This is a genomic window from Gymnodinialimonas ceratoperidinii, assembly GCF_019297855.1.
GTDB lineage: Bacteria > Pseudomonadota > Alphaproteobacteria > Rhodobacterales > Rhodobacteraceae > Gymnodinialimonas > Gymnodinialimonas ceratoperidinii.
Genome location: NZ_CP079194.1, coordinates 2,634,548 through 2,689,394, shown reverse-complemented (window position 1 = coordinate 2,689,394; position 54,847 = coordinate 2,634,548). Strand labels below are relative to the sequence as shown.

At 65.4% G+C, this 54,847-nt stretch carries 55 protein-coding genes and 1 tRNA gene (2 of these 56 cut by a window edge); 18 read left to right on the top strand and 38 right to left on the bottom strand.

Going from position 1 to position 54,847, the window contains the following annotated elements; genetic code table 11:
- From KYE46_RS12985 to gap (KYE46_RS12945), 9 genes are all read right to left on the bottom strand, one after another.
- Window positions 1-1,139, bottom strand: the 5' portion of a protein-coding gene (locus KYE46_RS12985; protein ID WP_219001039.1) for a pyruvate dehydrogenase complex E1 component subunit beta. 241 nt of this gene lie to the left of the window's left edge; the window shows 1,139 of its 1,380 coding nt (coding positions 1-1,139); it begins with the start codon at window positions 1,137-1,139; its stop codon lies beyond the left edge, outside the window.
- Window positions 1,140-2,168: a pyruvate dehydrogenase (acetyl-transferring) E1 component subunit alpha gene (gene pdhA, locus KYE46_RS12980; protein ID WP_219001038.1), complete on the bottom strand. Its 1,029-nt coding sequence runs from the start codon at window positions 2,166-2,168 to the stop codon at window positions 1,140-1,142. It lies immediately after the preceding gene.
- Between the two features lie 213 nt (window positions 2,169-2,381).
- Window positions 2,382-2,675 (bottom strand): FtsB family cell division protein, encoded by a 294-nt coding sequence (locus KYE46_RS12975; protein ID WP_219001037.1) that lies wholly within the window; start codon window positions 2,673-2,675, stop codon window positions 2,382-2,384.
- 125 nt (window positions 2,676-2,800) lie between these two features.
- Window positions 2,801-3,691, bottom strand: a complete 891-nt coding sequence (locus KYE46_RS12970) for a fructose bisphosphate aldolase (RefSeq protein WP_219001036.1) — start codon at window positions 3,689-3,691, stop codon at window positions 2,801-2,803.
- An 83-nt stretch (window positions 3,692-3,774) separates the two neighbouring features.
- Window positions 3,775-4,962 (bottom strand): phosphoglycerate kinase, encoded by a 1,188-nt coding sequence (locus tag KYE46_RS12965; protein ID WP_219001035.1) that lies wholly within the window; start codon window positions 4,960-4,962, stop codon window positions 3,775-3,777.
- 201 nt (window positions 4,963-5,163) lie between these two features.
- On the bottom strand, window positions 5,164-6,165 hold the full coding sequence (gap, locus tag KYE46_RS12960) for a type I glyceraldehyde-3-phosphate dehydrogenase (RefSeq protein ID WP_219001034.1): 1,002 nt from the start codon (window positions 6,163-6,165) through the stop codon (window positions 5,164-5,166).
- A 166-nt stretch (window positions 6,166-6,331) separates the two neighbouring features.
- The gene (locus KYE46_RS12955; protein ID WP_219001033.1) at window positions 6,332-6,475 is read right to left on the bottom strand and encodes a hypothetical protein; all 144 of its coding nucleotides are present in this window, start codon (window positions 6,473-6,475) and stop codon (window positions 6,332-6,334) included.
- A gap of 39 nt (window positions 6,476-6,514) precedes the next feature.
- Window positions 6,515-7,003, bottom strand: a complete 489-nt coding sequence (locus tag KYE46_RS12950; protein ID WP_219001032.1) for a cupin domain-containing protein — start codon at window positions 7,001-7,003, stop codon at window positions 6,515-6,517.
- 185 nt (window positions 7,004-7,188) lie between these two features.
- On the bottom strand, window positions 7,189-8,193 hold the full coding sequence (gene gap, locus KYE46_RS12945) for a type I glyceraldehyde-3-phosphate dehydrogenase (RefSeq protein WP_219001031.1): 1,005 nt from the start codon (window positions 8,191-8,193) through the stop codon (window positions 7,189-7,191).
- A gap of 228 nt (window positions 8,194-8,421) precedes the next feature.
- On the opposite strand from gap (KYE46_RS12945), the gene KYE46_RS12940 reads away from it, so the two are divergent.
- On the top strand, window positions 8,422-9,390 hold the full coding sequence (locus KYE46_RS12940; RefSeq protein WP_219001030.1) for a DUF808 domain-containing protein: 969 nt from the start codon (window positions 8,422-8,424) through the stop codon (window positions 9,388-9,390).
- A 301-nt stretch (window positions 9,391-9,691) separates the two neighbouring features.
- Here the strand turns inward: KYE46_RS12940 and tkt are convergent, their stop codons facing one another.
- Window positions 9,692-11,707, bottom strand: a complete 2,016-nt coding sequence (tkt, locus tag KYE46_RS12935) for a transketolase (RefSeq protein ID WP_219001029.1) — start codon at window positions 11,705-11,707, stop codon at window positions 9,692-9,694.
- 286 nt (window positions 11,708-11,993) lie between these two features.
- On the opposite strand from tkt, the gene KYE46_RS12930 reads away from it, so the two are divergent.
- Both KYE46_RS12930 and KYE46_RS12925 read left to right on the top strand, forming a co-directional pair.
- A complete protein-coding gene (locus KYE46_RS12930) occupies window positions 11,994-13,067 on the top strand; it encodes a coiled-coil domain-containing protein (RefSeq protein ID WP_219001028.1) in 1,074 nt (357 codons plus the stop codon).
- A complete protein-coding gene (locus tag KYE46_RS12925; protein WP_219001027.1) occupies window positions 13,060-13,500 on the top strand; it encodes a cell division protein ZapA in 441 nt (146 codons plus the stop codon). Before KYE46_RS12930 ends, KYE46_RS12925 begins: the two co-directional genes overlap by 8 nt.
- Window positions 13,501-13,564: 64 nt before the next feature.
- Here the strand turns inward: KYE46_RS12925 and KYE46_RS12920 are convergent, their stop codons facing one another.
- Window positions 13,565-14,233 (bottom strand): SDR family NAD(P)-dependent oxidoreductase, encoded by a 669-nt coding sequence (locus tag KYE46_RS12920; RefSeq protein ID WP_219001026.1) that lies wholly within the window; start codon window positions 14,231-14,233, stop codon window positions 13,565-13,567.
- Window positions 14,234-14,354: 121 nt separating this feature from the next.
- On the opposite strand from KYE46_RS12920, the gene KYE46_RS12915 reads away from it, so the two are divergent.
- Complete coding sequence (locus KYE46_RS12915; RefSeq protein WP_219001025.1) at window positions 14,355-14,960, top strand: biotin transporter BioY; 606 nt, start codon at window positions 14,355-14,357, stop codon at window positions 14,958-14,960.
- A 69-nt stretch (window positions 14,961-15,029) separates the two neighbouring features.
- Here KYE46_RS12915 and KYE46_RS12910 read toward each other — a convergent pair whose 3' ends face one another.
- From KYE46_RS12910 to purF, 3 genes are read right to left on the bottom strand one after another with little or no spacing between them, the layout of a single operon-like run.
- Entirely contained in the window at window positions 15,030-15,443 is a 414-nt protein-coding gene (locus KYE46_RS12910; protein ID WP_219001024.1) for a DUF1284 domain-containing protein, read from the bottom strand.
- Window positions 15,440-16,048: a DUF2199 domain-containing protein gene (locus KYE46_RS12905; protein WP_219001023.1), complete on the bottom strand. Its 609-nt coding sequence runs from the start codon at window positions 16,046-16,048 to the stop codon at window positions 15,440-15,442. The genes KYE46_RS12910 and KYE46_RS12905 overlap by 4 nt, the downstream gene beginning before the upstream one ends.
- Window positions 16,045-17,523, bottom strand: coding sequence for an amidophosphoribosyltransferase (gene purF / locus KYE46_RS12900; RefSeq protein ID WP_219001022.1), 1,479 nt, complete (start codon window positions 17,521-17,523; stop codon window positions 16,045-16,047). The genes KYE46_RS12905 and purF overlap by 4 nt, the downstream gene beginning before the upstream one ends.
- 154 nt (window positions 17,524-17,677) lie before the next feature.
- On the opposite strand from purF, the gene KYE46_RS12895 reads away from it, so the two are divergent.
- The gene (locus KYE46_RS12895; protein WP_219001021.1) at window positions 17,678-18,133 is read left to right on the top strand and encodes a hypothetical protein; all 456 of its coding nucleotides are present in this window, start codon (window positions 17,678-17,680) and stop codon (window positions 18,131-18,133) included.
- 113 nt (window positions 18,134-18,246) lie between these two features.
- Here the strand turns inward: KYE46_RS12895 and KYE46_RS12890 are convergent, their stop codons facing one another.
- A complete protein-coding gene (locus KYE46_RS12890) occupies window positions 18,247-18,855 on the bottom strand; it encodes a CvpA family protein (RefSeq protein ID WP_219001020.1) in 609 nt (202 codons plus the stop codon).
- Window positions 18,856-18,917: 62 nt separating this feature from the next.
- Window positions 18,918-20,285 carry a DNA repair protein RadA gene (gene radA / locus KYE46_RS12885; RefSeq protein ID WP_219001019.1) on the bottom strand — a complete coding sequence of 456 codons (1,368 nt, stop codon included), beginning with the start codon at window positions 20,283-20,285 and terminating at the stop codon, window positions 18,918-18,920.
- Between the two features lie 243 nt (window positions 20,286-20,528).
- Here radA and KYE46_RS12880 point away from each other — a divergent pair, with 243 nt between their 5' ends.
- Complete coding sequence (locus KYE46_RS12880) at window positions 20,529-22,034, top strand: autotransporter outer membrane beta-barrel domain-containing protein (RefSeq protein WP_219001018.1); 1,506 nt, start codon at window positions 20,529-20,531, stop codon at window positions 22,032-22,034.
- 37 nt (window positions 22,035-22,071) lie between these two features.
- On the opposite strand, the gene KYE46_RS12875 is transcribed toward KYE46_RS12880, so the two are convergent.
- From KYE46_RS12875 to pyrC, 9 genes are all read right to left on the bottom strand, one after another.
- Complete coding sequence (locus KYE46_RS12875; RefSeq protein ID WP_219001017.1) at window positions 22,072-22,527, bottom strand: paraquat-inducible protein A; 456 nt, start codon at window positions 22,525-22,527, stop codon at window positions 22,072-22,074.
- A gap of 23 nt (window positions 22,528-22,550) precedes the next feature.
- Window positions 22,551-22,922 (bottom strand): hypothetical protein, encoded by a 372-nt coding sequence (locus KYE46_RS12870; RefSeq protein WP_219001016.1) that lies wholly within the window; start codon window positions 22,920-22,922, stop codon window positions 22,551-22,553.
- A gap of 16 nt (window positions 22,923-22,938) precedes the next feature.
- Window positions 22,939-23,349, bottom strand: a complete 411-nt coding sequence (locus KYE46_RS12865; protein ID WP_219001015.1) for a hypothetical protein — start codon at window positions 23,347-23,349, stop codon at window positions 22,939-22,941.
- A gap of 45 nt (window positions 23,350-23,394) precedes the next feature.
- The gene (locus KYE46_RS12860; protein ID WP_219001014.1) at window positions 23,395-24,138 is read right to left on the bottom strand and encodes an ABC transporter ATP-binding protein; all 744 of its coding nucleotides are present in this window, start codon (window positions 24,136-24,138) and stop codon (window positions 23,395-23,397) included.
- A gap of 106 nt (window positions 24,139-24,244) precedes the next feature.
- The gene (locus tag KYE46_RS12855; protein WP_219001013.1) at window positions 24,245-25,027 is read right to left on the bottom strand and encodes an MlaE family ABC transporter permease; all 783 of its coding nucleotides are present in this window, start codon (window positions 25,025-25,027) and stop codon (window positions 24,245-24,247) included.
- The gene (gene alr / locus KYE46_RS12850; RefSeq protein WP_219001012.1) at window positions 25,024-26,052 is read right to left on the bottom strand and encodes an alanine racemase; all 1,029 of its coding nucleotides are present in this window, start codon (window positions 26,050-26,052) and stop codon (window positions 25,024-25,026) included. The genes KYE46_RS12855 and alr overlap by 4 nt, the downstream gene beginning before the upstream one ends.
- A 129-nt stretch (window positions 26,053-26,181) precedes the next feature.
- Window positions 26,182-27,699 carry a replicative DNA helicase gene (locus KYE46_RS12845; protein ID WP_428845061.1) on the bottom strand — a complete coding sequence of 506 codons (1,518 nt, stop codon included), beginning with the start codon at window positions 27,697-27,699 and terminating at the stop codon, window positions 26,182-26,184.
- 283 nt (window positions 27,700-27,982) lie between these two features.
- Window positions 27,983-28,663, bottom strand: a complete 681-nt coding sequence (locus KYE46_RS12840) for an orotate phosphoribosyltransferase (protein ID WP_219001011.1) — start codon at window positions 28,661-28,663, stop codon at window positions 27,983-27,985.
- 77 nt (window positions 28,664-28,740) lie between these two features.
- Window positions 28,741-29,781: a dihydroorotase gene (gene pyrC / locus KYE46_RS12835; RefSeq protein WP_219001010.1), complete on the bottom strand. Its 1,041-nt coding sequence runs from the start codon at window positions 29,779-29,781 to the stop codon at window positions 28,741-28,743.
- A 129-nt stretch (window positions 29,782-29,910) separates the two neighbouring features.
- On the opposite strand from pyrC, the gene KYE46_RS12830 reads away from it, so the two are divergent.
- The 3 genes from KYE46_RS12830 to KYE46_RS12820 are packed head-to-tail and all read left to right on the top strand — an operon-like array spanning window position 29,911 to window position 31,579.
- Complete coding sequence (locus KYE46_RS12830) at window positions 29,911-30,315, top strand: lysozyme inhibitor LprI family protein (RefSeq protein ID WP_219001009.1); 405 nt, start codon at window positions 29,911-29,913, stop codon at window positions 30,313-30,315.
- A 42-nt stretch (window positions 30,316-30,357) separates the two neighbouring features.
- Complete coding sequence (locus KYE46_RS12825; RefSeq protein WP_219001008.1) at window positions 30,358-31,173, top strand: cyclase family protein; 816 nt, start codon at window positions 30,358-30,360, stop codon at window positions 31,171-31,173.
- A gap of 10 nt (window positions 31,174-31,183) precedes the next feature.
- Complete coding sequence (locus KYE46_RS12820; RefSeq protein ID WP_219001007.1) at window positions 31,184-31,579, top strand: carboxymuconolactone decarboxylase family protein; 396 nt, start codon at window positions 31,184-31,186, stop codon at window positions 31,577-31,579.
- Between the two features lie 77 nt (window positions 31,580-31,656).
- Here the strand turns inward: KYE46_RS12820 and KYE46_RS12815 are convergent, their stop codons facing one another.
- Window positions 31,657-32,526: a hypothetical protein gene (locus KYE46_RS12815; protein WP_219001006.1), complete on the bottom strand. Its 870-nt coding sequence runs from the start codon at window positions 32,524-32,526 to the stop codon at window positions 31,657-31,659.
- A 247-nt stretch (window positions 32,527-32,773) separates the two neighbouring features.
- On the opposite strand from KYE46_RS12815, the gene KYE46_RS12810 reads away from it, so the two are divergent.
- The 7 genes from KYE46_RS12810 to KYE46_RS12780 all read left to right on the top strand — a co-directional run bounded on the left by KYE46_RS12810 (window position 32,774) and on the right by KYE46_RS12780 (window position 42,189).
- Complete coding sequence (locus tag KYE46_RS12810) at window positions 32,774-33,679, top strand: AAA family ATPase (RefSeq protein ID WP_219001005.1); 906 nt, start codon at window positions 32,774-32,776, stop codon at window positions 33,677-33,679.
- Between the two features lie 102 nt (window positions 33,680-33,781).
- The gene (locus tag KYE46_RS12805; RefSeq protein WP_219001004.1) at window positions 33,782-35,029 is read left to right on the top strand and encodes a vWA domain-containing protein; all 1,248 of its coding nucleotides are present in this window, start codon (window positions 33,782-33,784) and stop codon (window positions 35,027-35,029) included.
- Window positions 35,030-35,221: 192 nt separating this feature from the next.
- Window positions 35,222-37,027 (top strand): OmpA family protein, encoded by a 1,806-nt coding sequence (locus KYE46_RS12800; RefSeq protein ID WP_219001003.1) that lies wholly within the window; start codon window positions 35,222-35,224, stop codon window positions 37,025-37,027.
- Window positions 37,028-37,219: 192 nt separating this feature from the next.
- Window positions 37,220-38,173, top strand: coding sequence for an XdhC family protein (locus KYE46_RS12795; RefSeq protein ID WP_219001002.1), 954 nt, complete (start codon window positions 37,220-37,222; stop codon window positions 38,171-38,173).
- Window positions 38,174-38,329: 156 nt separating this feature from the next.
- On the top strand, window positions 38,330-38,815 hold the full coding sequence (locus KYE46_RS12790) for a (2Fe-2S)-binding protein (protein WP_219001001.1): 486 nt from the start codon (window positions 38,330-38,332) through the stop codon (window positions 38,813-38,815).
- Window positions 38,816-38,948: 133 nt separating this feature from the next.
- Window positions 38,949-41,315 carry a xanthine dehydrogenase family protein molybdopterin-binding subunit gene (locus KYE46_RS12785; protein ID WP_219001000.1) on the top strand — a complete coding sequence of 789 codons (2,367 nt, stop codon included), beginning with the start codon at window positions 38,949-38,951 and terminating at the stop codon, window positions 41,313-41,315.
- A 91-nt stretch (window positions 41,316-41,406) separates the two neighbouring features.
- Window positions 41,407-42,189, top strand: a complete 783-nt coding sequence (locus tag KYE46_RS12780) for an FAD binding domain-containing protein (RefSeq protein WP_219000999.1) — start codon at window positions 41,407-41,409, stop codon at window positions 42,187-42,189.
- Window positions 42,190-42,311: 122 nt separating this feature from the next.
- Here the strand turns inward: KYE46_RS12780 and infC are convergent, their stop codons facing one another.
- Window positions 42,312-42,782, bottom strand: a complete 471-nt coding sequence (gene infC / locus KYE46_RS12775) for a translation initiation factor IF-3 (protein ID WP_247716833.1) — start codon at window positions 42,780-42,782, stop codon at window positions 42,312-42,314.
- A 265-nt stretch (window positions 42,783-43,047) separates the two neighbouring features.
- Here infC and KYE46_RS12770 point away from each other — a divergent pair, with 265 nt between their 5' ends.
- Window positions 43,048-43,965, top strand: coding sequence for a translation initiation factor 3 (locus tag KYE46_RS12770; protein ID WP_219000998.1), 918 nt, complete (start codon window positions 43,048-43,050; stop codon window positions 43,963-43,965).
- Between the two features lie 99 nt (window positions 43,966-44,064).
- Here the strand turns inward: KYE46_RS12770 and KYE46_RS12765 are convergent, their stop codons facing one another.
- The 6 genes from KYE46_RS12765 to cysG all read right to left on the bottom strand — a co-directional run bounded on the left by KYE46_RS12765 (window position 44,065) and on the right by cysG (window position 49,555).
- Complete coding sequence (locus KYE46_RS12765) at window positions 44,065-44,922, bottom strand: ferredoxin--NADP reductase (protein WP_219000997.1); 858 nt, start codon at window positions 44,920-44,922, stop codon at window positions 44,065-44,067.
- A 69-nt stretch (window positions 44,923-44,991) separates the two neighbouring features.
- Window positions 44,992-45,450: a DUF934 domain-containing protein gene (locus KYE46_RS12760; RefSeq protein WP_219000996.1), complete on the bottom strand. Its 459-nt coding sequence runs from the start codon at window positions 45,448-45,450 to the stop codon at window positions 44,992-44,994.
- Between the two features lie 22 nt (window positions 45,451-45,472).
- Window positions 45,473-46,186 carry a phosphoadenylyl-sulfate reductase gene (locus tag KYE46_RS12755; protein ID WP_219000995.1) on the bottom strand — a complete coding sequence of 238 codons (714 nt, stop codon included), beginning with the start codon at window positions 46,184-46,186 and terminating at the stop codon, window positions 45,473-45,475.
- Window positions 46,176-47,837: a nitrite/sulfite reductase gene (locus tag KYE46_RS12750; RefSeq protein ID WP_219000994.1), complete on the bottom strand. Its 1,662-nt coding sequence runs from the start codon at window positions 47,835-47,837 to the stop codon at window positions 46,176-46,178. Before KYE46_RS12750 ends, KYE46_RS12755 begins: the two co-directional genes overlap by 11 nt.
- A gap of 3 nt (window positions 47,838-47,840) precedes the next feature.
- A complete protein-coding gene (locus KYE46_RS12745) occupies window positions 47,841-48,137 on the bottom strand; it encodes a DUF2849 domain-containing protein (RefSeq protein ID WP_219000993.1) in 297 nt (98 codons plus the stop codon).
- A complete protein-coding gene (gene cysG, locus KYE46_RS12740) occupies window positions 48,137-49,555 on the bottom strand; it encodes a siroheme synthase CysG (protein WP_219000992.1) in 1,419 nt (472 codons plus the stop codon). Before cysG ends, KYE46_RS12745 begins: the two co-directional genes overlap by 1 nt.
- A gap of 140 nt (window positions 49,556-49,695) precedes the next feature.
- Here cysG and KYE46_RS12735 point away from each other — a divergent pair, with 140 nt between their 5' ends.
- Window positions 49,696-50,172, top strand: a complete 477-nt coding sequence (locus tag KYE46_RS12735; RefSeq protein WP_219000991.1) for an Lrp/AsnC family transcriptional regulator — start codon at window positions 49,696-49,698, stop codon at window positions 50,170-50,172.
- Here KYE46_RS12735 and KYE46_RS12730 read toward each other — a convergent pair.
- From KYE46_RS12730 to KYE46_RS12710, 5 genes are all read right to left on the bottom strand, one after another.
- Window positions 50,129-51,361: a bifunctional alpha/beta hydrolase/OsmC family protein gene (locus KYE46_RS12730; protein ID WP_219000990.1), complete on the bottom strand. Its 1,233-nt coding sequence runs from the start codon at window positions 51,359-51,361 to the stop codon at window positions 50,129-50,131. The two genes, KYE46_RS12735 and KYE46_RS12730, sit on opposite strands and share 44 nt — an antisense overlap.
- 111 nt (window positions 51,362-51,472) lie before the next feature.
- A complete protein-coding gene (gene dddP, locus KYE46_RS12725; protein ID WP_219000989.1) occupies window positions 51,473-52,804 on the bottom strand; it encodes a dimethylsulfonioproprionate lyase DddP in 1,332 nt (443 codons plus the stop codon).
- Between the two features lie 245 nt (window positions 52,805-53,049).
- On the bottom strand, window positions 53,050-54,135 hold the full coding sequence (locus KYE46_RS12720; protein ID WP_219000988.1) for a 2'-deoxycytidine 5'-triphosphate deaminase: 1,086 nt from the start codon (window positions 54,133-54,135) through the stop codon (window positions 53,050-53,052).
- A 74-nt stretch (window positions 54,136-54,209) separates the two neighbouring features.
- Window positions 54,210-54,286 (bottom strand) — tRNA-Pro (locus KYE46_RS12715).
- A 59-nt stretch (window positions 54,287-54,345) separates the two neighbouring features.
- Window positions 54,346-54,847, bottom strand: the 3' portion of a protein-coding gene (locus KYE46_RS12710) for a MerR family transcriptional regulator (protein WP_219000987.1). The gene runs 266 nt beyond the window's last position; the window shows 502 of its 768 coding nt (coding positions 267-768); its start codon lies beyond the right edge, outside the window; its stop codon occupies window positions 54,346-54,348.

Sequence of the window (54,847 nt, the reverse complement as noted above, 5' to 3'; positions counted from 1 at the left end):
AGCGTGTCGTAATCGAGCGGGCGCAGGGTGCGCAGGTCGATCACCTCGGCTTCGATGCCTTCCTCGGCCAACTTCTCGGCCGCTTCCAGCGCGTAGGTCATGCCGATGCCAAAGGAGACGATGGTCAGGTCCGTGCCTTCCCGCCAGATCTTGGCCTTGCCGAAGGGGATGGTGAAATCATCCATGTCCGGCACTTCGAACGAGCGGCCGTAGAGGATCTCGTTCTCAAGGAACACGACCGGGTTGGGGTCGCGGATCGCGGTTTTCAGCAGGCCTTTCGCATCGGCGGCCGAGTAGGGCATCACCACTTTCAAGCCGGGCACCTGGCTGTACCAGGTCGCGTAGTCGTGGGAGTGCTGCGCGCCCACGCGGGCGGCGGCGCCGTTGGGGCCCCGGAAGACCATCGGCGCGCCCATCTGGCCGCCGGACATGTAGAGCGTCTTGGCGGCTGAGTTGATGATGTGGTCGATCGCCTGCATGGCGAAGTTGAAGGTCATGAATTCCACGATCGGCTTCAACCCGCCAAAGGCCGCGCCGACTCCGATACCGGCGAAACCGTGCTCGGTGATCGGCGTGTCGATCACGCGCTTGTCGCCGAATTCGTCCAGCATTCCCTGGGTGATCTTGTAGGCGCCGTTGTACTCGGCAACCTCTTCACCCATCACGAAGACCGCCTCGTCGGCGCGCATCTCTTCCGCCATGGCGTCGCGCAGGGCTTCCCGCACCGTCTGGGTCTTCATCGTCGTGCCTTCGGGCCAGTCCGGCGTCGTGTCGGCCCTGGGCGCGGCAGGCGCAGAGGCCGAGGGGGCAGGCTTCTCGGCCGTATCGGCGCTCTTGTCTTCCTGCTCGGGCGCGGCTTTCTCATCTGAGGACGCAGAGGCTTCGGACATGTCCTCGCCCTCTTCCCCGATGATCGCGATGGCGGTGTTCACCTTCACGCCTTCGGTGCCTTCTTCGACGAGGATCTTGCCGATCACGCCTTCATCGACGGCCTCGAATTCCATCGTCGCCTTGTCGGTCTCGATCTCGGCCAGGATGTCACCCGATTGAACGGTATCGCCTTCCTTCACCAGCCATTTGGCCAGCGTGCCTTCTTCCATCGTGGGGGAGAGGGCGGGCATCAGAATTTCTACAGCCATTTACACAGCCTCCCCTTGCGGTGCCTCTTCGGCGTAAATGTCGGTCCAGAGCTCCTCCAGCGCGGGCTCGGGGCTTTCCTTGGCGAACTCTGCGGATTCGTTGACGATTTCCTTGATCTCCTTGTCGATCGCCTTGAGATCGTCTTCGGAGGCATGGCCGCCGGTCAGCAGCATCTGGCGCACGTTCTCGATCGCATCGCGCTTCTCGCGCATCTCCTGCACCTCCTCGCGGGTTCGGTATTTCGCCGGGTCCGACATGGAGTGGCCGCGGTAGCGGTAGGTCTTGATCTCGAGGATGTAGGGGCCTTTGCCTGCGCGGCAGTGCGCGACGGCCTTCTCGCCCGCGGCCTTCACCGCCAGAACGTCCATGCCGTCGACTTCCTCGCCCGGAATGCCGTAGGCCGCGCCGCGTTCCCAGTAGGAGGGCGACTTGGTCGAGCGTTGGGTCGAGGTGCCCATGGCGTACTGGTTGTTTTCGATGACAAAAATGCAGGGCAGGGCCCAGAGTTCGGCCATGTTGTAGGCCTCGTAGACCTGGCCTTGGTTGGCCGCGCCGTCGCCGAAGTAGGTGAAGGTCACGCGGTCGTTGCCGAGGTACTTGTCGGCAAAGGCCAGACCCGCGCCGATCGGCACCTGTGCCGCGACGATGCCGTGGCCGCCGTAGAAATGCTTCTCTTTCGAGAACATGTGCATCGAGCCGCCCTTGCCCTTCGAATAACCGCCCTCGCGGCCCGTGAGCTCGGCCATGACGCCCTTGGGGTCCATGCCACAGGCCAGCATGTGGCCGTGGTCGCGGTAGGAAGTGATGCGCTTGTCGCCTTCCTCAGCCGCAGCCTCCAGACCCACGACGACCGCTTCCTGACCGATGTAGAGGTGACAGAAGCCGCCGATCAGGCCCATGCCGTACAACTGGCCTGCCTTTTCTTCAAAGCGGCGGATCAAGAGCATCTCACGGTAATATTTCTTGAGATCCTCGGCAGAGACATTGGCTTTCGAGCCTGTCTTTTCGGTCGTCTTGCGTGCAGCCATCGCGCGCCACTCCTCTTCCAGCCGGGAATAGTTTAACGTTGAACCAATTTCTAGCAGAGGTTTGGCCGGGAGTCTTGGGGTAATGCTGACGCAGGGGCGCTTCCCTGCGGCTGCGCAGGAAAAGCCATTAATCTTCAGCAGCTTGCAGCTTTGTTGGCTCGAAAATTTTTGCGCATCGATGCCGTAAGGCCTCAGACCCGCAGGCGCATTCGGCTAGGGCAGGATCAATTCGTCCGGGCGAACATATCCCAACACGCTGCGCGCGCGCTCGTCCAGAAGGTCCAGATCGAGGTAATCGTCAGAGAGCCGGCGGGTCAGGATCTCCATCCGCTCGGTCTGCAGCCGCAGTGCCGCAAGCTCTTCCGTCAGCCTGTCGCGCTCCGCTTCCACTTGAATACGTTGGAACAAGCCGTTGCTGCCCTGCACCGCCATGAAGGTGAAGTAGAGCCCCACAAACAACAGGACGCACGGCAAGATGACCCGGGTGAAGGATTGAGTTCGCAACATGATTTCTGCCTCTAGGCCAAGACGGCCATGCTCGCAGGCCTCTGGCGGGCCCGTCGCAGACAGATTCGCATATTCCTCGGGCTTTGGGAATCCCCCACATTTCGTGGTGGAAAACCCGCCTGCGCCTAGGTGACGGAGGCGGCGTGGATCTTCGTGATCGCGTCTTCCAGGCGGGCGTTGAACGCAGCCTCATCCTGCTGCGCGGAAAGGCCCTCGGTCAGGGCGCGGCTGAAGCTGGCGATCATGCCGTGGTTGGCGGCCAGCTTGCCCGTCGCCTCATCCCGGCTGTAACCGCCCGAAAGCGCCACGACGCGCATCACCTTGGGGTGGGCGATGACCGGCGCGTAGAAGTCCGGCTCCTCGGGGAGGGTCAGCTTCAGCATCACCTGCCGGTCGCCTGACATCCGGTCCAATTCGTTGAGCAAAGCGTCGCGCAGAAGCTGCTCGGCCTCCGCCTTCGACGGCGCGTTGATCAGCACTTCCGGCTCGATGATCGGCACCAGTCCGTGATCGAGCACCTGCGCGCCGACCTCGAACTGCTGTGCCACGTTCGCGTTGATGCCCTGCGCATTCGGCTTTGCGATGACCGAACGCGCCTTGGAGCCGAAGATACCCTTGCCCGCCGCGCGGTCCAGCGTGGCGTCAAGATCCGGCATCGGTTTGAGCATCTGCACCCCGTCGGCTTCCGCCTCCAGTCCCTTGTCGATCTTCAGGAACGGCACAACGCCTCGCTTGGCCCAAAGGTATTCCGCCGCCGGAGCGCCGTCGATCTCGCGGTCCATCGTCATCTCGAAGAGGATGGCGCCGATCACCTTCTTCCCGGTGAACGCCGGCGCCGTGGCGATCCGCGTCCGCATGGCGTGGATCAGGTCGAACATCTCCGCTTCGGAGCGATAGGCGCTTTCATCGACACCATATTGCTTAAGCGCCTTGGGCGTGGAGCCACCGGACTGATCCAGCGCGGCAATGAAACCCGCGCCTTTTTGCATTTGTGCGACTTGATCGACGTTGCCCATTTTGTGCTCCTCCAATGCTGTTGAAGGCGGTCTAAGGGGCTAGGGACGATGCGTCCATCATGGTTGCGCTATCAGGGTCGTGCTCAGCCCTTCGCGGCCTCCAGGGCGGCGACACCGGGCAGGGTCTTGCCCTCCATCCACTCCAGAAACGCGCCACCGGCGGTCGAGATATAGGTGAAGTCGTCGGCCGCGCCTGCATGGTTCAGCGCCGCCACCGTGTCGCCCCCGCCCGCGACGGAGATCAACCCCCGTTCGGCCGTGACCTTGCCCGCCGCCTTGGCCGCGGCAACGGTCGCGGTGTCAAAGGGCGCCATCTCGAAGGCGCCAAGCGGGCCATTCCAGATCAACGTCTCGGTGCTCTCCAGCAGCTTGATGAAGGCGGCGACCGTGTCGGGGCCCGCGTCGAGGATCATGGCGTCCTCGGGGCAGGCGTCGGCGGGCAGGGTCTCGGAGGGCGCGTGGGCCTTGAACTCGCGCGCCACGACGATGTCGGACGGCAGGTGGATCGCGCAGCCCGTCTTCTCCGCCTTCACCATGATCTCGCGAGCCGTGCCGGTCAGGTCATGCTCGCAGAGCGATTTGCCGACGCCATGCCCCTGTGCCGCCAGAAAGGTATTGGCCATGCCGCCCCCGATCACGAGGTGGTCGACCTTCTCGATCAGGTTGCTGAGCAGCTCCAGCTTGGACGAGACCTTCGCCCCCCCGACCACGGCCGTCACCGGACGCTCGGGCGTACCAAGCGCGGCGTTCAGGGCCTTCAGCTCCGCTTCCATCAACCGCCCGGCGCAGGCCGGCAGCAGCCGCGCCACCCCCTCGGTCGAGGCATGGGCCCGGTGCGCGGCAGAGAAAGCGTCGTTGCAATAGACGTCACCAAGCGACGCCAGAAAATTCGCCATCTTCGGATCATTCGCCTCTTCCATGGCCGAAAAGCGCGTGTTCTCGATCAAGGTGATCGTCCCCTCCGGCAACGCGTCCAGCGTCTCGCGGTCCGGCCTCTCGATGAAGGTGACCTCCTGCTCGAAGGCTTCCTCCAATGCGGGAAGGGTGACCCGCAGGCTCATCTCCGGAACATATTCGCCCTTGGGCCGTCCGAAATGCGCCAGCATCACCGGGCGCCCCCCCTTGGCAAGGATGTCCTTGATCGTCGGCACAATGCGCGTGATGCGTGTGGCATCCGTCACTTTGCCGTCTTCCACAGGCACGTTGATATCCACGCGGGTCAGCACAAGTTTGCCTGACAGCTCCATGTCGTCGAGGGTATTGAAGCGCATGGTAGTCTCCTGAGGTGCCATTCGGCCGATGTATTCGCACGGCGATAGGGTACATCGGAAGAGTTTAGATGTCTCCGACGGCCGTATTTTTGAAAAGATGAAGGGAGCGCGCTCAATTTGAATCAAATGCGCGCTTCACCTTTTTCCAAGTACGGAATCCGACGGTGCCCCGAAGCGGTGACGCTCCGGGGTTTTGCGTAGTCAGAGGAATTTACCCATGGCGACGGCGGTGTCGCTCATGCGGTTGGAGAAGCCCCATTCGTTATCGTACCACGACAGGATGCGGCACATGGTGCCCTCCATGACCTTGGTCTGGTCCGTGGCGAAGATCGACGAATGCGGATCGTGGTTGAAGTCCGAGCTCACGAGTGGCTCGTCCGTGACGCCGAGGATGCCCTTCAGGGAGCCGTTGGCCGCCTTGCGGATCGCTTCGTTGATCTCTTCCACCGTGGTCTCGCGCGCGGCCTCGAACGTCAGGTCCACGACCGAGACATTGGGGGTGGGCACGCGGATGGCAACGCCATCCAGTTTGCCTTTGAGGTCAGGCAGGACGAGCCCCACCGCTTTTGCCGCGCCGGTCGAGGTCGGGATCATCGACAAGGCCGCCGCGCGGGCGCGGTAGAGGTCCTTGTGCATCGTGTCCAACGTCGGCTGGTCGCCGGTATAGGAGTGGATCGTCGTCATGAAGCCCTTCACGATGCCGATCTCGGAATGGAGCACGTGGGCCACCGGAGAGAGGCAATTGGTCGTGCAGGAGGCGTTGGAGACGATGATGTCGTCCGCGGTCAGTTGGTCATGGTTCACGCCATAGACGATCGTCTTGTCGGCGTCCTTGCCCGGCGCCGAGATCAGCACGCGGGAGGAGCCGTTCTCGAGATGCGCCTGGCAGGCTTCTTTGGAGGTGAAGATACCGGTGCACTCCAGCACGACGTCGACGTCACCCCAAGGCAGGTCGGCGGGGTTGCGGATTGCGGTGACCTCCATCGGGCCGCGGCCCACGTCGATGGTGGTCTCGGTCGTGGTCACGGTGGCCGGGAAGCGGCCGTGCACGCTGTCGTAGCGCAGCAAGTGGGCATTGGTCTCGACCGGGCCGAGGTCGTTGATCGCGACGACCTCGATATCGGTGCGACCAGATTCGATAATCGCGCGCAACACGTTGCGTCCGATGCGTCCAAATCCGTTGATGGCGACTTTGACGGCCATGGGGAGACTCCTATTGCTTGGCTGCCGCAAACTGCGGCGGGGTCGGGCGATACCGAGGGCAGCAGCTCGGCTCGGGCTATGGGTGTCGCGTTAACGTTTCTTGTGGTGTTAGCGTTAACATGTGCGTCTTAACCTGAGAAAAGCAACTTGGGAAGGGGCAGCTTGTTCAGCGCCAGAATGCCATCCAGTTGAGCAGGTCGGCAAACTTTCGGGCGAGAAAGAGCGACATTGTATAGTCGAGCATCACGGCATCGACCGCAATGAATGCGGCGATCACGATAACGATCCAGATGGCGAGCGTATTGGTCATCGGCGTGGAACCTGCCACGGCGCGGGCGCGGGCGGAAGGCTATTTCTTGGCGCCAGCCTGCGGATGGGTCATGGCGTCGGAGGGGACCAGATCCCACGGCAGCCCTTCGTTGCGGAAGATGCGCTGACCTTTGCGGGGATAATCGCCGACATCATGGGCAAGCCGTTGACCGATCACGAGAATGCGCAGCATCTCGGAGCCGGTGTTCACGATTGTATGGGCCAGACCGCCCTTGCGGTACCCGATGAAATCGCCCGGGCTGATGGGATGGTCGGTCTCGCCGATGGTGGCCGTGCCACTGCCCTCCAGAATGTAGACGGCCTCGTCCTCGAAATGATGGACGTGATATTCGGTGGTCTCGGCGCCCGGCGCGACTTCGATCAGGTGAATGCCGAGGCCTGTCAGCCCAGTCGCGTCACCCAGTGATTTATTAATCCGCGTCGCGTTCTGATTGAGGAAGTGCGTCTTCGCCAAGCCCTCCATCGCGGCGATCTCTTCGGCTTTGAGAAGATAGGTTTCGTCGGTCATCGGGGCGCCCTCCTGGCATCTGATGCTGGTCAGAGTGGGGGAGGGCTGGCGCGTGGTAAAGAAGAAAAGCCGAAGGATCTGTCAGGCGAGATGACAGATCTACAGTGCAGTGGGATGTGGGCTCCCACCTGATCGTGCGGCTTCGCTATCGCTTCCGCTAAGCGCCCTAGGCGATGCGCTGCAGCTTAATGAACCAGACGACCCATGGCGCCTGCGACATCGGCCATGCGCGCCGAGAAGCCCCACTCGTTGTCGTACCATGCCAGCACGCGCACGGTGCGGCCGCCGACGACCTTGGTCTGGTCAGGCGCGAAGATCGAGGAGGGTGTCGTGTGGTTGAAGTCGACCGATACCTTCGGCAGCGGGTCATAGGCCAGCACGGCGCCCATATGGCCATTGGCGGCCTCGGCCATGACTTCGTTAACGTCGTTAACCGTCACGTCGCGCGCGGCCTCGAATGTCAGGTCCACTGCGGAGACATTGGGCGTCGGCACCCGCAGCGCGGTGCCGTCGAGCTTGCCGGCCATCTCCGGCATCACTTCGGAGAGCGCCTTGGCCGCGCCGGTGGAGGTGGGGATCATCGCCATGGCGGCGGCGCGGGCGCGGTAGAGGTCGTCGTGGCGGCGGTCCAAAGTCGGCTGATCGCCGGTGTAGGAATGGATCGTCGTCATGATGCCACGCTCGATCCCGATGGCCTCGTTCAGCACCTTCACCAGCGGCGCGAGGCAGTTGGTGGTGCAGGAACCGTTGGAGATCATGCGCTCGTCAGCCAGCATGTCGCGATGGTTAACGCCGTAAACCACGGTGCGGTCGACGTTCTTGGCCGGCGCCGAGATCAGCACCTTCTTGGCGCCGCGCTCCAGATGGACCGCGGATTTGTGGCCGTCGTTGAACTTGCCGGTGCATTCCAGCACCACGTCGCAGCCCTCCCAATCCAGCTCGGCGGGATCATAGGTGGAGAACATCTGCATCGGGCCGCGGCCGAGGTCCATGGTGTCGCCGTCGACCCGGACTTCGCCGGGGAAGCGGCCATGGACACTGTCGAAGCGGAGCAGGTGGGCCGAGGTCTCGACCGGGCCCGTCGCATTGATCTTGACCACCTGAACATCATTGCGCGCGCTCTCGGCGATATAGGCAAGAGTGGCGCGTCCGATACGGCCGAAGCCATTGATGCCGAGCGTGATGGTCATTGCGGATCTCCTTTGCGTCGATGGGTTACCGATAGGGCGTCGCCCCCCCGTTTGGGAACCCGAAAAACCCGCATTTTCCTGATGTTAGCGTAAACGGTGGCGCAAACATGGGATGATTGCGCTAACACGCCGCAGAGAGCGCGCGCGCCCGGTCGGAACCGTCTGTGGGTGGACGCGGTTGGCCTATGGCGTAAGTATAGCGACAGGCGCGAAATTTGAGGATAGAGCATGAGCGGACTTCTGGCCCTACTGGACGACGTGGCAGCCATTGCAAAAGTGGCTGCGGCCTCGGTCGATGACGTGATCGGGCAGGCGGCGAAAGCGGGGGCGAAAGCGGCGGGTGCCGTGATCGACGATGCCGCCGTGACGCCGAAATACGTGCACGGGTTCGAGGCCAAGCGAGAGATCCCCATCGTCTGGAAAATCGCGCGCGCATCGATCTTCAACAAGCTGATCATCCTGTTGCCCGTGGCGCTGCTGCTCTCGGCTTTCGCGCCATGGCTGATTCCGCCGCTACTGATGCTCGGCGGGGCCTATCTGTGTTTCGAGGGGGCGGAGAAGGTCTACCACTGGCTCTCTCCTGCGCATCACGACGTGGAAGAGGCGGCTGCCGTGAAGGCGGCGGGCGTCGACAGCGCGCATCTGGAAGAGCAGAAGGTGAAGGGCGCGATCAAGACGGACTTCATCCTGTCCGCAGAGATCATGACCATCGCATTGGCCGCGCTTGAGACAGACAACATCTGGTTCCGTGCCGGGGCGCTGGCCGTTGTGGCCGTGGGCATCACGGTGCTGGTCTATGGCGCTGTTGCCATCATCGTGAAGGCCGATGATCTGGGCCTGCACATGGCGGCCAAGGGGCGTCTTGGTGCGACCCAGAAGATCGGAGAGCTGATCGTGCGTGGCATGCCCGGCTTCCTGCGCGGGCTGACGATCGTCGGAACGGCGGCGATGCTGTGGGTTGGCGGCTCGATCATCGTGCATGGTCTGGCCGAGATGGGCTGGCACGGGCCGGAGCATTGGATCGAGGGGATCGCGCACAGTGCGGGCGGCGAGAACGGTGCCATCGAATGGTCCGTCAAGGCTGCGATCGACGGCGTTCTGGGCCTGCTTCTGGGGATGATCCTCATCCCGATCGTGACCTATGCCATCGCGCCCGTCATGCGCGCGGTGGGGTTGGCGGGTGAGGCTGGCCACTGAAGGCGCGCGCTACGGCGCCCCTCTCGGACCGAAGGTAAATCCACGCGGCGTTAACGCTATGTTCACACTCGTCTGTTAACCAAGGTGCCGCGGTCGAGATGACATGAGCACTTGATCCGTTTTAGCGAAACCCTCGGCGGTCTGGACCCTGCCGGGGGTGGACGTTTTCTGACTGTGGCAGGCGGCGATCACGGCGGGGCGTCGCCGGGCAAGGTGCCGAGCGAGATGCGCGGGTAGCCCACAAAAAACCCGCCCGAACGCGAAGCGCTCAGGCGGGCTTGATCTTGAACGGTCGCGCGGCTCAGAGCAGCGATTTGACCTTCTCGGCAACACCCTCGGCCGTGATGCCGAAGTGTTTGTAGAGATCACCGGCAGGGGCGGAGGCGCCGAAGCCCGTCATGCCCACGAAGCCGCCCTTGTCGCGCTTGCCGCGCTCGCTGAACAACCAGCGGTCCCAACCGAAATCGGCAGCAGCTTCCACGGCCACGCGGACCGGGCCGCCGGGCAGAACCCGCTTGCGGTAGCTTTCGTCCTGCTGCTCGAACAGCTCCCAACAGGGCATGGAGACGACGCGGGTGCCGATGCCCTCGGCCTGCAACAGGTCACGGGCCTCCATCGCGATGGCAACCTCGGAACCCGTGGCCATCAGGATTGCCTGACGCTTGCCCTCTGCATCGGCCAACACATAGGCGCCCTGAGCGGTGAGGTTCTTGGTCTTGTGCTCGGTGCGGACAGTCGGCAGCCCCTGACGCGACAGCGCGAGGGTGGAGGGGGTCTTGTTTGCCGTCAGCGCCAGCTCCCATGCCTCGGCGGTTTCCACCGCGTCGGCGGGGCGGAAGACGTTCATGTTCGGCGTCGCGCGCAGCATGGCGAGATGCTCGACGGGCTGGTGCGTCGGGCCGTCCTCGCCCACGCCGATGCTGTCGTGGGTCATCACGTAGACCGGCGCGATCTCCATCAGGGCCGAGAGGCGCATGGAGGGGCGGGCGTAGTCGGTGAAGGTGAAGAATGTGCCGCCGTAGGGCTTGATGCCGCCGTGCAGGATCATGCCGTTCATCGCCGCCGCCATCGCGTGTTCACGGATGCCGTAATGGATGTGACGGCCCTTGCGATCCTCGGGCGAGAAGATGCCAAGCCCGCCGGTGTGGGTCAGGTTCGAGCCGGTCAGGTCGGCGGAGCCGCCGAGCGTTTCGGGCACGATCGTGTTGATCACCTCAAGCGCCATCTGCGAGGCCTTGCGGGTCGCGACCTTGGGCTGCTCTTCGGAGAGCTGCTTTTTCAGCGCCTTGATCGTGGCGGTGAGCTTTTTGGGCATCTCGCCGGCGAAGGTGCGGGTGAATTCGGACTGCTTGCCGGCGGAAAGCGCGTTGAACCGCTCTTCCCATGCCTTGCGATCCTCGGCACCGCGGCGGCCGACTTCTTCCCACCATTGCTTCAGCTCGGCAGGGATCTCGAAGGGCGCGTGCTCCCATCCGTAGGCGGCCTTGGTGTTGGCTACCACTTCCGGATCGGTCAGCGCGCCGTGGCCCTTGGCGGTGTCCTGCGCCGAGGAGCCGATGGCGATGTGGGTCTTGCAGGCGATCATCGCGGGGCGCGGCGAGGCTTTCGCCTCGGTCAGCGCGCGGTCGATGTCTTCGGGGTCGTGGCCGTCGCAGGAGAAGACATCCCACCCAGAGGCGGCGAACCGCGCCTTCTGGTCGGTGCGGTCGGACATGGAGACCTTGCCGTCGATGGTGATGCCGTTGTCGTCCCACAGCACGATCAGGCGCGACAGCTCCTGATGGCCGGCCAGTGCCAGCGCTTCCTGGCTGATCCCCTCCATCAGGCAGCCGTCACCGGCGATGCAGTAGGTGTAGTGATCGATGATCTTCTTGCCCCAGACGGCGCGCAGATGCTCTTCCGCCATGGCAAAGCCCACGGCATTGGCGATGCCCTGACCGAGAGGGCCGGTCGTCGTCTCGATGCCCTTGGCGTGGCCGTATTCCGGGTGGCCGGCGGTGATCGCGCCCAACTGGCGGAAGTCCTTGATCTGCTCGAGCGTCATGTCCTCGTAGCCGGTCAGGTGCAGCAGCGAGTAGAGCAGCATGGAGCCGTGGCCCGCCGACAGGATGAAGCGGTCGCGGTTGGGCCAATCGGGATTGGAAGCATCGAAGGAGAGGTGCTTGTCATAAAGCACGGTCGCCACGTCAGCCATGCCCATCGGCATGCCGGAGTGGCCGGAATTGGCGGCAGCCACGGCGTCCAGCGTCAGGGTGCGGATGCAGGCGGCACGGGCCCAATGATCGGGGTGGGCGCTTGCAAGGGCTTTGATGTCCATGGAAGGATCCTTTGTGGCAGCAATGGCTATGGTTGCAGCGGTGATACCAAAGGCCGGATGAAGTGCAAGGCGCTCAGAGCCGTTTGACGGGCCGTTTCCGGCCTAAAACGTCTCCAAATGAGCAGAAAACCTTGCAAAGGGTTGCGGTTTGACCCCCAAATAGCGGTGCGATACAGGCACTACACACGACATCTGCGACGCCACGCCCGGCAAGGGCGACGGGACAGGGCAGGTGGGAATCCAAACACCGCGGTTATGCGGGGAAGTTGAGGGGGCACCGGCTGTCATGAGCGACACTGCCGATTTTGAACACCTAAGCGCGCTGGAAAAGCGGCTGTCGCAGGCGCTGGACCGCATTGCGGCGGGCGTTGCGGCCCAGACCGAAGCGCAGCAGGCGTCGCAACCGGATCCGCAAGCGGAAGAGGCCGCGGCACAGGCCCGCGCCGAGCTAGAGGCCGCGCAGGCTGCAAAGCGCGAAGCAGAGCAAGCCGCGTCAGAGGCCGAGACCGCCCGGCAGGAGGCCGAGTCTGCCCGCAAGGAGGCTGAATCTGCCCGTCAGGAAGCCGAGACCGCGCAACAGGAAGCCGAGGCCCGCGCGGCGGAAGCGGCGGAACGGGTGAGCGCACTGGAGGATCGGCTGTCGGAGACCCAGGACGCCCTGAGCGAGGCCCAAAGCGATGTCACCTCGGCCCGTGCCGAGGCAGAGGCCGCCCGCGCCGAAGCCGAGACCGCGATCGCCCATGCCGCCCAGACCCCCGGCACCGATGCCGCTACGTTGGCGGCGCTTGAACAGAAGCTGGCGGCGGCAGAGGCCTCTCGCGGTGCCGCGCAATCAGAGCTCGCCGAGAAGGACGCGGCGCTGGCAGAGATGCGGACCAAGCTGGACGAGATGCAGTCGGCATTGGAGGCCGCGCAGGCCGCGCAAAGCGCCGAGCCAAAGGCCGACGCGGCCCCCGCAGAGCCGGAAGCCGAGCCCGAAGACATGGAGAAGGCGCTCGCCGTCATGGGCCGCCGGGTTGAACGCGCCCGGATCGAGCGGGATCAGGCGCGCACGGCCTGCGATGCAGCAACGGACGCTCTGGATGAACTAAAAGAGGCCACCGGCGCCAGCGTCGATGAGCGCGTGCTCGTGTTGCGGCGCCAGTTGCGCCTGATGCGGACCCGGGCCGAGGATCTCGCCGCGCAGGTTTCCCTGCTGCAAAGCGGGGCAGGGGTCGACGCGGCGGTGCTGGATCAAGGCCTGCTGGCCGAGGTCGAAACCCTGCGCCAGCTGCGCGAAACCGACGCCGCAGAGCTGGACCGGATCATTCACGACATGCAGGCCGGGCTGGACCGGGCCGAGGGAGGCGCAGATGCCTGAGGTGCAAATCGAGATCGGAACGCGAGTCTTCTCCGTTGCCTGTCAGGACGGCGAGGAACAATTCCTGCACGCCGCAGCCAAGATGCTGGACACGGAGGCTTCCGTGGTTCTGGGGCAGATCGGGCGGATGCCGCCGGATCGGATGCTGCTGATGGCGGGCCTGATGCTGGCGGACAAGACGGCGGCGCTGGAAGATGACTTGCGCGAGCTGCAGGACAAGATCGCGACGCAGGACCGGGCCTTGCGCTCGGCGGAAGAGCGTCTGGCGGACCGGGGGCGCAAGATCGCGGATCTTCAGGAGGCCGGGGCGTCCGGGTCCACGGCGCCGGCGGAGGTGCCCGAGGCGCTGAGCGCAGGTTTCGCCGATCTCGCCGCGCGGGCCGAGGCGATGGCCGAGGCCATGGAAGCCGCCACCCGGAACGAGGCTTCCTGAGAGTTAAACCATTTGTTGAAGTGTCGAGGCCGTCCCGCGAAAGGGCGGCCTCGCTCGTTTCTTCCTACGGGATCAGGATCGGTGCCAGAAGGCGCGCGGCCTCTTGCGCCGGGTCTGCCAGCGGCGCGCGGTCCTCACCGGGATAGAAGCGGGCGCGTACGGCGGTCGGCATCGGCTTCGGCCTCAGCAGATGGACCGAGGTCGCCTGCTTCGCCGTCTCGGCCTGCCAGCACTGTACCAACGCACGCTGTGCGGCTTTCGACATGGCGTAGGGCCCGGCGTATTTCTCTTCCCACGCGTCGTCGAAGAAGATCGCGGTGGGTGCATCGGAGGGGGCGATCAGCGGCTCGACATTGGCGATCAGGCGCGAGATGCCGCGGATGTTGGTCGCCACGGCCTTGTCCAGATCCTTCACCTGAACATGGGGCGCCGGGGTCAGCGCGCTGACGTGGATCGCGGCGTGCACCCAGATATCGGCGCGGCCCCACCGGTCGTGGAGCGACCGACACAGATGCGAAATCGCCCCGTCGTCGGAAATGTCCATGGGCGCGAGCGTCGCCTGGCCGCCGGCCGCCTTGATCCGGTCGTCAAGCTCTTCCAGCCCGCCGATGGTGCGCGCGACGGCGACCACATGGGCACCCTGTTCGGCCAGCCACAGCGCCGAGGCGGCGCCGAGCCCGCGCGAAGCGCCGGTGACCAGCGCGATTTTACCGGAGAGGGGTTTGAGAGGCATGTTTTCAGTCATGCGCCGCCTGTTGCCTGCTTGCACGCCCAAGCGCAAGGGGTATACCCTTGCGTCAAAGGGTCATCGGACCTTTCACTGATATGGGACATAGCACAGGGAGCCTTCAAAGATGGGCCATAACGCTACACTTCTCTCCGCCACACTGGGACAAGAGGGCCTCGTTCGCAAAGCCCTGCTGGTTCTGGGCGGCACGGCTGTCATCGCGCTTGCCGCACAGACCTCGGTGCCGATGATCCCGGTCCCGATGACGCTGCAGACGCTGGCGATCCTGGCTGTCGGCTTCACCTTCGGCTCGCGCCTCGGCGCGGCGACCCTGCTGGCCTACCTCGCGGAAGGTGCCATGGGTCTGCCGGTCTTCGCCAACGGCATGAACGGCCTGGCCTTCGCCGGTCCCACGGCCGGTTTCCTTCTGGGCTTCGTGTTCATGGCTTGGGCCGCCGGTTGGGCGGCTGAGCGGGGCATCGCCCGCGGCGTGATCGGCACGACCCTGTCGGCGCTGGTCATCTCCGCGCTTCTCTACATCCCCGGCCTCGCGTGGCCCATGGCGGTTGCAGGCACCTTCGGGCTGGACGCCGGTTGGGCCGGTCAGGGCGTGGGCTTCTACTGGACCCACTTCGTGGCTCCCTTCCTGATCGGCGACGCGGTCAAAGCGGTTCTTGCCGCGCTGATCGTGACCGGCGCATGGGCGGCCCTCGCCGCGCGCAAAGCCGACTGAGATCTTCCACAACCAGTGGAGTTGGCGCCGTCCCGAACCTCGGGGCGGCGTTTTTCGTTGGGATGCCTCTTAGTCGTGCAGACGGGCCACGGCGGCCTTGCACAGGCCAAGGGACAGCCAACGGCAGCCCGCGCAGATGATGTCGAGATCATCCGGTCGCACGTTTTCACGCACTCTGTCCTGCGCGGCTTTCCACGTCAGGCGGTCACCGGGGGCAATGTGCAAGGCCTCGCCATGGGCGCGGTCGAGCGTGTCGATCTCGGTCTGCGCTTCGCACCCCGCGCCACGCCGACGAGGGCAGGGCGCGCAGATGGCATCGGCACCGCCGGTGATCTGGATCACGGTCTCATCCCCGGCTTCGGTGCGAAGCTGTCCGATCACGATCGCTTCCATGTTCGCGGTGAAGGCATCAGAGTAGCCATGCCCCTCGAACCCGAGCGCGCAGAGGATGTGGTGAGGCCTGAGCGACAGCGGCGCGCTCATGCCCTCAGATGCGCCACCACGTCGCCGCAACCGAAGCTCTCATACACATCGAGGATTGCCGAGGCGGTCAGCCCCTCCTGCTGTGCGGCATAGAACGGGTGCTTTTCGGTCGTGATCCAATAGAGCGGCGTGCGCCCCTCGGAATAGGGTACCACGACCCCCTCGGTCAGAAGCGGACCGGTCAGACGCGGCAGTTGCGTGTAGAGCCAGGAGTGCAGATCGCCGAGCTTGTCGGCATCGCCACGTTGTTGCGCGGCGCGGAAGCGGGCGTGGTTGCCGACCTTCAAGCTGCACCAGACGCCGAGAAAGACCGAGCCTTCCGTGCCTTTCACGGGGATCGGCAGATAGGCCCGCAAGAGGTTGTCGCCGTCGCGCCGCGCGTAATTGTAGGTGAAGATTTCCGCCCCGCCCTCGTCGAAAACCGCATCATCTGCGGGTTCGGGTGGGTTCTTCCAGCTGAAGGGTGCCTCGGGGTGGAGGCAGCGCACCGCGTTCACGACCTCGCCGCAGCACGCGCAGGTATAGGTCGGATCAACCAGCCGACGGGCCAGTTCGGCCTCGGGCACGATGGGGGCAGCTTTCTGGCGGCGGAACAGGCGGATCATTCGGCCGCCTCCACCAGCTCGAACCCTTTCGCGATCTGGTCGGTGGGCACGACGGGGTATTCGCCCGAGAAACAGGCATCGCAGTAGGCGGGTTGGGCCGGGTCGCGGCCGTTCGCCTCGCCCACGGCGCGGTAGAGCCCGTCGAGCGAGATGAACTTGAGGCTGTCGACGGCGAGGTGGTCGCGCATCTCTTCCTCGGACATGGTGGCGGCCAGGAGCTTCTCGCGCTGCGGGGTGTCGACGCCGTAGAAGCAGGGCCATGCCGTGGGCGGGGAGGCGATGCGGAAATGCACCTCTGCCGCGCCTGCATCAAGGATCATCTCCTTGATCTTGCGCGAGGTCGTGCCGCGCACGACGCTGTCATCGACAAGGATCACCCGCTTGCCACGGATCAGCGCGCGGTTGACGTTCAGCTTCAGGCGCACACCCATGTTGCGGATCTGCTCGGAGGGCTCGATGAAGGTCCGGCCCATGTACTGGTTGCGGATGATCCCCATGGCGTAGGGGATGCCCGATTCCTGGCTGTAGCCGATGGCCGCCGGCGTGCCGCTGTCGGGCACGGGGCAGACGAGATCGGCATCGACGGGCGCTTCCTTGGCCAGCTCCACCCCGATCTGGCGCCGCGTCTCATAGACGGAGCGGCCGCCGATGATGCTGTCGGGGCGCGAGAAATAGACATGCTCGAAGATGCAGAAGCGCGGGCGTTTCTGGTTGAAGGGCTTGGCGGATTCGATGCCCTTGTCGGTGATGACGACCATCTCGCCCGGCTCGACCTCGCGGATCAGCTCGGCGCCGATGATGTCGAGCGCGCAGGTCTCGGACGACAGGACATAGCCCTCGCCCAATTTGCCGATCACCAGCGGCCGCACGCCAAGCGCGTCGCGGCAGCCGATCAGCTTGGTGCGGGTCATGGCGACGACCGAGAAGGCCCCCTCGACCCGGCGCAGCGCATCCTTCATCCGCTCGGGGATGTTGCGCTGCAGGGAGCGGGCCATCAGGTGGATGATGCATTCGCTGTCGGAGGAGGACTGGAAGATCGAGCCGCGCTCGATCAGCTCCTTGCGCAGTTCGTCGGCGTTCACGATGTTGCCGTTGTGCGCGATCGCGGCGCCGCCCATGGCGAATTCGCCGAAGAAGGGCTGCACGTCGCGGATCTGCGTCGCGCCCTTGGAGCCGGCGGTGGAATAGCGCACGTGACCGATGCCGATGGAGCCGGGCAGCGTCTCCATTACCTTCTGCGAGGTGAAGGTGTCGCGCACGTAGCCGAAGCGCCGCGCCGAGGAGAAGCCCGCTTCCGGGTCATGGGTGACGATGCCGCCCGCTTCCTGTCCGCGATGTTGCAGGGCGTGCAGGCCGAGCGCCACGAAGTTGGCCGCGTCTGCCACGCCAATCACGCCGAACACACCGCATTCCTCGCGCAACTTGTCATCGTCGCGGGCATCGAACGGATGCTGGGGGAAGGCTGTCTCGTCCATCGGGCGAATCCTTTCTGTGCGTGCCGAACACATAAGACGACCGCGCGCCGGTGTCACCAAACGATCATGTACGCAATGTCGCTGCAATGGACCGGAAGTGGCGTTTGCGGTAGAATGTCGCTTAATCAAAGGCAAAAGCAGGCGGAGCAGGCACATGCGTTTCTTTATATTTCTGGCCGGGGCCGCGATGGCCGCGAGCTACTTCGTCACATGGATCGAGCCGCCCTTCGCCGGGCAGGAAATCTCGCCCTCGGTGCTGATCGGCGACCGCTTGCGGGGGATGATCATGGAGGGGCCGTGGCAGGCCTGGGTCTTCCTCGGCGGCTTCGCCTTGGCCGGGCTTGCTGCATTCGTTGCCCTTTTGGCCCGCGCGGCGGGGGCGCTGGCGCTTCTGGCCGGCCTGTCGCCACTGGTCCTGATCGTGCATTACTACCTGCGCGCCGAAGACGTCCGGGCCGATTTCGGCCTGCCGTTCTCGGTCAACTTCCAGGATCTGGGGCAGGTCTACGACCTGATGGGCGACTTCATCCGCGCGGGGTTCTGGATGTACACCGGCGGCGCGGCGATCCTGCTGCTGGCCGGATTGAGCCTCACCTTCGGGCGGCGCTGACCGCGCGCCTTTGCGCGGGTCTTTGCCGAGACGAGGGCGGAAGGGCAGCGGCCCGCCCTCGCGCGTTTCAGTTAAAGCTTGAAGCCGTGGCAGGCGTCTGCCGGAGCGGGCGCTTACTCGGTCGCCGTATCCTCGACCTCGACCTCGACCGCGGCATCGTCCTCAACCGCGGGCGCCGAGCCGTCGATCAGGGTCTCATAGCGATCGAGGATCCAGCCCGGCATGTCCGAGGGGATCTGCGCCTCGACCGATTCCTGCATGTTGGCGAAGACCGCCGCCGATCGGCTCTCCGACACCGCCGGGATGGGCTCGTCACCCACGATGCGGTCGTAGGCAATCAACGCCACCACGACCAGCAACACCCCGCGCGCGACGCCGAAGAGGAAGCCCAGACCCGCATCAATCCCGCCGAGGGGCGAGCGTTGAACGACGGAGGAGAACAGCGGCGTGAACAGCGATACGACCACCAGCGCCACGACGAAGACGATGGCAAAGGAGGCAAGGATGCCCAATTCGCGGCTCTCGCCGATGAAATCGCCCAGGTAGGGGATCTCCAGCACCAGCGGCAAGGCGTTGGGGGCAAAGATGAACGCGATGATCGCGGCCGCGATCCAGCCGACGATCGACATGACCTCACGGATAAATCCGCGCGCATAGGCCAGAATCGCCGAGATGACGATCACGCCGCCGACGATCCCGTCAAAGATAGTAAATCCGTCCATGTCCGCCCTCTTAAATCGCTTCCCCGGCCTGCGGGGTCATTCTCTGGCGCAAGTTTTGCAGGTCAACCTGCCCCAAAAACATCGCCCACGAAAGTGGGGAGATCCGAGAAGGATTTGACGCTGACACCTGCATTGTCCGCGATCCGACAGCCGGTCGGCGCGATTGCTGTCGAAAAACCAAGTTTCACCGCCTCTTTCAACCGGTTTTCCGCCTGCGATACGGGACGAAGCGCGCCGGAAAGGGAAAGTTCCCCAAAAACCACGGTTTCGCGGGGCAGAGCGGCGTCTTCGCGGGCCGACAGCAGGGCTGCCGCCACGGCAAGGTCGGCGGCGGGCTCGGATATCCGCATGCCGCCGGCGATGTTGAGGTAGACGTCGAGCCCCTGGAACGAGATGCCCGCGCGCGCTTCCAGCACGGCGAGGATCATCGACAGGCGCGAGCCGTCCCACCCCACGACCGCACGGCGCGGCTGGCTGAGGTTGGAGGGCGCCACCAGCGCCTGGAATTCCACCAGCACCGGCCGTGTGCCTTCGATGCCGGCAAAAACCACCGATCCGGGCGCCGGTTGCTCGCGGTCGGACAGGAACAGGGCGGAGGGGTTGGAGACCTCCGCCAGACCGCGTCCGGTCATTTCGAAGACGCCGATCTCGTCGGCGGGGCCGAAGCGGTTCTTGACCGACCGCAGGATGCGGAACTGGTGGCCGCGCTCGCCCTCGAAATAGAGCACCGTGTCGACCATGTGCTCGACCACGCGGGGACCGGCAATCTGGCCCTCCTTGGTGACATGGCCCACCAGCATCACGGAGGTGCCGCGGCGCTTGGCGAAGGTCGTCAGCTCATGCGAGGAGGCGCGCACCTGGCTCACCGAGCCGGGCGCGCTGTCCACGGTGTCGAGCCACATGGTCTGGATCGAGTCGATGATCGCGAGGTCCGGGGCCTCGGCCTCCAGCGTGGTGAGAATGTCGCGCAGGTTGGTTTCGGAGGCGAGCATCACGGCGGATTCCGACAGGCCGAGCCGCTCGGCCCGCATCCGCACCTGCGCCGTCGCTTCCTCGCCCGAGACATAGACGACCTTCAGCCCCTGCCGCGCGAAGGCGGCAGCGGCCTGCAACAGAAGCGTCGATTTGCCGATGCCCGGATCGCCGCCGACCAACGTGGCCGAGGCCGGCACGAGGCCGCCCCCCAAAACCCGGTCCAGCTCCGCCACCCCGGCAGACTGGCGCGGCGGCGGGGCCTCCTTGGTGCGCAGGTCCTTGAGGATCATCCGCTTGCCCTTGGCAGAGCCAAGCGCCGCCTTGCCGGGGCCGGTGCCAAGCGGCGTTTCTTCGCGGATCGTATTCCACTCGCCGCAATCGTCACAGCGCCCCGACCACTTCTTGTGGATCGCGCCGCAGTTGGAACAGGTAAATTGGGTGACGGGTTTGGCCATGAATGCGGTGTAGCCGAGCGCGCCGAGAGGGGAAAGAGGTGCGTGTGCCGGGTCAGGGGCGCCGTTGCGATGGCTCTGCCGCCTGTCGTTGCGTAAAGGTCACGAGGGACGCGAAAGCTTGAAGTCTCGGAAAAAACATATTCATTTCATATCATTATCGGATGTATCTCCTTCAATGGTACAACCCCCATCGGTGCGACAGACGCCGGAAACGGGGCAAGAAGCAGAATACGGGACAACTACATGAAAATCTTGAGACTGGGCGCTGCGGCGCTCTTGGCCACGACGGCAATCGCAGGCGTGGCATCGGCGCAGAGTGGTTCCTACACCGCAAGCGGTAACAACTACGGCCCGCGGTTCGCGTACGATTTGGAAGGCTACCGGACCGGATTTGACGTGTTCCGCATCCAGATTCCCGATAGCTCAAGGTTCGCGATCCGCTTCGATCGCATGGAGTATAACCTCGTTTCCAATGGTATAGATGGGCCCATCGAGATCCAACCGGCGACAGTTCATGATGGTCCTACCTCACCGGAACTGATCAGTGAGATCGACGGCCCCCCAGTGAAGGAATATCGTCCAATTTTCTTTCTCGTAGCGCCGGACGATCCAATCCCTGACCGACTTGGCGGCGAAATCGAGCAGCCGTTCACCGTGCTCAACGCAGATGAGGCCGAGTTTGAAGGTGACATCGTGCTCGATTTCATCGATCGGCCCGCCGGCGCATATCAGTTGCTCGTGGCGCCAGGCGTTTCGGCATTGGTAGACTATGATTTTCATGTCCTCTTCGAGATCCTCAACCTCGGTCCCTCCGTGGAAGAGGAACTTGCCGCGGCGCTTGCGGCCTCGGGTGGCTCGGCGCGACTGGTGGTTGTCGGTGCCGATGGCGTCGTGCGCAATGCCGGCGAGGTGAGCCTCGCCACCCGCGACGGGCGGCTCAGCTTCACGCGGGTCGCTTCCGGGCCGGATGCGGGCGGTGTGGTGATGTCCACCTCGGGCGCGCCGGGGATGATGGGCAACCTCTACACCTGGGCCGAGGTGACGGGCTTCCGCTCCGACAGCTTCGGCAGCGGCGACGGCACTCTGGAGGGCGGCGGCCTGCAGATCGGCGCCGACGTGGCGATCGGGCCGAACATGGTGGCGGGCGTCTCGCTCGGCTACACCAACGTGACCTCGTCGGACGCTGGCACGACTTCCGAGGGCAGCTACACCTACTTCCAGCCCTATCTCGCCTATCGCTCCGGCGCATGGAGCGGCACGGCGGGCCTGCTGCACGGGCGCGGCTCTTTCGATCAGGTCTCGCTCGGCGGCGACGGCTCGGCGGACGTGACGATCTCGGCGCTGTCTTTCGAGGGCGGCTATGACCTCGCCGTCTCCGACCGCGTCACCCTGACCCCCACCCTCGGGCTGCTCCACGGCCGTGAAGAGGTCGACGGGACCGGCGGCACCCTGGCGGGCACCTCGGGCGACGTGACCTTCAGCCAGTATTCCCTGGGCGGGCGGCTGACGCAGCAAACCGGCGCGGGTTCGCTGTTTACCGGCATCCACGCCGATTACCTGACGCAGGATGCCTCCTCGGTTCTGGCAAGCGACCTGCTGGCCGACGAGGGCTGGACCGGGCGCGTGGAACTCGGCGCGGACATGGCGCTTACCAGCGGCCTCGGCCTGCGCTCCGCGGTCGAGGTGAGCGGCCTTGGCGGCGATTTCCGCTCCGTCTCCGGCGGACTGCGGGTGGCCTTCACCTTCTGAGCCGCCCCGACATTGCAAAAGCCGTTGCGGCCCGCGTCTAACTCGCGCGGGCTGTTTCGTATCGGGAGGTCAGCACCGAGAGGGCCAGCGAGGCCAGCACGCAGCCGGTGAAGAGCCACAGGCCCCAGGCGGTCTCCACCCGGCCGACCGAGAGCCCCTTGGCGAGGGTGATGTAGACCGCGACGAGGAAGACGTCGGCCATGGCCAGCTTGCCAGCCAGCTCCAGCGCAGGCAGCAGCCGGGCGGGCGCGCGCGAAAGGTGGATCATGGCCAGCAGCAGGGTCTTGGCCATCGGCAGCACCAGCGCAAAGAGCGCCACCAGCGCCGCCAGCGCGACCTCTCCATCGGACCAGAGTGCGCCCAAGCCAGAGAGGATCGAGACCTCGGACAGGCCGAAGAGCGGCAGCAGGCCCGCGCGCAGGAGCGGCGCGGCCCAAGAGACAGGGAAGGCGATGAACAGGAGGAGATTGGCGACGATCAGGGCCTTGGGCATGGGCAGAGCCTTGTGCAGGGCGCTCAGGTGAGCTGTCGGAACGTGATGACCACGGCGGCGAGGCCGAGGCTGAGGGCGAGCCGGGGCAGGTCCTGGCGGCCCGTGGGCGTATCGCGCAGGTCGGTCAGCGCCATATGGAAGCCATAGGCGAGGCCTGCCGGGAAGAGCAGCGCGATGAAGGCCACGACGCTCGGCAGCCCGATAAGCGCGCCGACAAGCACGACCACGACGAGGATGATCATCGCCGGGACAAGATGGCTCAACAACTCGGTCATCGCGGGGACATGGGCGCCTTGATCCTCGCGCCGCAGGTGCAGCGCCCAGACAAGGGCGGTCAGCGCGGCGTAGGACCAAAGCAGGGTGGCAAGAGCCTCGATCAGGGCGATGGGGGTCATAGGGGCCTCCCGCGCCTCAGGTGCTTGTCGCCAGAGGCAGGAAGAGCGCCAGGGCGGTCCCGGCCAATGCGGCGAGTGTGGCAATGTCCAGAACGCGCGGTCGCAGACCGGTCTTGATCGCCGAGCGGGTCCAGGTGACGCAGAGCCACGCCACGGCGAAGATCCACAGCGATGACCAGATGTTGGCCGATGGCACCAGTGCCGGCAGGGCCACTTCGATCAGGGCGAGAACCCCGATGAGAAGGACCGAGGCAAGCAACGTGAAATGGAGCGCGCGCAGGGCGGGGAAGCGCTTCAGCTTGACGAGTGACGATGCCAGCACCAGCAGGGGCACCGCGCGCAGGAGCATCGCGCCGATGATCACGAGGGTCAGTTCGCCCTGGCTCAGGACGCCGCCGAAGTCGTCTGGAAGCATATCGGGGTTCATGAAACGGGTGTGGCGCGCGGCGCGCGGGGGTGCAAGGGGAAAGCCCTAGCGCAGGGTCTCGATCGGGCCTTGGGCGTGGCCGCCGATGAACTGGCGCAGATAGGGGTCATCGGCCCGGTCCATCTCCTCCACCGGCCCGTGCCAGCGGATCTTGCCGTCGTGGAGCATCGCCACCGTGGTGGCAATTGCCCGGACGGAGGTCATGTCGTGGGTGATCGTGATCGTGGTGGCGCCCATCTCGGAGACGATCTCTCCGATCAGGTCGTTGATGAAGCCCGACATGATCGGGTCGAGGCCGGTGGTCGGCTCGTCGAAGAAGATGATCTCGGGGTCCGAGGCAATGGCGCGCGCGAGCCCCGCGCGTTTTTGCATGCCACCCGAAAGCTCGGACGGGAAGAGGTCGGCGGTATCGGGATTGAGACCTACGCGGCGCAGCTTCTCGATCGCGCGCTCGCGGGCGTCCCGGCGCGAGATTTTGCCTTGAAGCAGGCGGAAGGCCACGTTCTGCCAGATTGGCATGGAATCGAAGAGGGCCGCGCCCTGAAACAGCATGCCGAAACGGTCAAGGAAGGCCGGGTTGGTGGATTGCGCCGCCCCGTCCACGCGGATCGTGCCCGCGTCCGGCTTGATCAGGCCGAGGATGCATTTCAGCAGCACCGATTTGCCTGTGCCCGAGCCACCGATTACCACGAGGCTCTCGCCCTCGGCCACGTTGAGCGAGATCCCTTGCAGGACGTGCTTGGTGCCGAAGGATTTGCTGAGACCGTCGAGAGAGATTTTTGCCGTCATGGCCGGTACCCCCGTGGCGCCGGGTGGGGGCCAGCCCCCACACCCCCGGAGTTGTAGGGCCAAGATGAAGAAGGAGCGCGGTTCTCTGGCTTGGGTGGTTGCAGGGTCATGCGGAGAAGAACGCTTCTGTCAGCAGGTAGTTGGCAGCGAGGATGAGGATCGAGGCCGAGACCACCGCGGAGGTTGTGGCACGGCCCACGCCGCGGGCGCCGCGGCCGGAATGCATCCCGTGATAGCAGCCCATCAGCGCCACGATGAAGCCGAAGACCGCGCCTTTCAGCAGCCCGGAGGTCACGTCCCAGACCTGCAGAAAATCGGCGGTATTGGCGAGATAGGCGGCCTCGTTGAAGCCGAGCCGCGAGGTGGAGACGAGGTAGCCGCCGAAGATGCCGATGCTGTCGCCGACGGCCACGAGGAGGGGCAGAGAGAGCGTGGCGGCGATCAGGCGCGGGGCGGTGAGGTATTTCATCGGATGGGTCGAGAGCGTGCGCAGGGCGTCGATCTGCTCGGTCACTTTCATGGTGCCGATTTCGGCCGCGATGGCGGCAGCGACGCGGCCTGCGACCATGAGGCCGCCGAGGACCGGGCCGAGTTCGCGGGCGATGCCGATGGCCACGATCTGGGGGACCACGGCCTCGGCATTGAAGCGCGCGCCGCCGGCGTAGATCTGCAGCGCCAGCGCGCCGCCGGTGAAGAGCGCGGTGAGGCCCACGACCGGCAGGCTCAGCCAGCCGATGGCGAGGAATTGCTGTGCCGTCTCGCGCAGGTAATAGCGCGGGGTGACGAGGTGGCGCAGGGCGGAGGCGGCGAAAAGGCCGACCTGTCCGATGCTGGCCAGAAAGGTGAGAAGCGCGCGGCCGAGGGCGCCGACGGGGGCTGTCAGCGTCATTGGATGTACTCGCGGACGTAGCGGGCGCCCAGGGAGGTGAGGATCTCGTAGCCGATCGTGCCTGCGGCGGCGGCGAGGTCATCGACGCCCTGATGCGGTCCGAGAATGTCGAGCCTTTCGGGCGGAGCGGGGCATTCGGTGACGTCGACCGTGAGCAGATCCATCGAGACGCGACCGACGAGGGGGCAGGGGTGGTCTCCGTCCCAGAGCGTCGCGCGCGATGAGAGGGCGCGGATCAAGCCGTCGGCGTAGCCCGCGGACAGGGTCGCGATCTGTCGCGGGGTGTCAGGCTGGTAGGCGGCCGCGTAGCCGACGCTCTCGCCGGGGTGAACTGTGCGAATCTGGATCACCGGCAGGGACAGGCGCACGACGGGGCGAGCCTCGGCAAAGGGCAGGCCGCCGTAGAGGCCGACGCCGGGGCGGATCATGTCGAAATGGTAGTCTGATCCCAGAAGCGTGCCGCCCGTGGCCGCGAGGGATCTGGGCGCCGCCATCCCGTCGGTCATCGCGTGAAATTTCGCCAGCTGGGCGGTGTTCTGCCGGTGGGTCGGCTCATCGGCGCAGGCGAGGTGCGACATCAGGAGGCTCGCCCCCTTCCCCTGATCGCGCAGTTCGGTCCAGTCGCCCGGTTCAACACCGAGGCGGTTCATGCCCGTGTCGAGTTGGACGCCGAAGGGGTGGTCCGGCAGGGCGGTGCGATGGCGTTGCATCTGCTCAGGCGAGTTGAGCATGGGGGTGAGGTCGGCGTCCCGGATCATCGCGGTGTCGCCTGCCGTATGGCCGGAGAAGACGCCGATCGCAGGCCCGGAGCCGAGGGTCGCGCGCAGGGTCACGCCTTCCTCGGCCGTGGCGACGAAAAACTGTCGGGCGCCGGCATCGGCGAGCGCTCGGCTGACCTCGGCCACGCCAAGGCCGTAGCCGCCGGCCTTCACCACCGCGGCCGTCTCGACCGCGGCCCGCGCGGCCAGCGCGCGATAGTTCGCGACTAGCGCGCCAAGATCGATGGTGAGTGTTCCAACTGCCATGGCGGGTTCGTGCGACCAATCGGTTGGCGCGTCAAGGCTCTTGCAAGAGCCTGTCCACTTCCTTGCAAGGAAGTGGCGGCAAGGTCTTGCAAGACCTTGGGCAAATCTCTTGCAAGAGATTTCTGCGATTCAGTAGCCGTCGGAATCGACGTGGCGGGGGTGGGCGAGGTTGCCGAAGCGGGTGAAGCGGCCCTCGAAGGCCAGCTCGACGGAGCCCACGGGACCGTGGCGCTGCTTGCCGATGATCACCTCGGCCTTGCCGTGAAGCTGCTCCATGTCCTGCTGCCACTTGGTCATGGCCTCGAGGTTGTCCTCGCCGGGCTTCTCGCGTTCCTTGTAGTACTCGCCCCGGTAGACGAACATTACCACGTCCGCGTCCTGCTCGATCGAGCCGGATTCCCGCAGGTCCGACAGCTGCGGGCGCTTGTCTTCGCGGCTTTCGACCTGACGCGAGAGCTGGGACAGGGCGATCACCGGGATGTCGAGCTCCTTCGCGATGGCCTTGAGGCCCTGCGTGATCTCGGAGACCTCGTTCACCCGGTTGTCGGATTTGCCGGAACCCTTGAGCAGCTGCAGGTAGTCGATGATCAGCAGATCCAGCCCCTTGGGCGAGCGCTTCAGGCGCCGCGCACGGGCCGCCACCTGGGCGATCGGCAGGGCGGGCGTGTCGTCGATATAGAGCGGGCAGCGCTCCAGGTCGCCTGCGGCCTTGAGGTAGCGCTGGAATTCCTGCTCGTTCAGGTCGCCCTTGCGAATGAGCTCCGACGGCACTTCGGCGGCTTCGGAGAGGATCCGCTGCGCCAGCTGTGCCGAGGACATCTCGAGCGAGAAGAAGCCCACCACGCCGCCGTCCACCGTGCCTTGGTTGCCGTCCTCCTTGATGCCCTCGCGGTAGGCCTTGGCCACGTTGAAGGCTACGTTGGTCGCCAGCGACGTCTTCCCCATCGAGGGTCGCCCGGCGAGGATCAGGAGGTCGGATTTGTGCAGGCCGCCGAGCATCCGGTCGAGGTCGGTCAGCCCGGTGGAGACGCCGGCCAGCCCGCCCTGGCGGTTGTAGGCCTCGTTCGCCATGTGCACCGCGTCGTGGAGAGCGTGCAGGAAGCTCTGGAAGCCCTTGTTGGTCGAGCCGGTGGAGGCCAGCGCGAAGAGCTCGCTCTCGGCGGCGACGATCTGGTCATCGGGGGCCACGTCGTCCCGCATGGCGCGGGCGCGGTCGGTGACGCGGTTGCCGAGGTCAATCAACTCGCGGCGCACCGCGAGGTCGTGGATGAGTTGTGCGTAATCGCGCGCCGCCGAGGTGGCGATGGCGGAGAGCTGCAGCTTCACGAGGTATTCGGCGCCGCCCAACTCCTTCAGGCCCGGAATGTCCGAGGCGAAGGTCTTGAGTGTCGTGGCATCGGTCTGCAGGCCCTTGGCGATGCGCGCGGCGGCCATGGTGAAGATCTCGGCATGGACGGGATCGTGGAAATGGTCGGGCTTGACGAGGTCGTCGACCCGGTCGAGCACGTCGTTCGAGGTCAGGATCGCGCCGAGAAGCTGTTGTTCGGCCTCGATATTGTGCGGCAACGTCGGGGCCTGTTCCACGGCTTCGGCCTCTGGGGAAACGCCCATGGGCAGCGACGGATTCAAAGCGGCGATCTCATTCATGTGGTCCCCCCGGATGCGGCTGGCGAGCAAGTGCCACGGGTCAATGGCACGACTGGCAGGTCGTGCGCGCCTCGGTGCTCTGTGTTGATCGGATCCGTATAAAGGGCGCGCCTGCGGGGCCGTCAACTTTGGTAACTCTGTGAGTAACTTTCACTCTCGGCAGAGATCTCGAGAACTGACTAGATAATGTGTCAGGGGTCGCCGCTGCGTCAAGATGTGCTTAGAGGCGCGCATTGGCGTGGCCCGATCGCCACGCCGAATTTTATTAACGTCGCGTCGGACCTCAGCTCAGCCCCCGACTCGCGCGCCAGCCTTCGGGGTCGTCGAGGAATCGCTCGACCTCCTCCAGCGTCTCGGCGTCGAAATCGCCGCCACGCCGCGCCTCGGTGATGACATCGGCCCAGGTGGTGAGCGAATGAAGCGTGAGGCCGTGGGCCGCGAGATTGCGCTCGGTGTCCGGCAGGTTGCCGTAGGAGAAAACGACGGCCGTGTGGGCGCAAGAGGCGCCAGCGGCGCGGATCGCATCGACGAACTTCAGTTTCGAGCCGCCGTCGGTGGTCAGGTCCTCCACCAGCAGCACCCGCGCGCCCTCGGGCATCTCGCCCTCGATCTGGGCCGCACGGCCGTAGCCCTTGGGTTTCTTTCGCACGTAGGACATCGGCAGCGCCATGCGCTCGGCTACGAAGGCGGCGAAGGGGATGCCTGCGGTCTCGCCGCCGGCGATGTTGTCGAAGGCCTCGAGGCCTGCGTCGCGCATGACCTTGCAGGTCAGGAAGTCCATCGCCGTCGAGCGGATGCGCGGGTGCGAGATCAGTTTGCGGCAGTCGATATAGGTCGGTGCCTGCTTGCCGGAGGCATGGGTAAACAGATCTTTTGTATTGAAATGAACGGCGCGGATATCGAGCAGCATGCGCGCGGTCATCGCGGCCATGGTGGCGTCGGACGGGTAGGCGGAGGGGATCATGGGAACCTCTAGCGGCGGGGATCAGGGGCGAGGGTGGGAGTGAGTTGTATTTGCCAAGATGAAGGAGCGAGCCTCGGTCAGGTCACGTGCCAATGGAGCGGGGTGGCAGGATCGAAGAGGGTGAGGGGGCCGTCCTCCGTCTCGAAACGGGCGGGGTAGTCGCAGGGGGTCGCGCGCTTTTCCAGCGTGATCGTGTCCTCGTTCACGGGCAGGCCGTAGCGGGCCGGGCCGTTGAGGGAGGCGAAGGCCTCGAGGTGGTCGAGGGCGCTCTCTTCCTCGAAGACCTGGGCCAGGCAGGACATGGTGTTGGTCGCCGAGAAGACACCGGCGCAGCCACAGGCGCTTTCCTTGGCGCCGTCGAGGTGCGGCGCCGAATCGGTGCCGAGGAAGAAACGCGGGTTGCCGGAGGTGGCGGCGGCGCGCAGGGCCTGCTGGTGGGCGGCGCGCTTGACGATCGGCAGGCAGTAGTAATGCGGGCGGATGCCGCCCACGAGCATGTGGTTGCGGTTGATCATCAGGTGATGCGTGGTGATCGTGCCGGCGATGTCACCATCGGCCTCGGCTACATAGTCGACGCCCTGGGCGGTGGTGATGTGCTCCAGCGTGATCTTCAGCTCGGGCAGGTCGGCGCGCAGCGGGATCAGGACGCGCTCGAGGAAGGCTTCTTCGCGGTCGAAGATATCGACCTCGGGGGTCGTGACTTCGCCGTGGATGCAAAGCGGCAGGCCGATTTTCGCCATGCGGTCCAGCACCGGGTAGACGTTTTTCAGGGTGCTGACGCCGGATTGCGAATTGGTGGTGGCACCGGCGGGGTAGAGCTTGACCGCGTGGATCAGCCCGTCGGCGAAGGCGGCTTCGACGTCGTCTGGGTCGGTCTGCTCGGTGAGGTAGAGCGTCATCAGCGGGGTGAAGTCGGCGCCGGCGGGCAGGGCCGCAAGGATCCGGTCGCGGTAGGCGCGGGCGTCCTGGGCTGTCACCACCGGGGGCACGAGGTTCGGCATGATGATGGCGCGTGCGAAATGGCGGGCGGTTTCGGGCAGGACGGCGCGAAGCATCGCGCCGTCGCGCAGATGCAGGTGCCAGTCGTCGGGGCGGCGGATCGTGAGTGTCTGTGTCATCGCGGTGTTCGCTACACGATGGGCGCGGGCAAGCAAAGGGGGAAGGCGGCGCGCGGGGGAGTAGACGAACGCCCCATGATGTTCCACCATGCGCCCGAGACCGCGCGGGGCGGTGTTCGGGGATGTGGCATGCAAGGCACTGGGGACAGAGGACGTTTCAACGCGGCGGGGTTCGTCGTCTCAGTGTCGCTTGCCGTGTCGGTCGCCGGTGCGGCCTCGGCTCAGGACTGGGATTGCGAAGCGTTGGAGTCCTTGCCGCAGCAGGGGATCAACCAGTGCCTTGCGGAGCAGCATGCCTTTTGGGACCGCATACTCAACAACGCCTACCAGCAGGTCATCGCCGAGCGCGATGGCGAGGACGAGGAACGCCTGCGCGTGGCGCAGCGGGCCTGGATGACCTACCGCGACGCGACCTGCGACATGGAGGCCGACGCCATGCGCGGCGGCTCGGGCGAGGCCATGCTGCATTGGGGCTGCATGGCTCGGCTCACGGAGCGGCGCGCGCGTGATCTGGAGACATACTTGAGACGATAAAGACCTGAATTAGCAGGGAAACCAACCACAGGAGAATGAGTGATGTGTGATATTTGCGTAATGAACTCGGTCAAGGAGCGGATGCTGTCGCGGCGCTCATTCTTCAAGGGCGGTGCGGCCGCGGCCGCTGGCGCCACAGCGGCAACTTTCGCGCCCACGACGCCCGCGATGGCGGAGGGACACGGGACCTTCCACGACATGACCCACACGCTGAGCGAGGACTTCCCGACCTATTTCGGCGAGAGCCAATTCTCGCGCGAGCAATTGTTCAATTTCGCCGATGATGGCTTCAACCTCTTCAACCTGACGGTGAACGAGCACACGGGCACCCATATCGATGCGCCGTTGCATTTCAGCGCCGACGGGGCCTCGGTCGACGAGATCCCGGTCACGGACCTAGTGGCGCCGCTTTGCGTGATCGACATCGCGGCGCGGGCCGAGGAGGACGCGGATACGACGGTGACGCCCGACGATATCTCGGCGTGGATCGACGCCAATGGCGAGATCCCCGATGGCGCCTGTGTCGCGATGCATTCGGGGTGGGCCTCCAAGATCAGCAGCGACGCGTTCCGGGGTTTCGATGGCACCGCGCAGCATTATCCGGGTTTTCATGCGGAGGCGACACAGATGCTGCTGGAGACGGGAGCGCGCTCGATCGCGGTGGATACGCTCTCGCTCGATCACGGGATCTCGGCCGATTTCGCCACCCACTACGCCTGGCTGCCCGCGGGGCGGTTCGGGATCGAATGCCTCGCCGGATTGGACCAGGTCCCCGCCTCGGGCGCGACGCTGATCATCGGCGCGCCGAAGCACGCGGGCGGCACCGGCGGGCCGGCGCGCATCTTCGCGATGGTGTGAGGGTATCTCCATGGCAACGGTCGCGCTGTTGAGCGATGAGGAGGTCAGCGCCGAGGCGCTGGCCGTCTTCGAGGATATCCGGGCGGTGCGGGGCACCGATTACGTGAACAACTTCTGGCGTGCCCTGGCCCATGACCCGGCGCTGCTGAAGGCCACGTGGGAGCGGTTGAAGGTGGTGATGGCGCCGGGCGCACTGGATCCGCTGGTGAAAGAGATGCTCTATGTGGCGGTGAGCACGGCCAACGGCTGCTCCTACTGCGTGCACTCCCACACGGCGAGTGCGAAGGCGAAAGGCCTGTCAGACGACATGTATGGAGAGATGCTGGCGGTGATCGGCATGGCGATGCAGACGAACGGTCTGGTGACCGGCATGCAGGTGCCGGTGGACGCGCAGTTCGAGGCGTAGCGTATTAAGGTGGCGTTTGGCGTGAGGGGCCAGCCCCTCACACTCCCCGGGATATTTTGGGAACAGGGAAGGGGGGGCTAGGGGGTGGCCGTTTCGGGGGCGTTGTCGTTGATGGTTGCGGCGCGGGCGACATGCCCTTTGCGGATCGCGGCGGCGCTGAGGCGGGCGAGGTAGTCCGGGTCGCGGCGCAAGCTGGGGCGCAGGATTTTGCGGGCCTTTGCGGGCGTGAGGGCTTTGCCCTGCATGAGGCGGGCGAGGGGGACCAGGACCTCGCCTTTCGTGAAAGTGTGCTCGAGGGCCGAGCCGCTGTAGGGCAGGCCGACGCGCGCGGTGTTGGGCGCGCGGAAGAGGGCGGCCTGGGCGGCTTCGGATGGGTTTTTCGGATCGAACAGGATCGTGGTTGACGCGGCCGTTTGCAGGGCCTCGGGGCCGAGCGGGGGGGGCGTGTCAGGATCGTGCTGGCGGCTGGCTTTGAAGCGGCGCTCGAACGGCGCATGGGTGGCACTGGTGGCGGCTGCGGGGCGGTTGAGCAGGACCTGCGCGCCGGGCACGAAGCGGGCCGCGCGGGCGGCGGCATGGCCACAATCGGGGCCGTTGGCGATTATCAGCACGGTTTTGTAGCTGGCGAAGAAGCCGTCGTCGACGAGCCCTTGCAGCAGGGTCTCGACCGCCGCGTCCCGGAACCATGTTTGGCCGGCTGACAGGATCGACAGCAGCGAAAACTCCAGCGCGCGCAGGCAGTCGAAGCCGAGCGGCAGGCCTCGGTCGCCTTGATCCCATGTGCGATCCGCCCGGTCGAAGCTGAGCACGAGGGTATCGCCTTCATCCACGAAGAGCGCCATGTGGCGGGACGAGATCCGGTTGAAGAAGCCGTGGGCGGCCCCGATGCGGCCCATGTGACGTAGCCAGGATTGACGCGGGTCGAGAGGGGCTTGGGTGTCGGGCATCGAGGGGCATACTCCGGGACCGGTTGAGTGTGAAAACTGTCGGCTTGTGCCATGCCGCAGTGTATCGCGGCAGACTGTGGCAAGGATGCGATGGGAGGCGGGCATTTCGGTGGGATATGGTGAACAGATCCTTAACGTTGCGGCAATGTGGTTAACCCGTTTTGCAGCGGCTCGGCAGGGCTCCGCGCAGGCTGCGCCTTGACCCCGGGCCCGTGGCTGGCATTGATGGTCGAAAGCGGGAGGAAATATGGCGACGTTTCAATCGATTGATGAGGTTCAGGCGGCTCTGGCCGATGAGGGATACGTCTGTGGCCGGGCCCTTGCGACGGTCGTTTATCTTGCGCTGACATTGAAGCGTCCGCTGTTCCTGGAGGGGGAAGCGGGGACCGGGAAGACCGAGATCGCCAAGGCAATTTCGGCAGCATTGGGGCGGCGGCTGATCCGGCTGCAATGCTACGAGGGGCTGGACGCCTCCAGCGCCGTCTACGAATGGAATTTCGCCGCCCAGATGATCGCAATCCGCGCCGCCGAAGCCAGTGGTGGTGCCGACAAGGCCGCCCTCACGCGCGAGCTTTTCGGCGAGGAGTTCCTGATAGAGCGCCCGCTGTTGCAAGCGATGCGCGGTGACCCCGCCGGGCCGCCGGTGTTGTTGATTGACGAGATCGACCGCACCGATGAGCCTTTCGAGGCCTTCCTGCTCGAAGCGCTCTCGGATTTTCAGGTCACGATCCCGGAACTGGGGGCGGTGAAAGCCTCGGAGCCGCCGATCGTGATCCTGACCTCGAACCGGACACGAGAGGTGCATGACGCGCTGAAGCGACGGTGCCTCTATCATTGGGTGGATTATCCCGATCTGGAGCGCGAGATGGCGATCCTCCGGGCGCGGGTGCCGGAGGCTGACACCGCACTGAGCCGCGAGATCGTGGCCTTCGTGCAGCGTCTGCGCACCGAGGATCTGTTCAAGCGCCCCGGTGTGGCTGAGACGCTCGATTGGGCGAAGTGTCTGCTGGCACTGGACGTGATCGCGCTGAGCCCCGAGGTCATTGCCGATACGCTGGGGGCGATCCTGAAGTATCAGGACGACATCCAGAAGGTTCAGGGCTCCGAGGCGCAGCGCATTCTGGAAGACCTGCGCGGCGCGGCTCTGGATTGAGCCGTAGCGACCCCGCGCCGGTCCTAATAGGCCGGCATCTGGCATGACCCTTCGGCGTCCCCGGCCTTGACCTGTCAGGCCGGGGGCGTTTTCGTGAGCGCCATGGAATACGCGCCCCTGGATCTGCCCGACGATCCGCAACTCACCCGCAACATCACGCATTTTGCCCGCGCCTTGCGGGTGGCTGGCTTGCCGGCGGGGCCGGGGCGGGTGGCGGATGCCGTCTCCGCCGTGGCGGCGGTGGGGTTCAGCGAGAAGGCGGAGTTCTACTACACATTGCGCGCGTGTTTCACCTCCCGGCCCGAGCATCTCGCGACGTTCGATCAGGTCTTTCGGCTCTATTGGCGCGACCCGCGGTATCTGGAGCACATGATGTCGATGTTGCTGCCCGCTGTCCGCGGCGCCGCAGAGGAACGCGCGACAAAGCCTGCGGAGAAACGCGCCGCCGAGGCACTGTTGCACGGGGTTGATCAGGATCTGCCGGATCTTCCGCAAGACGAGGAAGGCACCGAGATCGAGGTCGACGCGACGCTGACCATGTCGCGGGAGGAGCGGCTGAAGACGCTCGATTTCGAACAGATGTCAGTGGCCGAGATGGCCGAGGCGAAACGGTTGATCGCGCAGATGACGCTGGCCGTGCCGCCGCTGGTGTCCCGGCGCACGATGGCGGCCAGCAGTGGCGCGCAGCCCGACTGGCGCCGCACCATGCGGCTGGCGATGCGGCGCGGCGGTGACGTCGTGGAATTCGCGCGCAAGTCGCGTCGCGAGCGCTGGCCTTCGCTGGTGGCGCTGTGTGACATCTCCGGGTCGATGAGCAGCTATTCCCGCGCGGTGCTGCATTTCCTGCATGCAGTCAGCAACCAGAACGGGGCCGGGTGGGCCGAGGTCCATGCGTTCACCTTCGGCACGCGGTTGACCAACATCACCCGCCACATGTCCGCGCGCGACGTGGATGCGGCCTTGGCCGCGGCCGGGGCCGAGGCGCAGGACTGGGAGGGAGGCACGCGGATCGGGGCCTGCCTTGAGGATTTCAACCGCGATTGGAGCCGCCGTGTTCTGGGACGGGGCGCCGTCGTCTTGTTGATCACCGACGGGCTTGACCGGGATGAGCCGGAAAGGCTCTCGGCCGCGATGGAACGATTGCAGCTCTCTTCCCGGCGCGTGATCTGGGTCAATCCCCTGCTGCGGTGGGATGGTTTCGCCCCGAAAGCCGCAGGCATCCGTGCGATGCTGCCCCATGTCTCAAGCTTTCGCGCCGGTCACAACATTGCCGCGCTGGAAGGGCTGGCCCAGGCCGTCGCCCGGCCGGATGATCCGGGCGAGAAGGCTCGGCTCCTCGCGGCACTGTAAGACGCATCAGCGGAATATCGCTTCCATTTGCCGGCACTTGGAACATCGCCCTCCAGCAAGCGTTGATAGCTCGAAACGTAACACTTGGAGGACGCTATGCGCCGTTCACTAGCTACTACTACCGCACTTGTTGCCAGCCTTTCCCTTATTGTTCCCACCGTGCCGCTGACGGCACAGGAACAAGAGAGCGACATGCCCTTGATCGAGTGCCCCGAGGATCTCAGCGAAGATGAATGCCTGCTGTTCCAGGCTGAAGCGGAAGCCGATGCCGAGGCGGAAGCCGAAGCTGAAGCAGAAGCCAGCGGAGACACGGATGTCGTCACCGACGATGTCGTGGAAGACACCGTCGAGGACACCATGGAAGCGACGGATGAAGTCACCGAAGAGGTGATGGAAACCACCGAAGAAGCCGTGACCTCGGTCGAGGAGTCCGTGGAAGAGACTGCGGAAACCGTCGAGACCACCGTCGAAGCCGAAGCTGAAACCGTAGAGTCGGAAGCAGAAGCGGAAGCGGAAGTAGAGGCGGAAGCAGAGGCCGAAGCGGCTGAGGCGGAAGCTGTAGAGGTGGAAGCAGAAGCCGTTGAGGCGGAAGCCGAAACCGAAGCTGCGGAAGCAGAAGAGGCGATGCCCGCAACCGAAGCAGATGTTGCAGCAGCGCTGGAAGGCGATGCCGAAACCGAGATGGAAACGGAAACTGCTGTTGCCGCTGAAGGTGACGCGGACATGGGTACCGAGGCAGAGACCGGTGAGATCACCCAGAGCGGTGTCGAACTGGAGATGGATGCCGAGCCTGAAACCCAATCCGGTGTAGAGCTGGAAACCGCAGACGCCGAGGCGGACGCGGAAGGCGAGACCGAGGTCATGGCCGAAGAGGACGTGAACCCCGAGACGCCCGAAGAACCCTCTGCCGCAGCCATGGCTGCGGCCAGCGGTGAGCCGATGGAAACCATGGCCGCCTCCGCTGAAGGTGACGGTGAAGCCGTCGAGGAAACGACCGAGGTTGTGACCGAAGACACGAGCCGTCGTTCCGACGAGGATTTTGAGGAAGAGCCGCGTACCGAAGCATCTGCGGAAGCCTCCGCCGAGGCCTCGGACGACGACGACGATGGCCTGACCAACTTCCAGGCCGCGCTTCTGGGTGCTGCCGGTGGCCTCGTCGTGGGCGCACTGCTGAACGGTGACCGCGAGGTCGTCTCCACCGCGCCTGACCGGATCGTGGTGCGTGATCCCAGTGGCAACCTGCAGGTCCTGCGTGATGATGATGTCATCTTGCGCCAGCCGGGTTCCGAAGTGACGACGCAGCGGTTCGAGGACGGCTCGACCCGTACGATCGTGACGCAGCCTGACGGCAGCCGGATCGTGACGATCCAGTCGCCCCAGATGCGTGTGCTGCGCCGCTCCATCATCGGCACGGACGGTCGTGAGATCGTGCTCTTCGACGACACGCGGTCCTTCGCGGCGGTCAACGTCGAGACGCTGCCCGAGCCCGCTCCGGCCGCCAACGTGACCCTTGAGCAAACCGATGTTACCGCTCTGCGGGCCGCCCTGCAGGACGCCACAGTCGTGGACCGCGGCTTCTCCCTCGCACAGGTCCGCGAGATCGACCGGGTGCGCTACCTTGCCCCGGCCATCGAGGTGGACAACATCAACTTCGAAACCGGTTCGGCTGCCGTGCGGTCCACGGAAGCGGAAGAGCTTCTGGAATTGGGCCAGTTGATGGCTGAGCTGATCGAGGAAGACCCGAGTGAAGTCTTCCTGATCGAAGGTCACACGGATGCGGTAGGCTCTGCGGCCTACAACCTGACGCTCTCGGACCGCCGCGCGGAAAGCGTTGCACTGGCCCTGTCGGAGCTGTTCAACGTCCCGGCTGCGAACATGGTCCTGCAAGGCTATGGCGAGACGGACCTTCGGGTTCAGACGCTCGATGCCGAGCGTGCCAACCGCCGTGTGGTCGTGCGTCGCGTGACGCCGCTGCTGCAGACGGCACAAGCGAACTGACGCCGTAGCAAGAATGCGACCAAGAGACAGGACACCCCGGCGGAGACGCCGGGGTGTTTTTCTACGTGGGGTGCTATGTGGCGCGGGTCGACTTGGGGCTCTGCCCCAAACCCCGGAGTTGTAAGGCCAAGATGAAGGAGCGGGTTGTGCCGGCGCGGGGCGGCGTTAGGCTGAGCGGGAGGAGGCGATCTCATGGCAGACTTGGAGCGCGTGCCGGAAGTGGCATTGGCGTGGCATCGGGAGGGGCGCAGCGCGGTCCTTGCGACGGTCGTGGAGACCTGGGGTTCCGCGCCGCGCGGGGTGGGGGCTCAGCTGGCCGTGTCGGGTGATGGCGAGATGGCGGGCTCTGTCTCGGGGGGCTGCGTGGAGGGCTCGGTTGTCGTCGAGGCGATGGAGATGATCAGCTCGGGGGATGGGCGGATGCTCGAGTTCGGCGTCTCGGACGAGGAGGCCTTCGCGGTCGGGCTCGCGTGTGGAGGGCGCATCAAGGTCTGGCTGGAGCCGGTCGCGGCGATGGAAGAGTACCTCACGCAACTGGTCGAGGCGCGGGCGCAGCGCCTCCCTGTCGCTTACTGTGTGAATATGGAGACTGGCGCGCGCGCGGTGGAACGTGAGGGTCACGCGGCGCGCTTTCGCACGGATCAGTCGGGGATGGAGGGGGATGTCTTCGTGCACATCCACAACCCGCCCCTGCGCATGATCGTCGTGGGTGCTGTGCATATCGCCCAGGCCTTGGTGCCCATGGCGCGGCTGGCGGGATACGATCCGGTGATCGTCGACCCCAGGCCAGCGTTCGGGGCCGCGGCGCGGTTTCCCGGCGAGACGATCGTGGACGATTGGCCGGACGCGGCGCTGGATGCTCTGGGGCTCGATGCGCGCACTTGTGTCGTGACGCTGACCCACGACCCGAAGCTCGACGATCCCGCCATTGCGCGGGCGCTGCGCTCGGAGGTGTTCTACCTCGGCTGTCTCGGCTCCACCCGGACCCATGCCAAAAGGGTGACGCGGCTGGAGGCCGAGGGTTTCTCGGAGGCTGAAATCTCGCGCATCCATGGACCGGTGGGGCTGGCGATCGGGGGACGGGGGCCGGGAGAGATCGCCGTCTCGATCATGGCGCAGGTGACGCAGGTCTTGCGACAGGGATAAGCGGGCCTTCCGGCGCAGCCTACTGAAATGGTTGGAATTAATGCTGCAAGTGCAGCATGGCGCTACCTGTGTAAAGCGCGGGCGCGGGGCGAAACTTAGGGTTTGTTAATCTTCGAATTCGTGCTTGGATGGAGAAAATCACCAAGGGAGGAATTCATGACCCAGGTAACGATGACGGTGAACGGCAAGTCCGTTTCCGGGGACGTTGAGGGCCGGACGCTGCTGAGCGAGTTTCTGCGCGAGGGGCAGCGCATGACGGGCACCCATGTGGGGTGTGACACCAGTCAATGCGGGGCCTGCGTGGTCCACGTGAATGGCGAGGCGGTGAAGAGCTGCACGACGCTTGCGCTGGACGTGGATGGCGCCGAGGTCGGCACGATCGAGGGCATGGCGAACGACGATGGCTCACTGGGGGTGATCCAGCAGGCGTTCCAGGACCACCATGGACTGCAATGCGGGTTCTGCACGGCGGGCATGGTGATGTCGGCGGCGGCGCTGCTGAAAGACAATCCGAAACCCACGGAAACCGAGGTGCGCGAATACCTCGAAGGCAACATCTGCCGCTGTACGGGGTACCACAACATCGTGAAAGCCATCATGGCGGCCTCTGGCCAGGAGGTGGCAGCCGTCGCGGCGGAGTGACCCATGCGCCGTGCCTAGGAGGGCAGCAATGACGGCGCATATCAGGATATCGGACGGGGCGGGAGGCCCTGTCATCCCGGACCGGCTCCCCATGGTGGTGAGCGGCGGGGCTTGAGAAACAGGGAGAAGTGACATGCCCAAGGATCACGGCATCGGTGCGAGTTCAAAGCGGCGCGAGGATATTCGGTTTCTGACCGGACAGGGGCGCTATACCGACGATATCAACCTTCATGGACAGGCCTATGTGCATTTCCTGCGCTCGGACGTGGCGCATGGTGTGCTCAACGGCGTGGATACCTCGGCGGCGGCGGCGATGCCGGGCGTGGTGCGGATCTTCACCGGCGCCGATTTCGAAGGCGTAGGCGGCGTGCCCTGCGGCTGGCAGGTGACCGACAAGCACGGCGAGCCGATGCAGGAGCCGGCGCATCCGGTGCTGGCCCAGGGCAAAGTGCGCTACGTGGGTGACGCGATTGCTGCCGTGGTGGCTGAGACGCCCGAGCAGGCGCGCAACGCCGCCGAGGCGATCGAGGTCGATATCGAGGAGCTTCCGGCCGTTATCGACATGAAAGAGGCGGTGAAGGACGGCGCGCCCAAGGTGCACGACGACCTGAGCTCGAACCTCTGCTACGACTGGGGCTTCGTGGAGGAGAACAAGCCCGCGGTCGACGCGGCCTTCGAGGCCGCGGCCCATGTCACGACGCTGGAGCTGGTCAACAACCGCCTCAGCCCGAACCCGATGGAGCCGCGCGTGGCGGTCGGTGACTACAATACCGGCACCGATGACAGCACGCTCTACACCACCTCGCAGAACCCCCATGTGATCCGGCTGCTGATGGGCGCATTCGTGCTCGGCATCCCCGAGCACAAGCTGCGGGTCGTGGCGCCCGACGTGGGCGGCGGCTTCGGCTCGAAGATCTTCCATTACGTTGAAGAGGCCTTCTGCACCTTCGCCGCCAAGGCCTGCCGGCGTCCGGTGAAATGGACCTCATCGCGGTCCGAGGCGTTCATCACCGACGCCCACGGCCGTGACCACGTCACCAAGATCGAACTGGCGCTGGACGCGGAGAACAATTTCACCGCGATCCGCACCGACACCTACGCCAACATGGGCGCCTACCTTTCGACCTTCGCGCCTTCGGTGCCGACCTGGCTGCATGGCACGTTGATGGCGGGCAACTACAAGACGCCGAATATCTACGTGAACGTGAAGGCAGTCTTCACCAACACCGTGCCGGTGGACGCCTACCGCGGCGCCGGGCGGCCCGAGGCGACGTACCAATTGGAGCGCGTCATCGACAAGGCGGCGCGGGAGTTGGGCGTCGACCCGATCGAGCTGCGGCGGCAGAACTTCATCACCGAGTTCCCCTATGCCACCCCGGTGGCGGTGGAATACGACACCGGCGATTACGAAGGCACGATGTCGAAGCTCCTGGAAATGATCGACCGTGACGGCTTCGAGGCGCGGCGCGCGGAATCGGAGCGCAACGGCAAGCTGCGCGGGCTCGGCGTGAACTGCTACATCGAGGCTTGCGGCATCGCGCCCTCGGCACTGGTGGGGCAGTTGGGCGCGCGGGCTGGCCTCTACGAGAGTGCCACGGTGCGGGTGAATGCGACCGGCGGCCTCGTGGTGATGACCGGCTCGCACAGCCATGGGCAGGGGCACGAGACCTCTTTCGCCCAGGTGGTGGCCGACATGATCGGCATTCCCGAGGACCAGGTGGAGATCGTCCACGGCGATACCGCCAATACGCCGATGGGCATGGGCACCTACGGCTCGCGCTCGCTGGCTGTCGGCGGCTCGGCCATGGTGCGGGCGACCGAGAAAATCATCGCCAAGGCCAAGAAGATCGCCGCGCACCTGCTGGAAGCGGGCGAGGGGGATATCGAGCTCAAGGACGGTGCCTTCAGCGTCGCTGGGACCGACAAGTCGGTGGCCTGGGGGGACGTGACGCTTGCCGCCTACGTGCCCCATAACTACCCGCTGGAAGAGATCGAACCGGGGCTGGAAGAGACCGCCTTCTACGATCCGAACAACTTCACCTATCCCGCCGGCGCCTATGCCTGCGAGGTGGAGGTCGACCCCGAGACCGGCAAGGTGACGGTCTGCTCTTTCGCCGCAGCGGATGACTTCGGCAATGTCATCAACCCGATGATCGTCGAGGGCCAAGTCCATGGCGGTCTGGCCCAAGGCATCGGACAGGCGCTGTTGGAGAATGTCACCTATGACGAGAACGGCCAGCTCTTGAGCGCCTCCTACATGGATTACACCATGCCGAGGGCCGACGATCTGCCGATGTTCCAGGTGGATCACTCCAGCCAGACGCCGTGCACCCACAACCCGCTCGGGGTGAAGGGCTGCGGCGAGGCGGGGGCGATCGGCTCTCCGCCCTCTATCGTGAACGCGGTGGTGGATGCGTTGCAACGCGGCGGGCACAGCCATGTGACCCATATCGATATGCCGCTGACGCCGGGCCGGGTCTGGGCCGCGATGCAGGGATGAATTGAGCCGGCGTCGGAGCAAGGTTCGGCGTCGGGATTGAGTTGTATTTGCCAAGATGAAGGAGCGCGCGCGCGTTCCGAAAGGAGACGAAATGTATAATTTCGAGTTCGTGAAACCCGGCACCGTGGCCGAGGCGGTATCAGCGCTCGCGCAGGAGGAGGCGCAGGCGCTGGGTGGGGGGCAGACGCTGCTCCCCACCATGAAGGCGCGGCTGGCGCAGATGGAGACCCTTGTCAGCCTGAACGGCATTTCCGAGATGATCGGGATCCGCCACGAGGGCGGCAAGCTCTGCATCGGCGGGGCCACGACCCATGGCGCGGTCGCGGCGGACGGCAGCTATCCGGGGCTATCCTCGCTCGCGGCGCGGATCGGGGATCCGGCGGTGCGCAACCGCGGGACGATCGGTGGTTCGCTCGCCAACAACGACCCCTCCGCCTGCTACCCCGCCGCGGCGCTGGCCTCGGGCGCGACGATCGTCACCGACAAGCGCGAGATTGCGGCGGATGATTACTTCAAGGGCATGTTCGAGACCGCGTTGGAGGATGGCGAGATCATCACGGAAGTGCGCTTCCCGGTGCCCGAGGCGTCGAACTACCAGAAGTTCGTGCAACCCGCCTCGCGCTTTGCGCTGGTGGGGGTCTTCGTGGCGAAATTCGCCGAGGGCGTGCGCGTGGCGGTGACCGGCGCGTCGTCTGACGGGGTGTTTCGCTGGACGGAAGCCGAAGACGCCCTGAACCGGGACTTCTCGGCTTCGGCGGTCGAGAGCCTCGGTGTACCGGCGGGCGACATGATCGCGGATTTGCACGGGAGTGCAGAATACCGCGCGCATCTGATCAAGGTGTTGACCGGACGGGCTGTGTCCGCGGCAGCGTGACTGGCACGGCACGCGGCACGTGTGAAACGTGCCCGCGCGCCGCTCGGCTTTGAGCGAGAGAAAAGAAAAGGCGCGCCCCATCGGGACGCGCCTTTCTGAATTCTGTGCGGGTCAGGCGCGGATCAGTTGGTCTTCACCGGGTTGATCATCATCACCATCTGGCGGCCTTCCATGCGGGGCATGGATTCGATCTTGCCGATGCCTTCGATGTTCTCGACAACCTTTTCCAGCATCTCGCGGCCGAGGTTCTGGTGGGCCATTTCGCGACCTCGGAAGCGCAGGGTGACTTTCACCTTGTCGCCGTTCTCGAGGAACTTGACCGCATCGTTGACCTTGCGCATGAAGTCGTGATCGTCCGTACCCGGACGCATCTTCACTTCCTTGATATCGATGGTCTTTTGCTTCTTCCGAGCTTCGGCTTCGCGCTTCTGGGTCTCGTATTTGAACTTGCCGAAGTCCATGATCTTGCACACGGGCGGATCGGCGTTCGGCGAGATTTCAACGAGGTCCAGATCCGCTTCGGCGGCCAGATCCATGGCGCGAGCGGGTGTCACGACACCGAGGTTTTCACCCTCTGCACCAATCAGGCGCACGGATTCAGAACGGATACGGTCATTTACGCGCGGGCCGGTATCTCGTTGCGGCGGCGCGTTATGGGGTCTGCGGGCTATGGCGTTTGTCCTTTTGTAGCCTTCATTTCGATAGCTAAATGTATCGCTCTCCCCCCTGTTCTTCAAGGTGGATAACGGCGGGATCGGGTGTTTGCGTCGATTGTGCGGGAATTTGCGCCATTGCGCGGGCCGGGACCGCGGGGTAAGCGCAAGGCGTTGATTTCTATTGACCCAGTGGGGACCTGACATGAGCCGTGCTCTTATTATCATTGTTATTCTCGCAGCCCTCGGAGTGGGCGGCTATTATTTGATCCAGGACGACGTGCCTGCCGTCGATGCCGCCGGCGAGGCCGTTGAGGGCGCCGTCGAGGATGTGACGACCGACGCCGAGGAAGCGGCTGCAGAAGCGGCAGCCGCAGCCGAGGCCGCTGCCGCCGAAGCGGAAGCCGAAGCTGCCGCCGCCGCCGCCGCTGCCGCGGAAGAAGCGGCCGCCGAAGCGGAAGCTGAAGCGGCGGAAGCCGCCGCCGCTGCTGAGGCCGCCGCTGTTGCGGAAGCCGCCGCCGAAGCGGAAGCTGCCGCCGAAGCGGAAGCTGCTGCCGAAGCGGAAGCTGGCGCTGAAGAGGAAGCGGCTGGCGAAGAGGAAGTGGCTGCCGAAGAGGAAGCCGACGCAGAGGCCACCGGTGAGACCGAAGCTGCCGCTGAAGCAGAGGTTGCCGCTGAAGCGGATGTTGCTGCCGAAGCAGAGGCCGCTGCCGCCGCGGCGGAAGAAGCCGAAGCCGCTGCCGCTGCCGCTCAGGACGCCGCCGACGTTGCAACCGAGGCCGCGGAAGAGGCTGCCGAGGAGACCATCGAAGGTGCCGCAGAGGCTGCGTCCGAGGCCGCGACCGAAGCCGCCGACGCTGCGACCGAAGCCGCCGCTGACGCCACGCAGGCCGCCGCCGATGCATCCGAGGCCGCTTCCGAGGCCGTCGACGCCGCCGGTCTGGCGGATCTCTTCTCCATCGATGGTTTCGACGCCGATGCCGCGCTGGAGGCCGTCGAGAACGCCGATATCTCCGCGCCGGTCCGCCTTGCCGTCACCACGGCTCTGGAGCAGGCCCGCGACAACCCCGAACTTCTGGGCTCGGCGCTCGAGTCCGCGCGCGCGGCTCTCGGCATCGAATAAGCCCGAGCCCGAAGCTACCAAACAAGAAAACCCCCGCCATCACGGCGGGGGTTTTTTATTGTTCCAACAATGGCTTGCCGTCAGCCGGCAGGCCGCGCGTCAGTCGAGAAACGCTTTCTCGACCACGTAATGCGCGGGCCTGGAGTTGGCGCCTTCCTCCAGCCCGTATTCCTCGAACATCTCTTTCAGCTCGAGGTTGAAGGCGAGGTTGCCGCAGATCATCGCGCGGTCTGTTTCCGGGGAAAGCGGCGGCACGCCGAGGTCCGCAAAGGCCTCGCCCGAGCGCATCAGGTCGGTGATGCGGCCCATCTTCGGGCTCTCCTCGCGGGTCGTCGTCGGGTAGTACTTGATCTTCTTCCAGAAACCCTCGCCGATCAGTTCGTTGAGCAATTCGTCCTCTTTCAGGGCTGCGATCAGGTCGCGGCCGTAGGTCAGTTCGCCCACTTCGCGGCAGGTGTGGGTGATGATGATCTCGTCGTAATCCTCGTAGGTCTGCGGCTCGCGCAGGAGCGAGGCGAAGGGCGCGAAGCCGGTGCCGGTGGCGAAGAACCACAGCCGCTTGCCGGGGATCAGCGCGTCATGGACCAGCGTGCCGACGGGCTTGGGCCGCAGGATGATCTGGTCGCCCACGTTGATGTGCTGCAGCCGCGAGGTGAGCGGGCCGTCGGGCACCTTGATCGAGTAGAATTCCAGCTCCTCGTCCCAGGAGGGGGAGGCGATGGAATAGGCGCGCAACAGCGGTTTTTGCTTGCCGGTCTCGGGGTGCGGCTCGCCCATCAGGCCGATCATCACGAACTCGCCCGAGCGGAAGCGCAACGACGCGGGCCGGGTGCAGCGGAAGCTGAACAGGCGGTCGGTGTAATGCTTGACCTCGGTAACGGTCTGCGCATCGGGCAGGGTGGGGGTCGCCTTCACAGGCGTGACATCGGTCTGGGTCAAAGGTGCTTGCTCGGTCATCAATGTTCGGGCGCATCGATGCGCCCGCTCCTTAGCAATAATCGGTGATATGTTTCAGGGAAAGGGCGCTCACGCCACCCCGGTGGCCCTGGACGCGTTGTCGCGGGCCAGCGAGGCGCCGCGCAGGCGGGCCTGATAGTCATGGGCGCGCCAATCGGCGCGGGCGAGCCACTGGTCCTCGGGCTGGCGCGCGGCGAGGGCGGCGTCGATGGCGACCTCGTCGAACCCCGAACGCCGGGCCATGGCGTATTGGTCCGCCAGCACGTGGCCATCCGCGCGCAGGCGTCCCCGGTAGCCCATGGCGCGCAGGCGGCGCGCCAGCGTGAACCCGCGCCCGTCGGCGGAGGAGGGGAAGCCAATGCGGATCATGGTTAACCGCGTTAACGCATCCGCCAAGAGCGTCACGTCGTCCGAGGGCGCCACGTCCACCGCGGTCGCGTTCGCGGGCAGCCCGTCGGCCAGAGGGGCCGCGCAGCCATTCCAATCGTCCGGCGCGAAGCCTGTGTCGGTTACAATCGTCTGGGCCATTTCTGGTCCTTTCTTACAAGTCTCAGGACGCGCGTCGCTGCGGGACGCCATCGATGAAATGAATGCCGCACTCGGTCTTCTGCTGTCCGCGCCACCGTCCGGCGCGTGGATCCTCGTCGTCCTTGGCGGGCGTCGTGCACGGCTGGCACCCGATCGAGGGGAAGCCCTGAGCGACCATCGGGTGTCGCGGCAGATCGTGCGAGGCGATGTAATCGCTCACCATCGTCTGCGTCCAATCTGCCAGCGGGTTGATCTTGATGCGGCGCGCGTTCTTCTCGTAGAGCGGCAGCGATTGCCGCGCGCCACCATGTATGCGCTTACGCCCGGTGATCCAACCGCCGAAGCCCTCCAGAGCGCGTTCCAGTGGCTCTGTCTTGCGCAATGCACAGCAGGCGTCGGGGTCGAAATGGTGCAGGATGCCGTCCACGTCGCGCTCCAGCAGGGCGGCGCGGGAGGGCTTGATCACGCGGATGTCTGTCAGCCCCAGATGCTCGGCCACGTCGCGCTGGTAGGTCAGCGTCGCGGGGAAAAGGAACTCCGTATCCACGAAGAGCACAGGCGCCCCCTTGTCCACCTGCGCCAGCATGTGCAGCAGCACGACGCTGTCGGCGCCGAAGCTGCTGACCATGGCGACCGGGCCGATGGCCTGATCGTCGAGGGCATGGGCGATGATCGTCTGCGCATCGCTCTTGCGGTGCAGGAGCGTGCGGCGTTCGGCGAGTTCCTTAAGCGGCATCTGCTTTGGCCTCCGGGTAGAGCGCGGCCTTGAAGGGCGCCGCGCCAAGACGTTTGTAGGCGTCGAGGAAGGTTTCATCGGCGCTTTCGCGCAGCTCCAGATAGCCGCGCACCAGCCGTTCGATGGCATCGACGACCTGATCGTAGGCAAAGCCCGGACCGGCGCGCTCGCCGATCACCGCATCGGGGCCACCGTCACCGCCAAGGGTGATCTGGTAGTTCTCCACCCCCGCCCGGTCGAGGCCGAGGATGCCGATGTGGCCCACGTGGTGATGGCCGCAGGCGTTGATGCAGCCCGAGATCTTGATCTTCAGCGGCCCGACCTCGTGCTCCAGCTTCAGCTCCTCGAAACGCGTGGCGATCTGCTGCGCCACGGGGATCGAGCGGGCCGTGGCCAGCGCGCAGTAATCCATGCCGGGGCAGGCGATGATGTCCGAGGCCAGCCCGATGTTGGCGGTCGCAAGACCCGCCTCGGCCAGCGTGTCGAAGACCGTGCGCAGGTGGCGCTTGGGCAGATGCGGCAGGATCACGTTCTGCTCGTGGCTGATGCGCAGCTCGTCATGGGCATAGGTCTCGGCAATATCCGCCAGAACCCGCATCTGGTCGCTTGTCGCATCGCCGGGCGTGGCGCCGTGGGCTTTGAGCGAGACGGTCAGGATCGTGTAGTCCGGGTGCTTGTGATCCACCGCGTTGGTATCCACGAAGCTGCGGAAAACGGGGTCGTCGGCGTATTGGGCCTCGAACTCTCCGCTTCCGGCCACGAAATCCGGCGCGGCAAAGTCGGCCTTGATCTTCTCCAGCAGCGCCATGTCGGCGCCGTTGAAGGCGGCGCGGCGGGGGATGAACTCCTCATCCACGAGGCGGCGGATCTCGTCGATGCCGTTCTCGTGCACGGTGATCTTGATGCGCGCCTTGTACTTGTTGTCGCGCCGGCCGAGCAGATTGTAGACGGCCACGATGGCCTCCAGATACGGCAGCAGGTCGTCGAAGGCGACGAAATCCGCCAGCACCTTGCCGATCATCGGCGTGCGGCCAAGGCCACCGCCGACCAGCACCATCGCGCCGATCTCGCCGTTGCGCTCCACCAGCCGCAAGCCGATGTCATGGGCCGCCGTCACCGCCCGGTCGAAGGCAGAGCCGGTCACCGCCACCTTGAACTTCCGCGGCAGGAACTGGAACTCCGGGTGGTCGGTGGACCATTGGCGGATCAGCTCGGCCACGGGGCGGGGGTCCGCAACCTCCTCGGCGGCTGCACCGGCGAAATGGTCCGCCGTGACGTTTCGGATCGTGTTGCCCGAAGTCTGGATCGCATGCATCCCCACCTCGCCGAGCGCGTCGAGCATGTCGGGCACGTCGCGCAGTTGGGGCCAGTTATACTGGATGTTCTGGCGGGTGGTGAAATGGCCATAGCCCTTGTCCCACCGGTCCGCGATCATCGCCAGCTGCCGCATCTGCGCGCCGTTCAGCGTGCCGTAAGGGATTGCGACGCGCAGCATGTAGGCGTGCAATTGCAGGTAGAGGCCGTTCATCAGGCGCAGCGGCTTGAACTCGTCCTCGGTGAGCGAGCCGTCGATGCGGCGCTCCACCTGGGCGCGGAACTGGGCGTTGCGCTCGGCCAGAAAATCACGGTCGAAATCGGTGTAGGCATACATGGATCAGGCCTCCTGCTTGCCGTGGGGGTAGTTGGAGGGGCCGCGGGTGCGGAAGGCCTCGCGGAAGTGGACGGGTTCGGGACCGCGCGCGCCGGGCGTCGCATCGGCAAGATAGGGGCCGACGACCTCGTGCGCCTGGGCTTGCGCCTCCAGCAGGCGGATCTCGGCGGTGCCTTCGTCCTTGATCAGGTCGGCCTCGGCATGGTCGCGGGTCCAGTCACCATGGGCAGTGAGGTAGACGACGTCGCCCTCAAGCAGGGCATTGGCGGTGACGACCTTGGGGGTAAATGTACGGGGCATCAGGCAAATTCCTCTTGCAGGGCAGGGAGTTGAGCGGCCTCTTGTTGCAGGCGGGCGAAGCTGTTGGCCCGCGGCGAAAGGCCGAGCATCAGGATCACCGGCCCCTCCGGGGCGGCTTCCTCGAGGTCGGCGGGCAGGCGAGAGAGGGTGGAGGCGATCACGCGGGCGTCGGCGCGCGAGGCGTTCTCGATGGCGGTCACGGGCGTGTCGGGGCCCGCGCCATGCATCATCAGGCGGCCTTGCAGGAACCGCGCACCCTTCGCGCCCATGTAGATCGCGGCGACCTCGCCGGGGCGGGCGAGGCTGCGCCAATCGTGCTCGGCAAAGCCCTTCACGTCATGACCGGTCAGGAACCGCAGCGCGCCGTTGCGGCCGCGCTTGGTGAGGCTCTGGCCAATCTGCGCGCTCGCGGCATTGGCGGCGGTGACGCCGGGCACGATGGCCCAGTCCACACCGGCGGCGTCCAGCGCGTCGATTTCTTCGTCGAGGCGACCATAGACGCCCGGATCGCCGGACTTCAGCCGCACGACATGGGCACCTTGCAGCGCGTGGTCGACCATCGCGGTGGCGATATCTTCCTGCTTGGTGGAGGGACCGAAGCCCTTCTTGCCGACATTAATCATCTGCGCCTCGCGCCGGGCGAGCTCGAGGATTTCGGGCGAGACGAGGCGGTCATAGATCACCACGTCAGCCTGATCGAGCAGCTTGCGCGCCTTCAGCGTCAGAAGGTCCGGATCGCCAGGGCCAGCCCCCACGAGGTCCACGCGCCCCTTCTCGGGGGCGGCGCGCAGGTGATCGGCAAGAAGGCCGTCCAGCGCACGCTCGACGCCCTCTTTCCCTTCCTTCGCAAGGGCTTCCGGGCCTTTCCTGAAGTAGAAATCCGACCAAAAATCACGCCGCTTGCGCCCCATGGGCAGGGCGTTGGCAGCGGCGCGGAACCCTTGCCCGATCCGCGCCAGCAGCCCGAGGGAGGCTGGCAATTGCGCTTCGAGATCCGCCTTGATCTTGCGCGCCAGAACCGGGGCCGCGCCCTCGGTCCCGATGGCGACGGTGACCGGATCGCGGTCGACGATGGCGGGGGTGATGAAGGCGGAGGCGTCGAGGTTGTCGACCACGTTGACGAGGGCGCCGTCAGCGCGCGCCAGCTCGGCCACGCGGGCATCCTCGGCATCGTCTTCCGACGCGGCATAGGCCAGCGAGGCACCAAGCGCATCGCCCGGCGCAAAGGCGCGCTTCACAAGGCGCAGCCGGCGCTCGGCATCCCATGCAACGATCTCGGGCGCGGGATCAGCCGCGAAAACGGTGACATGCGCCTCGGATTTCAGGATCAGGCGCAGCTTGGCCAGCGCGGCCTCTCCACCCCCGGCGAGGACAACACGTCGGCCCCGCAGGTCGAGGAAGATCGGAAAATGGCGCATCGCAGAACCTCACAGGCAATTTCTTCCCCCAATCTAGGATATTTTCCCGGTAAGTAGCAGTATCCGCTTGCTGTTAAGGACGCATGTTCTGTATCCAGCGAAGGATAGAACTCCTGTCCGCCAAACCAAAGGTTGCCCGAATGTCTGTTCAGATCGATGCGCTCGACCGGAAAATCCTCATCGCCCTGCAGGAAGATGCGAGCCGCTCCCTTGAGGAAATCGCCAAGCATGTCGGCTCTTCCAAGACGCCGGTCTGGTCCCGGATTCGCAAGATGAAAGAGGCCGGGGTCATCGGCCAGCAGACTGTGCTTCTCGATGCCGATGCGCTCGGGCTGGAGGCCTGTTTCTTCGTGCTCATCCGCACCTCGGAGCATGAGGCGGAATGGCAGAACAAATTCCTGAAAACGCTCAGGGAACGGGCCGAGGTGATGGAGGCGCACCGGCTGGCGGGCGACATCGATTACATCCTCAAGGTCCGCGTCGCCAATGCCCGCGCCTACGATGAATTCTACCAGGCGTTGATCTCGGAGGTGCGGATCTACAACGTCACAGCACTCCTGAGCATGGAGGAGATCAAGTCGACGCCGCTTCTGCCTCTTGCGTCAGTTCCGTCTTGATCGTCGCGCCCGCTTCCAGCGACTTGTGGACCGGGCATTTGTCCGCAATCTCCCGCAGCCGCTTGCGTTGCGCGTCATCCAGTTCACCGCGCAGCGTGATGACCCGTGTGAATTCGTCCAGCGGGCCGCCATCGACGCCCGCATCCTGCGCGTGGACCCGGTTATGGGTCACGTCGACCGAGACATGCTCGAGCGGCCATTTCTTGCGCCGCGCATACATGCGGATCGTCATCGAGGTGCAGGCCCCAAGCCCCGCCGCAAGGAGTTGATAGGGCGTCAGGCCCCGGTCCGTGCCGCCATAGCTCTCCGGTTCATCGGCGAGCACATGGTGCTTCGGCCCCGCGTTCACGTCCTGCAGGAATCCGTCGGGATCGACCTCCGAGACGCGGGTCACGCCTTCCGGTGCCCCGATGGGCGGCGCGGGGTGTTTCAGGTCAAGATACCGCCCCGCCCATGAGGCGATCACATCGGCCGCGTAGTCCGCATCCTTGGCGCCGGTGATCAGATGGTCGGCATCATCAAGGGTCACGAAGCTCTTGGGATGCTTGGCGGCCACGAAGATTTCCGTCGCGTTTTCAATGCCGACGATCGCATCGCGCGGCGCGTGGAGGACCAGAAGCGCGCGGTCGAGGGTCGCGATGTCCTCGGCCAATGTCTCGGCCTTCACGTCGTCCAGAAAATCTCGACCGATGCGGATGGTGCGGCCCCCCAAATCGACTTCTCCCACGCCGTCGCGGTCGATCATCTCCAGCGCGTCACCGAAATTATGCGCCACATGGGCAGGATCGAAGGGCGCGCCGATGGTGACGACCGCCTTGGAAGAGGGGATATTATGCGCCGCCCGCAAGACAGCGGCGCCGCCAAGCGAGTGTCCGATCAGCAGGGAGGGGGCCATCCCGCGGGCCGCCAGCGTCGCGGCCGCGGCGATCAGATCATCGACGTTGGAGCTGAAGGAGGTGTTCTCGAACTCGCCGCTGGAATGGCCCAACCCGGTGAAATCAAAGCGCAAAACCGCGATCCCGTGGGAGGTGAGCCGCGCCGCGATGCGACGCGCGGCGATCACATCCTTGCCGCAGGTGAAGCAATGCGCCAGCAGCGCCGTCGCTAGATGCGGGCCCTCCGGAAGGTCCAGGCGCGCGGCAAGGTGATCTTTGGCGTGACCGGGAAAAGTGAAGCGTTCCGTCGGCATGAGTTGGTCCCCCTTGTGGACTCAACATGTGGTCCGCATGCCGAGCGTCGCAAGAAATTTGTCAGGCCGCTCACGGGTCTGTGTGCTGACGTTCGGTTCGCGTGAGGGGGGTTAGCTCTGCCCCATCAATGCCTGATCGAAGGGATATGTGGTCAGATTCTCGTACCCCGTCTCGGTGATCAGGACCTGATCCTCCAGCTTGATGCAGAAATCGCCGCCTTCCTCGCCCACCAGCGCCTCGACGCAGAGCATCATGCCCGGCTCAAGCTCGTAATCGAAGGCATCGTCGTGGTGATGATCGGGGTAGCCCACGTGGGGCCATTCATCGCAGAGGCCCACGCCGTGCATCTGGCACGAGTATTTCCGCGCCCAGTATTTGTCAGCCAGCTTGTGCCCGTTGTGGACCAGATCATTGATCGAGCGGCCGGGACGCAGGCGCTCCATGTTGACCATGATGTGCTCATGGGCATGCTGCATCGCCTCGATCATGTCCGGGCGCGGCTTCCCCGGCCCGGTCCACCATGTGCGGGAGATGTCGACGCAGAGCCCGTAGCAGCCGATCAAATCGGTATCCAAGGCACTGATTTCATTGGGTTGCAGGGTTCGGGGGCCGCATTCCTGGAACCAGGGGTTGGTGCGCGGGCCGGAAGAGAACAGCCGCGTTTCGATCCATTCGCCGCCGCGCTTGATGTTCTCGGCGTGGAGCACGGCCCAGACCTCGTCCTCGGTGCGGCCGGGCTCGATCGCTTCCTCCATCGCCTTGAGCGATTTCTGGCACGCGTCCACGGCGCAGCGCATCGCGAGGATCTCGTCGGCGCATTTGATCTTGCGGGCGTGCTCGGTGACCAGCTCTCCATCCGACAGGACCAGCCCCCGCGCCTCCAGCGCCCGCGCGCCATGGAGCATGATCTTGTCGACGGCAAGGCGGGTGTTCGTGCCCGCCCGTTCGGCCAGGATCTCGGCCACCTCGGCGCTGAAGGTCTCGGCCACCTGCGCGCCGCGGTCGCCGGCGGTGAAGTAGAACATCGACGCGCCCGAGCGAATCTCGCGCACCAGCGGGTTGTGATCGGCCAGAAACGGCGCGTTCTTGTATTCCCACAGCACCATGTGCCCGTCAGCGCAGACGAGGCAGGCGCGGAACGGGTTGTGGGTGTTCCAGAGCTGCATGTTGGTGGCATCGGTGGCGTAGCGGATGTTGAGCGGGTCGAACATGAGGACGCCGGCCAAGTCGCGTTGCTGAAGCTGGTCGACCAGCCGTGAGAGGCGGTAGCGGCGCAAGGCTGGCAGATCGGGCAGGGTCAGGCCCGCGGCCTCCCACTCGGCATAGGCCAGCGGGGTGGGCCCGATCTCGATGCGGTCGTTGTCGTTGAGGGTGCCATCGGGCAACATCGCGCCCTTCGCGGGGTCGATCTTGCGGATGGTGCGGCGGTAGGCTTGGTTCATGTTCACACTCCCTTGGCCAAGCGTCGCGCGGGCGGGAGGCCTCTGCCTGTCAGATCGCGGCGTCAAAGGGTCGGAAACGGACCATGATATGCAGGGCTGAACGCGGCAGGGATTGCGGGCGTGGGGTGCGGTGCTTGCTTCGGGGGGCGAGGCCCCCCAAGGGGGCGCTGCCCCCTTGCGCATCATTTGCTGCGCAAAGGATGCTGACCCCCGCCGTATTTTTAAAAAGATGAAGGGAAGGCGAGCTAGCCTTTGAAGTGTTTCGAGAGCTTCAGGCCCTGGCCCTGGTAGTTGGACGCGATGTCGGCGCCGTAAAGCTGCGAGGGGGCTGCGGCCATGGTCTCGTAGACGAGGCGGCCCACGGTCTGGCCGTGCTCCAGAACGAAGGGCGCCTCATGGCAGCGCACTTCGAGGACGCCGCGCGCAGGCACGCCGTGGCCAAAGCCCGGGTCGAAGAAGCCGGCGTAATGGACGCGGAACTCTCCGACCATTGCGAGGTAGGGGGCCATTTCGGCGGCGCAATCTGGCGGGATGGTGACCGCCTCGCGGCTGACGAGGATGTAGAAGGCGCCGGGGTCGAGGATGATCTGGCCGTTGTCGCTGTGGATTTCCTCCCAGAAGTCGGCGGTCTTGTGGGTGCCGATCTGCGTCAGGTCAATGACGCCCGCATGGGGTTTGGCGCGGTAGCCCACCAGAGTGGTATTCCTGGGCGAGAGGTCGACGGAGAAGCCCAGGCCCTCGTCTATCAGCGGGGTCTGGTCGACGAGGGGGGTCTCATCGTGGCGCGCCTTGAGCGCGGCGTCGCTGAGCACGGCCTGGCCGCGGCGGAACCGGATCTGGTTCAGGCGCAGGCCGGGCTCGATCTTCACCGAGAAGGAGCGGGGGCATATTTCCGCGTAGAGCGGCCCGGTGTAGCCTGCGGGGATGCGGTCGAACTCCACGCCGCCGTCGGCGATCACGCGGGTCAGGCAATCGACCCGCCCGGTGGAAGACTTGGCGTTGCAGACGGCGGTGATGTCATGGGGCAGGGCGAGGCTCTCGGTCAAGGGCACGACGTAGACGCAGCCTTTCTCCAGCACCGCGCCCGGGGTCAGGTCCATCTCGTGCATGGTGAACTCGGGCAGGCGTTCGGCCACTGTCCTCTCCGCCCCGGTGAGGAAGGACGCGCGGACGCGGTAGGCCTTGGTGCCGAGCCGCAGATCGAGGCTTGCGGGCTGGATCTGTTCGGCCGGGATGGCAGGCCGGGCAGAGATCGCGCCCGCATCGATCATCGCGGAGATCGCGTGGTCGGGCAGAACGCCGTGGGTGCTGGACGAGAGGGAATCAGTCATGGTGACACCGCTCCTACACGGGCGCGGCGGATCTCGCAATTATGGAGAAGTGGCAGGGAGGTAGAGCGGTTGATTGGTCGGGCTAGCAGGACTCGAACCTGCGACCTTCCGTCCCCCAGACGGACGCGCTACCAGGCTGCGCCATAGCCCGACTGACGGCCCTTCTAAGGATTTCTGGGGGCGACGCAAGAGGCACTTCGCGAATGATGCTCAACCGGCGCGGGAGTGTTGGCTGATCCGGTCTCGCAGTCGGGCGAGGGCGGCGATTTCGCCGGTCAGGGCGCGGCGCTGCGCGGCGGGGAGCTGCGACAGGGCGACCAACGTGCCGAGGGGGCCTTCTGCCGGATCGGAGGAGACGCGCTTGGGGGAAGGCGCGCTTTCGGGCGCGCTTTCGGGGGGCTCGGAGGGGGTATTGGCCACGTCTGGCGCGGCTTCCTCGGTGGCAGGCTCGTCGCGGGCGGGCGCTTCTGGCGCCGTCGCTTCGGGTGTTTTAGCGTCCGAGGGAACTCCCTCTGCGGCCTCCTCAGCCTTCGTGGCGGCACTGGCTTCCTCGGTCTCGGACCGTTCCTCCGGCGAGGGTTGCTCCGGTTCGCCGCTTGGCTCCGCGGCGTCAGCTGGCTCATCGCGCGCCTCGGCCTTGGCGTCGTCTTCCCAGGCGGCAGTCGGCTCCATCTCGATCACGTCAGCGCTGTCGGCGAAGCTGTCGATCGAG

Bases quoted from the DNA above. Each gene is read 5' to 3' on its own strand.
- pdhA (WP_219001038.1), bottom strand. From the start codon at position 2,168: ATGGCTGCACGCAAGACGACCGAAAAGACAGGCTCGAAAGCCAATGTC.
- KYE46_RS12975 (WP_219001037.1), bottom strand. From the start codon at position 2,675: ATGTTGCGAACTCAATCCTTCACCCGGGTCATCTTGCCGTGCGTCCTG.
- KYE46_RS12970 (WP_219001036.1), bottom strand. From the start codon at position 3,691: ATGGGCAACGTCGATCAAGTCGCACAAATGCAAAAAGGCGCGGGTTTC.
- KYE46_RS12965 (WP_219001035.1), bottom strand. From the start codon at position 4,962: ATGCGCTTCAATACCCTCGACGACATGGAGCTGTCAGGCAAACTTGTG.
- gap (WP_219001034.1), bottom strand. From the start codon at position 6,165: ATGGCCGTCAAAGTCGCCATCAACGGATTTGGACGCATCGGACGCAAC.
- KYE46_RS12955 (WP_219001033.1), bottom strand. From the start codon at position 6,475: ATGACCAATACGCTCGCCATCTGGATCGTTATCGTGATCGCCGCATTC.
- KYE46_RS12950 (WP_219001032.1), bottom strand. From the start codon at position 7,003: ATGACCGACGAAACCTATCTTCTCAAAGCCGAAGAGATCGCCGCGATG.
- gap (WP_219001031.1), bottom strand. From the start codon at position 8,193: ATGACCATCACGCTCGGCATCAATGGCTTCGGCCGTATCGGACGCGCC.
- KYE46_RS12940 (WP_219001030.1), top strand. From the start codon at position 8,422: ATGAGCGGACTTCTGGCCCTACTGGACGACGTGGCAGCCATTGCAAAA.
- tkt (WP_219001029.1), bottom strand. From the start codon at position 11,707: ATGGACATCAAAGCCCTTGCAAGCGCCCACCCCGATCATTGGGCCCGT.
- KYE46_RS12930 (WP_219001028.1), top strand. From the start codon at position 11,994: ATGAGCGACACTGCCGATTTTGAACACCTAAGCGCGCTGGAAAAGCGG.
- KYE46_RS12925 (WP_219001027.1), top strand. From the start codon at position 13,060: ATGCCTGAGGTGCAAATCGAGATCGGAACGCGAGTCTTCTCCGTTGCC.
- KYE46_RS12920 (WP_219001026.1), bottom strand. From the start codon at position 14,233: ATGCCTCTCAAACCCCTCTCCGGTAAAATCGCGCTGGTCACCGGCGCT.
- KYE46_RS12915 (WP_219001025.1), top strand. From the start codon at position 14,355: ATGGGCCATAACGCTACACTTCTCTCCGCCACACTGGGACAAGAGGGC.
- KYE46_RS12910 (WP_219001024.1), bottom strand. From the start codon at position 15,443: ATGAGCGCGCCGCTGTCGCTCAGGCCTCACCACATCCTCTGCGCGCTC.
- KYE46_RS12905 (WP_219001023.1), bottom strand. From the start codon at position 16,048: ATGATCCGCCTGTTCCGCCGCCAGAAAGCTGCCCCCATCGTGCCCGAG.
- purF (WP_219001022.1), bottom strand. From the start codon at position 17,523: ATGGACGAGACAGCCTTCCCCCAGCATCCGTTCGATGCCCGCGACGAT.
- KYE46_RS12895 (WP_219001021.1), top strand. From the start codon at position 17,678: ATGCGTTTCTTTATATTTCTGGCCGGGGCCGCGATGGCCGCGAGCTAC.
- KYE46_RS12890 (WP_219001020.1), bottom strand. From the start codon at position 18,855: ATGGACGGATTTACTATCTTTGACGGGATCGTCGGCGGCGTGATCGTC.
- radA (WP_219001019.1), bottom strand. From the start codon at position 20,285: ATGGCCAAACCCGTCACCCAATTTACCTGTTCCAACTGCGGCGCGATC.
- KYE46_RS12880 (WP_219001018.1), top strand. From the start codon at position 20,529: ATGAAAATCTTGAGACTGGGCGCTGCGGCGCTCTTGGCCACGACGGCA.
- KYE46_RS12875 (WP_219001017.1), bottom strand. From the start codon at position 22,527: ATGCCCAAGGCCCTGATCGTCGCCAATCTCCTCCTGTTCATCGCCTTC.
- KYE46_RS12870 (WP_219001016.1), bottom strand. From the start codon at position 22,922: ATGACCCCCATCGCCCTGATCGAGGCTCTTGCCACCCTGCTTTGGTCC.
- KYE46_RS12865 (WP_219001015.1), bottom strand. From the start codon at position 23,349: ATGAACCCCGATATGCTTCCAGACGACTTCGGCGGCGTCCTGAGCCAG.
- KYE46_RS12860 (WP_219001014.1), bottom strand. From the start codon at position 24,138: ATGACGGCAAAAATCTCTCTCGACGGTCTCAGCAAATCCTTCGGCACC.
- KYE46_RS12855 (WP_219001013.1), bottom strand. From the start codon at position 25,027: ATGACGCTGACAGCCCCCGTCGGCGCCCTCGGCCGCGCGCTTCTCACC.
- alr (WP_219001012.1), bottom strand. From the start codon at position 26,052: ATGGCAGTTGGAACACTCACCATCGATCTTGGCGCGCTAGTCGCGAAC.
- KYE46_RS12845 (WP_428845061.1), bottom strand. From the start codon at position 27,699: ATGAATGAGATCGCCGCTTTGAATCCGTCGCTGCCCATGGGCGTTTCC.
- KYE46_RS12840 (WP_219001011.1), bottom strand. From the start codon at position 28,663: ATGATCCCCTCCGCCTACCCGTCCGACGCCACCATGGCCGCGATGACC.
- pyrC (WP_219001010.1), bottom strand. From the start codon at position 29,781: ATGACACAGACACTCACGATCCGCCGCCCCGACGACTGGCACCTGCAT.
- KYE46_RS12830 (WP_219001009.1), top strand. From the start codon at position 29,911: ATGCAAGGCACTGGGGACAGAGGACGTTTCAACGCGGCGGGGTTCGTC.
- KYE46_RS12825 (WP_219001008.1), top strand. From the start codon at position 30,358: ATGTGTGATATTTGCGTAATGAACTCGGTCAAGGAGCGGATGCTGTCG.
- KYE46_RS12820 (WP_219001007.1), top strand. From the start codon at position 31,184: ATGGCAACGGTCGCGCTGTTGAGCGATGAGGAGGTCAGCGCCGAGGCG.
- KYE46_RS12815 (WP_219001006.1), bottom strand. From the start codon at position 32,526: ATGCCCGACACCCAAGCCCCTCTCGACCCGCGTCAATCCTGGCTACGT.
- KYE46_RS12810 (WP_219001005.1), top strand. From the start codon at position 32,774: ATGGCGACGTTTCAATCGATTGATGAGGTTCAGGCGGCTCTGGCCGAT.
- KYE46_RS12805 (WP_219001004.1), top strand. From the start codon at position 33,782: ATGGAATACGCGCCCCTGGATCTGCCCGACGATCCGCAACTCACCCGC.
- KYE46_RS12800 (WP_219001003.1), top strand. From the start codon at position 35,222: ATGCCCTTGATCGAGTGCCCCGAGGATCTCAGCGAAGATGAATGCCTG.
- KYE46_RS12795 (WP_219001002.1), top strand. From the start codon at position 37,220: ATGGCAGACTTGGAGCGCGTGCCGGAAGTGGCATTGGCGTGGCATCGG.
- KYE46_RS12790 (WP_219001001.1), top strand. From the start codon at position 38,330: ATGACCCAGGTAACGATGACGGTGAACGGCAAGTCCGTTTCCGGGGAC.
- KYE46_RS12785 (WP_219001000.1), top strand. From the start codon at position 38,949: ATGCCCAAGGATCACGGCATCGGTGCGAGTTCAAAGCGGCGCGAGGAT.
- KYE46_RS12780 (WP_219000999.1), top strand. From the start codon at position 41,407: ATGTATAATTTCGAGTTCGTGAAACCCGGCACCGTGGCCGAGGCGGTA.
- KYE46_RS12770 (WP_219000998.1), top strand. From the start codon at position 43,048: ATGAGCCGTGCTCTTATTATCATTGTTATTCTCGCAGCCCTCGGAGTG.
- KYE46_RS12765 (WP_219000997.1), bottom strand. From the start codon at position 44,922: ATGACCGAGCAAGCACCTTTGACCCAGACCGATGTCACGCCTGTGAAG.
- KYE46_RS12760 (WP_219000996.1), bottom strand. From the start codon at position 45,450: ATGGCCCAGACGATTGTAACCGACACAGGCTTCGCGCCGGACGATTGG.
- KYE46_RS12755 (WP_219000995.1), bottom strand. From the start codon at position 46,186: ATGCCGCTTAAGGAACTCGCCGAACGCCGCACGCTCCTGCACCGCAAG.
- KYE46_RS12750 (WP_219000994.1), bottom strand. From the start codon at position 47,837: ATGTATGCCTACACCGATTTCGACCGTGATTTTCTGGCCGAGCGCAAC.
- KYE46_RS12745 (WP_219000993.1), bottom strand. From the start codon at position 48,137: ATGCCCCGTACATTTACCCCCAAGGTCGTCACCGCCAATGCCCTGCTT.
- cysG (WP_219000992.1), bottom strand. From the start codon at position 49,555: ATGCGCCATTTTCCGATCTTCCTCGACCTGCGGGGCCGACGTGTTGTC.
- KYE46_RS12735 (WP_219000991.1), top strand. From the start codon at position 49,696: ATGTCTGTTCAGATCGATGCGCTCGACCGGAAAATCCTCATCGCCCTG.
- KYE46_RS12730 (WP_219000990.1), bottom strand. From the start codon at position 51,361: ATGCCGACGGAACGCTTCACTTTTCCCGGTCACGCCAAAGATCACCTT.
- dddP (WP_219000989.1), bottom strand. From the start codon at position 52,804: ATGAACCAAGCCTACCGCCGCACCATCCGCAAGATCGACCCCGCGAAG.
- KYE46_RS12720 (WP_219000988.1), bottom strand. From the start codon at position 54,135: ATGACTGATTCCCTCTCGTCCAGCACCCACGGCGTTCTGCCCGACCAC.